The organism is Methanothermobacter sp., from assembly GCA_030055615.1.
GTDB lineage: Archaea > Methanobacteriota > Methanobacteria > Methanobacteriales > DSM-23052 > Methanothermobacter_A.
In genome coordinates this window covers 197,672-251,144 of the sequence record JASFYN010000002.1, presented here as the reverse complement: position 1 = coordinate 251,144, position 53,473 = coordinate 197,672, and the positions used below count along the sequence as shown (strand labels likewise).

Sequence of the window (53,473 nt, the reverse complement as noted above, 5' to 3'; positions counted from 1 at the left end):
CATATCAGCATCACTAATAGTTTTATTATTCTCTGATAACTTCATAAGAATATCTAAAACTTTCCAATAGCCACTATAATCCAAGTTATCTACTAGGATACCATATTCATCTGAAATAGCAAGAGGAGATAAGTGATCCGCCCTTAAATTCCCATCTAATTGCACAAGGAGAAAAATCTTCCTCTCAGAGGGTATCTGTGGAGTTTCATCCATTATAAGATAAGAATCACCCGTACCAGTAATATTATTAGAGTCCCCGGCCATTACAACCAATAAAGCGTCACTTGGAATCCTTGAAAGATTTTGAAGCTTACTACCATTTTCCGAAACACCCGGCTGAATCGTAAGAACAGCACTAGGCTTGGGAATATCATCTCTACCTGCAAGATTCACTGCTATAAGCCCACCAGCCGATGACCAACAATATAAAACCTACCATCGTATTTGCCCTTAAGTTTCTTGAGAGCATCTTTAATAGAATTTGCGGCATTATCAGTGAACTTCTCGGAACTAAGATCCAAAAGATTCTGATATCTTGGATACACTACAATATTACCTTCCCTTACAAGATGCCGAATCCACGCCATATAAAACAAAGGTTCAGTGGCAGCCCAACCATGAAGAAAAACCACCACAGGATACTTACCTGGCGCAGCTGGTCTAAAAATCCAATACTTCTGACTACCCTCACCATAACTTTCAGTGATCATCCCATAACAAGGGGCACTTGAAATTTGAATGGGAATGGGATATCTTTTCGCTGCAAAGGACATGCCACAGTTAAAAAGAGAGATTATGAATAGTAGAATTAGTGTGGTTGTCCATAGTATGCGGGTCATCTCTATCTCCTAGTTATTATTATGATAGTATAGATTATAACCTTTGTTTCAATGATTTATTCTAGATAAATTATGCGAAAATTCTTGGGAATCTGCTAAGTAATAATAGCCGGAGTAAAATGGAAAAAAATGTTACAAAAAATCTATCCATGCTAATACGGGAACTTCTGTAATATTTTTCTGGCCTTTATAGGCTTTCATGTCGCTTTTTAAAAGATCTAGGGCTGTTTTGTGAGATGCTATTATGAAGATGGTTAGTAACCGTAAAATTTTAATATTATATTAATAATTTTTAATATTATATTATTTTTTGTAGGGTGGTTGAGTTGAAAGAAAAAATCCTTAAAGCATTAGTTGAGGGTGAGAGTGTTGCGATAAAGTATAGAGACGTTAAAAAGTATGCAAATTTGAAAACTGGACACGAAACAATTTTTCTCGGCCATGTGAATCCTGCCAAGGAAATAGCAGCTGAAATATTATCGGAATTGAGCGAAACAGAAAAAACTACGATATACAATAAACACACTACAAATGAAATCATAGAAAAAATAAAAATGAAACTGAAAGATAAAAGAGTGCTAATAATTTTCAACGATTTTCAAGAACTCTCAAAAAGTTCAGTAAAAATTTTCCTCAATTTAATAGATGATGTACAATTTCTCTGCAGTATAAGAGGAAAACTGAGAAAAGGACAGGGGCAACTTTTAAAGAAAATGATGATTATAAGCGATCCAGCCGATGAAATCACTGACATTAAAATTCCCATAATAATTTTCGCTGGAACGCTCGCTTTTCTCATATATCTCAAAATTGCAATGAGCCTACAAGGTCTAGTAGCTTACATAACACTCGCATCAGTATGGTTTGCAACAATAATGGCCAGAACATTACTATGGATTGCAAGGTGACCCCCTAATGAATGGGATAGCATATTTATTCATTTTACACTTTATTGCCGTATTTGTCATAGGTGTAATTTATTATTTTTTCTGGTTTTATGCAGCAACATACCAATAGCCTCCAGGAGGATCAAGGATGAAATGGTATACACATGCATTCTTTGCCATTGTGATGGGAGCCATACTAGGATATCTTATGAATACGGAATTTACAATACTATTTTTAATCATCACAGTCATTTCAAGCCTTCTAATTGATTTCGCTGAAAAAGCAATCTTTGATAATCATAAAAGACAGTTACATAACATGTTTATGCTGGTCCCATGTATTCTAATTTATTTGTTTTATGATATGACAATTGGAACAGCTCTAACTGCAGGTATATTATCCCATATACTTCTAGATTGTCTGACACCAGTAGGATGTCCACTTTTTTGGCCAATATACCAAGGTAAATACAATGTAGAATGGAAACATAAAAATAGCAAAGCAAGAGAGAAAAGGGTATTCTCAAGTGTCGTGCTCCTTGCCTTACTCACCATACTAGTTTTATTACCACAGGGACCATTCATGTCAGCGATTTCAACTTGGACATCAAATTCAACAAACCGTAACAAAACAAACGATACAAGAATTGAACTGCGCCTCAACATTAACAATCCTACCAAAGACATTTGGATCCATCCATTACCAAACGGAAGCATATTTATCGACATAGCAGATGAAGGACAAGGAAATGTAATCAACTATTACTATTCTTATCCAAGATATTATAACCCCCCAAATTGCACTAAATCGTCAGAAGAAGGGGCCAATCAAGCTGAGGAGGGGGTAGGGTGGTAAAAAGAAAAGGAGAAATCGAGAAAATACATGAAATGATAAGAAAACTCGAAAGAATATACAACACGAATAAAATCTATACACAAAAAGTATACATAGACGCAAAAATGGCATGTAAACTTGAAATCATAAGCTACCTAGAATCCAGATCAAAAAGTGAAATTTCCAGAAAAGCGATAAGATCATTCATAAAATCCTATGAATCCAGAAACGGCCAATTAATCAACAAAATAAAATATCAAAAACAGGAAAAGTAAAAATTTCCTCTTCTTTTTTTAGCCAATTTTTTGGACCCAAAAGATATCATAATACTATTCTAAAAAATATTAACATAAGCTTGCGGAGGTGGAAAAGGTGAGAATAAAAAATGCATTGATTACATTGACTTTACTGCTGATGCTTGGCGTGGCCATCGGCATGGGAACGGTATCGGCACAAAAAAATGAAGAAGGGGATATAGAAATAATAGACCTTGATGAAGGGAATCTTGATGAGAATGTGGAAGCAACAGATTTTGACTCCGCCCTAGATCATGATATTATGAATGATCCAGCAGAAAGTGAGGGTCAAGAGGCGGTTGCAGGGTCTGTGCCAATGCAACCTACAGGGGTCCCACTACTGCCAGCATTAATTTCAGCACTTATGATATCAAGTGGCTTACTGGTAGGTGCAAGATATAAGTTTTGATTGTGTGTGGTGCCTTCGCGCCCTCGCTTGGGCTCGGCGCGGGAAATATCCGCTTCATGTCTTATTCTTTTTCTATTATCTTTTTATAATAATATTGAATTTAGTTTATTGATATCGGTTTTATTTGATTGTTTTTTATGATATGGGCCGTTTTTGGGCCTAAAATTATATAATACTAATTTTATAAAATATATTATCGTAGAATGGATTGGAGGTGGTACCATATCTAAAAGGTATTTTTTTGTCTTGTTGTTAGGTCTTGCCTTCTTTGTTATGGCAGGTTCGGCTTCGGCAGCGGACGGCTACTTCTATGAAGTATACACAAACCAGACAGTTGCCAAGGTGGGCGACCATGTCCAAATAGAGGTTGTAGTGGACACTATTCCGTCTGATCAGGGCTATAGTTTGGATAATGTGACGGTGCAGTCCTATATCACGCCTCGGCTCAAAATAGAAGATGTAACAGTAACCCATGGAACATACGAAAATGGCACATGGTACCTTGGAAATGGATACTATGGAGTAGCAAGCGCAACATTCTACTGCCTTGTAAACGGGACAGGAACACTCACAGGACAATTCTTCCTACGAGCCGACAACGATGAAAACAGAACCAACAACTACGCCAGGATAGACATTGAAGTACCATTCACAGACCTGAAAAGCACAGCAAGAATACCCAGTAGCTTATCACCAGGCCAAGTATTCAATTACACTGTCACCATCGTGAACATGGGAGTAGAAAACGCAACCAATACAAAAATGCAAATAAACTTGCCCAGCAATGTAGAATACCAATCCTACACAGCCACCAAAGGAACATTCAACCCACAAACAGGAATCTGGACGATCGGCACACTAGCATACGACAACGACGACAACGAAAATGATGACCCGCTCGGTGAAAACGCAACACTAACCCTAACACTAAAAGTCAAACCAGACACCACGACGGGCACATACAACATCACAACCCAAACAACCTGTGACCTAAGCCTACTCAGCATATTCCAAGCCAGTCCTACCACAGCACTCAGAATCACCGACACCAACAAAATACAACTAATCATAACAAACCCCACAGGTGTAAGACAAAGACACGTAATCTACCTAACGATAACAGACGGCTCAACAACAATAAACAGATCATATAACTTCTACCTGGGAGCAGGCGGAACCAGGACAATAAACCTTGGAAACCTACACCGCGGCGCCCAAATCAAAATCACACAATACACATACAATGCTGAGCGCACAGCCAAGACAATACAATACACACAAAAACTAAAAAGCACCGCACACGAAAACAGCAAAACTACAACAGTCCAGAACGTGAAAGGCCGACAACGACAAACAATAAAAAGAATAACCAGGGCCACGATCAACAACCAATTCCAAATAATCTACACATAGAGTGATTATACCCGCCCGCCCAACCCTATGGATTAGCCGCGCCCTCGCTTGCGCTCGGGCGCGGTTTTTATTTTTTTCTCCAAGAAAGAAAGGAGGCCGTTATCATGTCTAGTATTGAAAATTTTCAGAAGGTAAGGAAAATTATGGAAATCAGAAATGAACTTAAAGAATATGATTTTGAAATGAGATTGCTAAAAGATGCTGAACTGCATCTTGCAATAGCAGGCGACGGTGAAGCAATTTACTTATTCATGATACTATTACCATAATCAGGAAAAATTCAAAATACTGAAAAGACACATTTGGAAGTTCAAAACACTAGCTTACAAATTCAGAGCAAGACCATACCTTGTCACATATAATGTTATGACAGCATTCTACCCATTACATGCACTTGAAGACGCTAGAAAATATTTTAGTTTGGACACAGAAAAATCAAAGGGACTAATGTTTTCGTGATACGATAATTTTTGAACAGAACAGTATAAGAGGGACTCACAATAATTTTTTCTTTTTTATCATTATTTTTTGACTGAACATTTTTTCGACCTATTCATTCCTTTAGAAAAATTTATAAAGAGATTTAGGCTTATTAAGTGATTTTAGTGTATTAACTATGATTTAAAATTTTCTGGAATTTTTATTTTTTGTGATCTATTGCTTGTTCATCGTCTTAAGTTTGAATTCCCTTTCTTGAATGTTATAACTGTAAAATACAACGCCAAATACACAATATAGCCAGATAAGTGTCTCATAGCGTGTTAACATATTATCACAACAATTGTAGGAAACTTTGTAGCATTATAACCATCTATTGTCGTCGTTGCTAATATCTTGTAAATGTTCTCCCCTTCAGATAAATAGCTTTCGACGAAGGCGGGAAATTCCGTTATTACCGATAAAATCCAAACACTTGTATTGTCTCAATAATAGGGTCGCCAAATAGATCTCGTTTTTCATTGTAATTAGGGTGTGAATACAAAGTCATAGGATCTTGGATACTTGAACGAGACTAGCCTCATAAACCTCATAAATTCCATCAAAAAACGAAAAAAATACGAATTCCAAAAAAGAAGAATGGAAATGATTATCTCCCAGTTTATATCTCATAATCTAACCACATTGTTTCAATCCTTGTTTTATTGGATTGGTTATTGCAACAGAGAATATGCATATGTACAACGCTGAAAACGCTGCGTTTCAATCCTTGTTTTATTGGATTGGTTATTGCAACAGCCAATAACAAGGTCAATTCACGTTTGAAAATCTCTGTTTCAATCCTTGTTTTATTGGATTGGTTATTGCAACAGAAATATCGAGGAAGATTTCAAAAGGGGTTTAACTATGTTTCAATCCTTGTTTTATTGGATTGGTTATTGCAACTGAAAAATGAGAATGAGAGTAATACTACCAAACTCGTTTCAATCCTTGTTTTATTGGATTGGTTATTGCAACGAAAACGGCTTCTACGAGCCTGTTGAGAAGAATATGTTTCAATCCTTGTTTTATTGGATTGGTTATTGCAACCGATGGTGTGCATGTGCACAGTTTTTTCATAGTTGAGTTTCAATCCTTGTTTTATTGGATTGGTTATTGCAACGAATTCTACGCTGAGATGCTTAGAATCATAGAAGAGTTTCAATCCTTGTTTTATTGGATTGGTTATTGCAACGGTAGAAAAAGAACAAATACAAAAAACATTTGAAATGTTTCAATCCTTGTTTTATTGGATTGGTTATTGCAACGCTCAGACGATACCACAAAAGCCTATGCTACTTAAAGTTTCAATCCTTGTTTTATTGGATTGGTTATTGCAACACAATATGCTGGCGGATCTGAAAAGGCTGAAACCGTTTCAATCCTTGTTTTATTGGATTGGTTATTGCAACGGAAGATTTGTCTACAACATCCAAGAGGTATAATCTCGAGTTTCAATCCTTGTTTTATTGGATTGGTTATTGCAACAAATTCATAGATCATCCTGACGTGATTTGGGTGCAGTTTCAATCCTTGTTTTATTGGATTGGTTATTGCAACTACAAATGAAGAAAAAAGAATCACTCACATTCACAAGGTTTCAATCCTTGTTTTATTGGATTGGTTATTGCAACATATAGAGTGCAACAACAAAAAAATATTTACACCCAGGTTTCAATCCTTGTTTTATTGGATTGGTTATTGCAACAGCTTTTCATATTCGCCATACCTTCTTTTGTTGTTTGTTTCAATCCTTGTTTTATTGGATTGGTTATTGCAACAGCTCTTCCAATCTTGCATTGTCCTTTTCAACTTTCTGTTTCAATCCTTGTTTTATTGGATTGGTTATTGCAACACTGTTCAACTTAGCCACCCAAAACCACCCTAAAAAGTTTCAATCCTTGTTTTATTGGATTGGTTATTGCAACGTTGCTCACCATTGGGGGCTTGTCGTCTCTTAGGAGTTTCAATCCTTGTTTTATTGGATTGGTTATTGCAACGTGAACGCATACTACTACGGCCAAGACTATAAGACAAGTTTCAATCCTTGTTTTATTGGATTGGTTATTGCAACGTACAAGAACCCACACCCCCAAAAAACAACAGTTGGGGTTTCAATCCTTGTTTTATTGGATTGGTTATTGCAACTGTTCCTTCTGCTATGACGCTGGCGGCGTCGGATTGGTTTCAATCCTTGTTTTATTGGATTGGTTATTGCAACATGGGGAAGTGCTTGAGGACTTGTTCAAGCATCCTAAGTTTCAATCCTTGTTTTATTGGATTGGTTATTGCAACAAATCCCCTTTGCCCCTTTTCCATCCGACTTTTATTTGTTTCAATCCTTGTTTTATTGGATTGGTTATTGCAACTCAAAACACCTTTAAACACACTGGTGTTTTTGAAAAGTGTTTCAATCCTTGTTTTATTGGATTGGTTATTGCAACACTATTCTTCGACTTCGACTACAAAACTGAGAAGTTGTTTCAATCCTTGTTTTATTGGATTGGTTATTGCAACGTAAGAGTGGAGAAAAGACTCTTAGAGGAACTCCTGTTTCAATCCTTGTTTTATTGGATTGGTTATTGCAACGAGACAGGTGACAGTGAAAATCGACGAGAAGATGTTTGTTTCAATCCTTGTTTTATTGGATTGGTTATTGCAACTGAAGCTGGATAATTCAGCGTAGAAAGTTACGCTGTTTCAATCCTTGTTTTATTGGATTGGTTATTGCAACGGTACAAGTGACTTGCTTACATTGTCTTTCTCTAGTGTTTCAATCCTTGTTTTATTGGATTGGTTATTGCAACGTATGAGAACGTTCTCATATCCTACTTTGAGATTCTTGGTTTCAATCCTTGTTTTATTGGATTGGTTATTGCAACTGTAAGCCATTGTATGGGCTGTGGTAATTTGAATTGGTTTCAATCCTTGTTTTATTGGATTGGTTATTGCAACTATCCGCACAAGCTTGGGGTCTATAATTGTCGTTTCCGTTTCAATCCTTGTTTTATTGGATTGGTTATTGCAACCCCCGCTTGTTATGTCATTTATTTTTTCTATACCATTATATTATTAGTCTCTTCAGAGGTAGTGGTGTGAAGTTCAAAATTCTGCTCTTCATTTATAAAGATCTTCACACCATTATACACAATACTTTGAAACCTCACAATATTTACATTTCTTTTTATTAACTTTCCGAGGAATCTTTTCACTCTTAAACAACACCTTAATGGCTTTAATATCCTTAATCAAATGTTCTTTATCTTCGTAGCTTATATCTACTATCTTGCTCTTCCTATGACCTGAAAAATATAAGATACCTCTCCGAACTCTATTTTCAAAGTTTTCATCTACTAAAAGTGCATAAGCAACTATCTGTTTTTTTCTACTTCGCGTTAATTCTAAAAAGTCTGTTGTTTTTATCTCTACTGGGATTATTTCATTCTTTAAAAACAATACAACATCAATAACACCATGAAAGTGTAAATGTTGACTTTTGAGATAAACTTTATGCTTCACTTTTTTAACAAGCGATCTTTTCATGCCAAAAATCTTCTTTCTTTGTTTCATACGTTTTATCTCTCTTTCATGCTCTTGTTGGCCAAAGAACATCTTCTTTTTGGTTACAAAAGGAACGCCTAAGACCTTTAAAAAATAAACTTTTCTTGGACAATAATAATACTGGACTATATCTCCTACTGTGATCCAAGGATCACCATCTGAGGAAAAATCCATTGTATTCATCCTTTCCATTTAAAAATTTGGCAATCTGCCTTGATTGTTTTATAATAAGATCACTCCATTTTATTTTAGTATTTTTAACCCTTATATAACTTTCAAATTTTTCAAGGATTTTGGATATCAAGAGTTTCCGTGACTTATCTGATAATCTACAAAAATTTTCTTGCAAGTAAAAATCCTCTTTTTTAACCATTCCTTTGTTTATCAATTTAAAAACAATTTTGTCCACTGTTTGTTGTCTGAATTCCTCCATAAGATCAAGGACTAGACTGGGTCTTCCTGGTCTATCTACATGTAAAAATCCAGCATAGGGGTCTAAACCAGCATAGTAAACGGCTCTCCAAACTTCTCCCATCAAAATCCCGTAACCATAGTTAAGCATCGCATTTACCCCATCCTTAGCTCCTCTTCCACTTCTTCCCGAAAAGCCAAGATTGGGATCTAGGATATCGGTGATGTTGCTCCAATATATTGAGGATGCGTTACCTTCCAAACCCATCAGCTCATTTCTAATAGAATCAATAGGTTTTTCATCAATTTCTTGAATTTTAGATAAAAATTTCGATATCTTTTCTCTCGATTGAAGTAACTTTTCAGCTAGTTTTGGATCATTTTTAGCTCTGCCTTTGGCTAGAGTTCCTAAAATAGCATGTTGGTTTTTTATTTTAGCAAAAACAAATTGTTTTGATAAGTAACCGCTGCGATAATCGTTATATGCTAAATATTGTTGTCTTCTTGTTGATGCTGTTCTTAATTCTGGAAATGAAAGTCTAGAAGAGATCTCACCTTTCCAGTTCAAAACAATTAGATCAACCCCACTCTCCGCCAGCAAATTTAATGCATCGAAACCTATAGCACCTTTACCAGTTATAAGAACCTGATCTAGATCTTCAGCTAAAAAATAGTCAACTATCTTCCCTTTTAATTTAATCACAATCTGGTTTCCTCTTTTACCGATAAATTTACCATATCCATCTACCACTAGCCTCAAATTTGTCACCTGCACTCATGTAAATATATGCAGGAGTCTGGACACTTTTGTGGCATTCCTGGATCCTTTTTTTGAGCAACTATCTCTAATTTCTTGTCTCTTTCTTCCACCCACCAACTCCTTAGATCATCATTTATGAAGAAAATATCTTTTTTTATGTTCAATTTCTCGCCTATAAAGCTTATATAGACGGTACATCCTATATCAACTGGTATTTCGTAAATACTTTCAATGACAAGAGCATAACCAGTTGGATAGAGTTTAAACCATTTTCTTTGTTTTGAAGCCACTTTTATATCAAAAACTATATTGTGAAGGTAGTCATAGCAATCTACACTGAGTATATCAGATAAACCTAAGAAATTCCCATTTAACTTATGTTCAGTTAAAAAAGGTAGAGAAGTGGCTAAAACATCTCTTTTTGAAGCATAAGGTTGTTCAAAAAGTCTATTAAGAAATACTGACTTACAACTATCTTTGGTGTATTCCCATACGATTTTTGTTCTATTTTTAATAATCTTTGAATAACTTTCAGGAACCTGGTCTTTGTAATTCAAATGCCACCATTTATCAAAATCGAGCTTTTTTCTTTCAACAAAATTTTCAAATACATCACAAACTGCTCTGTGTATTACTATTCCTTGCATGACATTAAAATTAATGATACCTTTTTTCCCCAAAACTTCTTCTACAAAGATATCTCGGTTTTTGGGACAATATTTGGAACATGCCAGATACATAGGTATATATACTTCAGAATAGTAAGGATTTAAAGGGGGATTTGACCAGTTCCATCCTCTTAATTCTTCCGAAACTCCAACCTTCCTGGCAAGAATCTGTTTATTTATTAAGAGCTTTTGTTCAATATCAGATAGGAAATACATAATTATCAGAGTATTTTAACCTTTTCTAGGTCTTCTAGCTCCTTGTTTTCCTTTGATATTATTTTTGTTAATTTTTTGCACCGGTTACACATAGGGACCATGTATATGCTGTCTTTTTCGCTGGATATGAACTTTTCAATTTCTTTTGCCATGACGATTCTATCATTGGGATTTATATCTCCTAGAAATCCTGAATATTGAATCCTTTTCAACCCATATTCTTGTAAAAATTTCACTAGTTTGCTTCTATAATTATCCTCAGAAATGTCATAAATTATTAAAGTCAACATTTTCTAACCCCCCTTTTTTACAGTGCCAAAACCTTGACTTACCCCTTTCCCTATCCCAAAGAAATCGGGGATTTTAAAGTTGACTTTAAACTCTCCAATAAAGCCTAAAAAATTCAAACCTTTATATTCGATTTTTTGGGAATCTAAAAGTGAATGGGCATAGAGCTTCCTGTCCACAATTATTCCTAATCCCTTACACATCGATAGAATATTTCCCACCAAAATTCTATTTAAGAATCTTTTCTTATACTTCCAATCATCTAATTTTTGGTAAAACTTATAATTACTTGAATTCAAGGCTATCCATGGGGTTACAAATTTATACTTGGTTTTTTTACCGGGTTTAACATCAAATTCTTGTTCGTAGATCACTTTTTGCCGAACTTTGTAAATTTTTTTCCCTAAAACTAGTTCATTTAGAGTATCTGAGATATTCTTTAGAATCCTTGCGCCCTTTTCAATTCCTAATATAAAAGCTGTACCATTTATTACCTTGTATTGGACTTTTGGGTAAGTGTAAAGGAATTCACCATCTTTGACATGATGATGCAATATTGGATATTCTTCAAATTTTTTACCAATATAACCTCTAAGTTGGCTTGGTTTTTCTTTTATCGGAAAATCTGTTTTTAATATAAGATAAGAAACTTTTAATTTCATTTTTACAACTTGGGAAATTTTGCTTTTTCCATTAGATCATCTATCTCTGGAAAAATAAGCTTTGCATACTCTTCAACTTTCTCATAAAATTTTTTCACTTCTGGAATATCTTCATTAGTTATTGGTTTTAGGCCATGAGCTAAAATAGATTCGTTCCTCCTCTTTAATAACTCTTTAATTTCTTTATCATTTACATACCTTTCACCAAGCTTGTCTTCCAAGTCCTTAAGAAGTTCGTAACTTTTTTGTAAACCAAGCTTTACTTTCCCCTCATCATCTCTTAGCTTATTATATTTATCTTGGATGTGTGAAGGGATTTTTTCTATCTTAACATTAGATGTGTATATTCCAAATTCACTTAATCTACATTGTGCTAACAATTCCATGATCCTGTACAATCTGGCCACTGCATCTTCATATTTTTCTTCTTTAAGTCGTCTTTTTGCATTGTTTAACAAATCTGCAACTAAAAATTTACCTTTATTTTTTAATAATTCCTTTTGATCATCTAAATTCATCGAGCTTGTTAATTTTCCGAGAAATTCTTTATTTTCTGGTGGAACTTTTTTTATATTTTTCAGGAGTTCCCAAGCTTTTATATGATCAAACTTATCCCATAAATCATAACCTTGAATAAATTTTTCGTAATCTACTTCCTCTTTTGGCATTACAATTCGTTTTAGGTAATCTATGGCCTCTCCAAACCTATGATGGTTAAATGCTTCTTTAACTTTGTCGAATAGGTACTTATCATATGCTGCAAACAAATTTTGTTCGCGTGGTGCTTCAGTTCCGGGGATTACAATTCCATTTTCACCTCTTTCACCTGTTACTAGGCTAAGTTTTTTCTGATATAACATGGAACAAATAGCAGCACTTGTGGTCATTGTTTTAGTCCCTGATGTGTAATCAATAATTATCTCAGCATCTTCTTCTTTTTTTATTTCTTTTTCTATTTTTGTATAACATTCATGAAAATCGTCTACATTCTCTATTTTAATAAATTTGTAACTTTTTAGTTTTGCCCCCATTTTTTCATTGTATTGTCTCTTCAAAGATTCTAATGTTTTTTCGCTATCTTTGGATCCGAAGAATACTATCATATCTGGATTGTAATGTTCAATTGAAGTTAAAAGGCCGTGTGCAAGTCCGTTTATCTTTTTGTTGCTTGGTCCTACTCCAGTGCCAACGGTCATAAATAATGTTCTTTTCATTTTGGGATCACCTTCACCCATCCTAGAGGATAAGCTGGGTTTCCATTTTCACATACAATTTTTCGAGTTTTAGGAAATGTTTTCACATAATAAGGTTTGTTTCTCCGCTTACCTAATCTAAATTTTTTTCTTAATCTAAAAAAGAAGTCATTTTCATTTTGCAAGAGTCTTCCGATTGTCATGCTATGCCATCCCACGCCCCAAGCGAAATGGAGTAGGAATTGGTTTTTTTGAATTTTAAGATTTTCATAGAATTTGAGGATAGGGTCTAATCTGCCATCTACATTGTATTCTTCGAAGAACTGTTTCTCATGTTTTATGAGATCTCTGGCAAATTCGTTGCAAATATCTGGTATTTTTACTAAAAGATCTTTTTTATCATCAAAGCCAAGTTCTCTTGCAATTTCATTACTTAAAAGAAACTTGTCGGTCTTGATTTCTAACTCTGTAGATACTCCAGGCTTTAAGGCTTCTATGAATATGCGAAATCCCTTGAATCCATAACCATGACGTCTAGTTGACAATATTCGAACGACTTTAATGCTTAAATCTTCAGTAGACTTTGTTTTTGTATCCGATACTCTTAATGCTTTTAATACGTCTCTGTTTGGACTTTTGCCAAAAACCAATTTTTCTATTTCATCATCGGCATTTTCTCTTCTGATTCTGTGATTATTCAACACTCTTTCAATTTCTCTGGTAAACCTATCCATGTCTTTCTTTAAAACCCACCAAAGAATAGCGGTTCTAATTGCCCCTTTTATTGTAGTCCCAGGAATATAAACCCTATCCATTGTCTTTATAAACTCATAAACCGCAGCACTTGGATGACCAAGTGAATTTTTCAAATCCATTTTAGTGAACTTTGTTATATCCAAACTATACCTTAGATGCTTCATGGCTAATTCCTGATAATCTCCTAAATCTTCTTCCCTAGTTAGATCAATGAAGGTTTCTGGATCAAATTTTTCGTCTCTAAAAAGACTATCCATATCGACTCTATGAAATTTTTTGTTGAGTATATATTCTATGGGGTAAATTTTACTTCCGTTCCCTATATGGACTGGTGATATAGTTTCCAAAAGAAATTTCATTCGATCACCTTAATTGGAAGTGGGAAAGCATAACCATAACGATAAACATCATGAATTTCAAATCCACTTGGATTAACCTTTATCAGGCCACCATATGTTCCTTTGTGTGATTGAAATGTACTTCCCTCTGTAAACATGCGCAAAAATTTTCTTCTCATGTTTCTTTTATCCTGGGAATATATCCATCCACTTCTTCCTACTATTTCATAAAATCCATTTTTTATGTAGGGTATTTCGTCCTTTCTTGGACGATATAATGAAAGAGTTACAAAATTCTCTTGTTCAGGTAAGTCAAAATTAATTTTTTCGAATTTTATCTTGAATAAACCTTTTCCATAGGTTCTATCACCGCCGATGCCTTCATCACCCAGAAGATACAGCGCCGATTTAATCTCTTTCTTAAAATCATTTGTTTTAAAATCTATCAGGAAATATAAACCAGAATCTTTAGAATAAACTGTTTCTCCGAAATGGTATATTTTTGAAGCGTTCGTTTTTCTGTCAATTACTACTCTAGGGACTTCTCTTATCCTCCAAATATTTTTATTAAATGATTCTCTTTCTTCGTCTGTAACAAGGACTCTGTTATCTTGAATTAAATAATCTTCTTTTAAAAATTCTCCAATCTTCGAGCCTTCAATAATATCCCTAAAAATTGTCTCAGAAACAAATTCAAGGTTTTTGAATTTTTTAATGTCTACTGGGAATTTTGAGATATCCAAACTTTTAGGAATTGGGAAAAATAAGACTTTTGAAGCAAAAGGAAATGCTGATGAAATCAGAAATGGAATTTCATGACCTTTAAACAAATCTAATAATTCCTCCAATTCTTCTGAGCCATATAGAAGCCGAAAAGCATTGCAAATAGCACTAAATAATGTGTCTGAATGTATATATTCTGATGTGTATTCTAATACTGATTCCTTTTCACCTAAATGAAAAGGTGCCTTGGGCTTTATTTTACATAAAGTATACTCCATTTTATAACCTATTGAATTTTGGTTTTTATTTTATCAAAATTGTTTATTAAATCAGATGGATTAAAGTAATTCTCATTTATAGCCGCCTTTGTTTTGATGTCAACATTTCCGGTTTCGTAGTCATTTTTTGAATTCCAATAAACTTTCATTTTTTCGAATTTGATCTTTCCATAACCTCTTGAACCTTGGCCGCCAAGATAATCATGTTCTAACAATTTCATGGCCTTAAATACATATTTTAGGTTGTCCTTATCTTCTTCAGTGAAAATATTGTAAATTATTTCAAAATTGAATTTCGCTCCAGCTGGAACTCTCTCTATTTGTCTTGGATTTGCTGCAGATGTTATCCTGTCAATCACATTTTCGAATTTAACTTCGCTGTATGGTAATTCCAATCCCTTTAGTAATTTTGCACTTTCCTTTGTCAATTGGGCATCCCTTACTATAAGCCTTGTAGGCTCGCTAAAATTTTTTTCACCGGGAGTTCCAAAGATTTTACACACTTTACAATTTGAATAATCTTCTTTGTTATCACAAATATGAATTTTTACCCCTCTTCCCACTTTTTGGTTTTGCTTTTTCCCTTCTGCTTTCTCAAGCAATGATCTCATTTTCCCTTTAAGTGAAGAACCTGGAATATATGGCTCATTTGTGACGGCATCCCTTATAATTGGTGTGTCCACTCCACCGATTTCCAATTTTACTTGTGATCCGCCAATATGTAGTCCTGTAATTGCCACGATTCCTCCTCGAATTATCACTTTTCCAAGTAAATTTACATCTTCCAATTTATTCACCACCATGGAATTTATGATATGCTAAAATTGCCTCAAAAAATTTCTTAAAATTTTTAAAATGCCTTTCATTGTCTACTTTTTGTATTGCAGTGTCTAGAACGTCCTGCAAATCTTTGACTTTGGTATCTCGATGACGTCCAGCAGCATATGCTAAATGTGGTCGTAGAAGGTTCAGTTTATCTGAATCAAATCCGTGCATCCTTTGCACTTGTGAAAATATGCCCCGAATTTGGGATGTTGTAAGTCTCTTTGGCTTTCTTCTTTCATCTTTGCTTAAATACTGGCCGAATTTATCTGCACACTCGACCATCTTTTCAGCGTTTCCTTCTAAAATTTCATCTAGGTTGGATTTTACATATTCTACAATTTCGCTACTCATACCCATCTTCCTCTTTTCTTGTTAAAAATTCAACCCATCTTAAAGCGACAGGTGAATGTTCAATTTTTTCACGGAAAACTTTGTGAAAATCTTCCAGATTCTCTCTATTTTCTTTTTTCGCGACTCTTGCAATTACATAGGCTAATAGCCATCTCCATCTTCCATACCTGTCATCATATTTTGCAAGTGTTACGTCTTTATTTTGACGTTGTTTTTCAAACTCTTGATAAACGAAATAAAGTTTCTGTATTAATCCTCGTGATACTCCATTTTCTTTTAGTAGATTATTTAATGCGTCTCTAAGATCAATCACGTCGTCGAAATCTTTCCATTTGATGGCTTTTTCCAAAAATGTAATAGCATCTTTTCCTTTCAGTTTCTTTGAATTCTCTAATGAGTCTCCAGCCATCTGTGCGGCCCTGTATAGTGGATATTTCTTAGTTGGTGCTATAAATATACCACTAGAAAGTGTTATATTTGGATTTTGACAAGTATATTCTCTGAAATCATTATATATATCATTTGAAAGTTCTGGCAGCTTATCCCAAGATCCCACAATAAATAGGTCATCTCCACCAGAATAAATACCATAAACATTATCTTCATACTTTTTACAGATTTCATTAATCCATGCAGCGAAATAAAGAGACAACATTGAACTAAGTGTTGAAATTCTTGATATTGTCGATCCATGCAAACCTTTGGAAAATATTTTCCCTAAATCATCTACATCAGCGCGTAGCACCCCCCATTTCTTAATTCCTATAGAACTATCAGCTAACTCATCAAATTCTTTTAGAGGAGTGTTCATTAAAAATTTAAATCCAAAGGATATTGGAGAATGGGCTTCTTTAACAAATTCACAATAATCTAAAAAATTAGAGTCATTTAATTTGAAAATTGTTATGTGATCTGCTTCAATTTTCTTTATATAATCTTTGACATTTTCCCAAAATTCGTAACGGTACCCAAACTCCGAAATTGCCCAATTCCAAGTTCCTTTTTCCAATATTCTTGTTTCTTTGTCATTTCTTATTTGGATGATGTAATTTGCCTTTGCGATTTGTTTTGCAAGTTCTTCGAAACTCTTACAAAGGGGACATTTTTTGATGTCTTCTTCCTCAATCAGGCCATGTTCACTTTCCCTTTCGCAAACATCACAAATTTCTTTACCTTCACCAGTCGGTCCAAAAATACGTTCATAGGCAACATCCAACACTTCAGAGAATTTATGCTTCTTCTTTTCTGCTATTTTTTTCCCTATTTCACCCCATCTTTTTCCAAATACTCCGGGTTTAAAATCATCCTCGGTAAGTTGGATCCAATCCATAACTAAATATAAATCTCCATTATGAATTTCTAATAATTTTTTTGTGATTTCCATTCGAATTTTTTCCAACTCTTTAGTGATATTTCCTGGCGCGAGAATGTAAAAATGTCCACCACCACAAAATAGGAGATTTGTAATTGGTAATCCTAGTTCATCTAGAATGAATTTTGCGATAGTTTCGCTTAGCAATTCCAAATAGAAGGATTTACCTCTAAGACTTTTAGCAGCACCTTTTGAAGTGATTGAATAAATAAATTTCTGAACTCCAGAGACGTCACCGCCAATTAATACAAATTCTTTCTTTCCATTATTTTTATACAGGCAGGTTACTATAGCGCAAGTTGTTTTAAGGTGATCGAATAGAGAAACGTCAGGTACATACTTCCTGATACTTGGAGTTGCAGATGGAATGGACCATGTATACTTCTTTAGGAGATAATAAAGGGTAATCACGTCAATTTTTGTTAATCTTTTAAGTTCTTTTTCAAATGATCTCCAAAGTTTCCTGTAGAAATAAACCCCAATTTCTACATTTAAATTAGGAAAAATCGTTTTTTTATCTAAAATTAATTTTTTAAGCGGATAATATTCTTCTCGGGGTGTTTGATCTGATTTTATACCGGAAATTTCAGAAAAAATCGAAACTAATGGCACATTTGATCTGTGTCTTGTTGATTCATCTTCCCTCTCTTCTCTTTCTGCGGATGAAAGCCCATCTGCAACTTTAATCATTCTTTGCTCTTTTGTTTCGGGGTTGTGATGATATAGAACCATTTCCTCGATTACATAAGGATCTTCAAATAAATGATGAAATTTTCTAATAAAATTTGCACTCCACTTTGGGTGGGCATACTCTACTTTTGAAATTTCTTGAAATTCAAGGTCTAATTCACTTCTTTTCTGTGTTCTCTCCCAGAATTTTCCAATATCATGTAATAAAGCTGCGATCTGTAATTTTTCCAAAATCATTTTATCACAAAGATTTCTGATATATTCTCCCATCTAAATGTAACAAAATTAAACAAGGGCTTAACATCCATAAGGCTTAACAAGATGATTGCAATCAAACTTCCGTGTAGGGATCCTAAAAATATGGAAAATATCATTGAAAAGCTTAAAATTGTGTAATAAAAATAAGTAAAATATGAAAATGTACCAGGAGATAACTCACATCTTAAACAAAGTGGAAAATAACAATTTTCAATTTTAAATATCTTCTCTGGGGCTATAGGGAAAATAATATTTTTTATTTGCAATTTTATCCCTAAATTTTAATTATGTATATTTTTTCTGTTGATTTTTATTTTTTATTTTTTTACTATTTGAATCAAGTCAAAAAATTTAAATAAAAAAGCTTTGTAAAAATTACGTTTTTATGTGGATAAGTGTTTTACATACAATATATATTGTAACGAGCATTCTTCAGTTGATTTCTTTATTTATTTGCCTGCTACCTTATAGTTTTTATAATTGAATACTCTCTTCAATAGATATAATTGTTCCAAAAAGAGTTCTGAAGTTGTATAGTGGTTTGCTAGATAACTCTAGCATTGCAAATCAACATTTACCCTCCTTCATGCTTGGTATCATATTTGTAGCCTCTAGTTTTTTTGTATGATTCATTGTATTTCCCATCAGCCGATTTTAAGTTTCAAAACATTAATGACCTTAGCATAATATCCTACAAGGACTTGGCCATTTTCATTTTTAATTAGCTTTTTTCGGCTGAAAATCCCAACACTCTCTTTTAAAGGCCTTAAATAAATCTTCTTTCATGGCATAACTTCTAGCCGGTATAATAGAAATTCTTTTGATGATGTAGTGTACTTACTTATTAGTATCTTTGTAGGCTGTTTTCCAGGGTTTCGGCGATAGCGTTCCATTCGTTCAAAATTTTGTGAGGGTTTTTAAATAATGCACACTCGTATGATAGAATATTTTTGAGGATTAATATGTATTAAAATTTTCACTTATTTTATGAGAAATTTCGCCTCTCCCAAAATAAAATTTAATATGAGCTTTAAATCAGATATTAAGCATGTAATTTTTATTAATATTATAATGGCTTATTTATGAGTGGGGCTTGTATGAGAGAGGGTGCCCATAAAAGAATCGCAGCCTTTATAGGGCGTATATGTGGTCTCGATATCGAAGAGATGAAAAAGGGTAGTGTATATCCTGATAAGGTGGCCACAAGTTTTCAGCGCAATCTTAATCCTTATAGAATAGATTTAGGTTATCCTCATCATAAAAATACTGCAGAAAGGATAAGAACTTTAATATTTCAGTTAAGGAAGGATAGGCTGAGAGGAGAAATCTCTCCTTTTTATTTTGGTGTTTTAACCCATTTTATAGCAGATAAATGGTGTTATTCTTCTGACAGAGGAAATCTTCATGAAGAATTTGAAAGGCGATTAGAAAATGTTAAAATTGACCCTGGATGGGTCCATGTAGACATAATGGACGCCAGCATACTTGATACCATACCATACAATTACCCATTCCAAGTTCCTGGAGGGGAACTTTTGGAATCAGAGGCGATGATGGGAGCTTTCCAAGAATCTCTTATCACGGTAAAATCAATAATAGACGATGTTTACCCACCCAAAGAATATTGGAATTATTATATCGAATCAAAAAAATCCATTAAGGACAACAGTACATTATATTGGCTTTTAACATGCCTACATCCTCTTTTTCTATTAACAGCCTTTCTACAAATGGACATTTTCGCTGAAAGCGATACTATCAAAAGGTATGCTAAAATAAAAGAAAGAAGCTTCATTACAAATTTTTTACTAGGCATCTTTGGGTGCATTATCGCTCTAGGCTCCCCAATCTTCTGGCTTTGCATACTACCAATAATAGGATACTTCATGGCACAAAACTTCAAAATCAACAGAAAAGTACTAAAAAACATTGACTGGTACATTTGGGATCAACAAAAAATTCCAAGCCACAACACACAAGATTCTACAATTTTACATGAAAAATCAAAAATTTGTCCAAATTGCGGAGCTGAAAACCTAGAAACGGCAAATTTCTGTATAAAATGCGGTCAAGGCATGAATATTGAAGCAGAAGAACTTGAAAAACCAGAGTCAGCTGAAGAATGGTATGAAAAGGGTGAAGATTTAATAGAAAAGTTGGAATTTCAAAAAGCTCTTGCATGTTTCGATAAAGTCCTTGAAATAGATTCTGGACTTGCCCCAGCATGGCTCGGGAAGGGAACATCCCTTACAGGTCTTGGAAAATTCAAAGAAGCCATCAAATGCTGCGATAAAGCAATATATCTAGATCCAGAGAATGCCGAAGCATGGTTAGCCAAAGGAAACATACTCCATTCCATTGGAAAAAATGAAGAAGCTCTTAAATGTATCAACAAAGCCCTAAAAATTAACCCAGATAATGGCGAAATATGGGCCAGCAAAGGGATGATACTTGCACTTAACGAAGAATTCAAAGAGGCCATGGAATGTATTAATAAAGCCATGGAATTAGATCCAAAAAATAGTAGTATATGGTTATCTAAGGCAACTTTTTATCACAAACTTGGAGACTACCAAGAAGCTATTAAATGCTGTGAAATAACCATAGAATTATCAGATCAGGATGAAGCGGTAGCCTCTGCATTGTATTACAAAGGGGTTGTATTGGCAGACATCGAAGCATTTGAAGAAGCTATCAAGTGCTTCGAAAAAGTTTTGGAAATCATACCTACAGATCCATTTGCCCAGGAGGGCCTGAAAATATTAAATGAGATTAAAAAATCCAAAATGGGCTAAAATTTCAATATTCCAAAAATGGGGGTTAAAATTAAATATTTTTTGAATCAAAAAGTTATTCACCTAAAATTGGGTGGGTTGGTGGTAATTTGGAGAAAAGTTTATATCCTTTGGTTGAGGAGTTTTTGATTGAATCTAAGGCTTGTTTTCCAGAATATGTTGGAAATGAACTTTCAACTGAAAATTTTAGGGTAGATGTTTTCGGTGTTTCTAAAAAAGGGGGGGATGAGAAGATCGTTTATTTTCTTGAGGGTAAAAGGAAACTTGAAAGTAGAAGACATTTCAGTAAAGTAGTCGGTGAAACTATTCCACTCTTAGATTTTGCTGATTATGTCTACATATTCGGAAAAGTTGGAAATAAGAATTTGAGCAAATATTATATCGAATTTTGCAAGTCTCTAGGGATAGGAATACTCACCATAAAAGGGGGTGTAAAAGAAATTCTAAGCCCTAAAAGAAACAAAATAGAAAATCTTATAAAGAAAGAGATGCTCTTTAGAATATTCCTAAAAGATGTTAAAAAGCCTATATCAGATCTAATTTTCCAATCCTGCTATGAATACATAAAATCATCCAAAAGAGATTGTGTAAGATTTATAGATGCATATGAAAGCTTATTTTCAAACAAAGAATATAAGAAAGTCTTAAATAGGATTTTAAAGAAGCGTAAACTTAGCGAAATGGGCATGAGGAGAGAATTTCAAAGACAATACAGACACTCGGAACTTGTTAAAATCCAAAGAAGGGATAACATCTATGAAGACATTATCTGCATAACTAAAAAAGGAATGGAAAAAGGAAAAGAGCCTATTCTATTGGATTAAATCTTTCGGATGTTTAGAAATTTAGGGTTTCCTTGCAGAATAGGTAGGTTTTTTCAACATCCTTGAGACGATGAACCTCAGGTAAAATATGAAATAATCTATTTTGTTTAAGGTTAGTTGAAATGAACTTCCAAGGAATTTTGTCATCTATTGAAGGCGTTCCATGCCTTGTATGTATATGAAGTCCAAATAGTGAATCTTGCGGGATCTTCTCAAATTCAGATATAAAATTATCCCGGGTTACAGTGTATAATTGCTGTATATCTAGGATTATTCCAACATTCCCTGTTAATTTAGGATACCTATTTTTGAAAAGCATCCAAAAATCGTTTATATCCTCCCCATCCTGGATATACTGCCTTGTCCTGTTCTCAATGAAAATTAGGACTTTTTCATCGTATCTGTTCTTGTATGCATCATATAATCTTTTAATGGCCTTTGAGAAAACTTTTATATTGTTTCTTTGTGATTTACCTGGATGTATTTCGATGGCATAGGGTTTCACTTCAAGAAAATCAACAATACTAAAAACATGCTTAAGAAACTTTTCCATCCAATTATTGTCATACCATTCTAATTGCGGCGTTAAGCAACCATCCAAGCCACATCTGCGAACAACAGGCTCAGTATGCAAAATATATTTAACATCCTCTGGGCCATCGTAGGAATATAATTTTTTCACAGATTTTTGATCTAGCATGGATCCTACTTTTTTGCCGGTTTTTCTCTCTTCGGTTTTATTTTTCACAAAATCAGCAGGGACTTCAACAACTTGGAAATCTTGAGTATTATATTTCCTATTTATTTCTTTTAGTTTTCTTTTTCTTTGTTTTAAACCGCCACGTTGTCTAAATGATGCTATATTAGGATAAGTGAAGATCACATTCCCCCAATTTAATCCCCCTATCCAAGCCAATAAAAGCTTTTTTTGGGATTTTATTCGTTTAATCCGTGTTCTTTTATTTTTGTGATGACTTTATCTAGTGTTTGATAGAATTTGTCTATTTGATCTTTTTCTATGTTTTTTATGGTCCATTTTAATCCGGCGCCTGTTGATTCAAAGATACTGCTAAGTTCCCTTTTGTATATATTGACTATGGAGTCGCCGTTTTTGACCTTTTTTTATTATGGGGTTGATGGCTATACTGACACTTTGTCCATATGTACTCAGTGGGGACCACCCATAGAGTACATTTACACGTTCACCATTAAGTTCCACGTTCAATGAAAATCCTTTTGTACCCCAGTGGATTGGAAGATCATTTTCCCAGGAAAATTCGAACAAAGATGTGAAAAACTCTTTACCTTCCTGGTCTAGGGAATTTAAAAATGTTTCACGTGTAAATTTTTTAATTTTGGGCCTCTGTGTGGGTCTAATAGATTTTTCCCATTTGTCTGGTCTTGCTAAAACTACAAATTCCAGGGCTGGGGTGCTGTCTCCTATTTTGATTATACGGGGTTTAATACAGAAAAATGCGAAATTTTCATTTGAAATCTCATTTAAGGAATTTATTGCGGTTATATGTTCGTCCTTGAAATCTTCTGCTATCCATACAACAACATCTGCTTTTACACCAGCCATGTATGTTATGAGTTGTCCTAGATGGGTGTGATCGGTAGTTCCAAACTGATTTTCAATTGCAATTTTCCTTTCAGTTCTAGGTTCTATTGCTAGGATATCTAATTTATAAGTTCCTATTGGAACTTCAGTTTCTGCATCTGTGAGTTCTATGCCAATCGCGTCTCCTAAGAGCTCAATATTTTCTTGTAACCAGGGTGTGAAATCTTCATCTTCTCTTGGAAAAAACTTTCTCAGAGGTATTTCGCTTATTGGCGAAAATATTTTTTTATTTACCATTTCATCCACCATTTTATCAATTCACAATCACTTTATAAAAAAATAAAATGTTGTTCAAATTTTAAATTTTATTTATAAAATAATTAATTATATATCGTAGTAAGGTGATTTTTGTGGAGAATAATTATTCTCAACTTACTGTATTATCAGATAAAAATGAAATAAAAGAAGCCCAGGAAAAGTTATTCGATATTTTGACAAGTAGAGCAGATAAGATTGTTCATGGGAGGGTCGGGTTTCCCGGTGGAAGTGTTGCAGGAAAAATTTATTGGATTTCTGATCTTCATTTTTGGTACTTTAATGAGTATGTGGATAAAAGCAAATCATGGTATGATCCGCGCCTAGGGAAAAGTCGGTACTGGAATGCATTTGGGGTAAATGAACCAAGAGAAGATGAAAGTAGTGATATTCTATGTGAAATAAATTCACCACCCAAGGGTATAAATCGCAGGGTTGGAGGCGCATTTGCAAAGGATCCAATGGGAAAATACTACCTGATACATAGGGGTAAGCTTGGTGGATACGGTGGATACAGGAAGAAAGACTTCATAGAAAACTATAGAGGGGAATGGACCACTGTTATTGATGGTGACAGAAAAACAGATGTAGTGGTTATCGGCCCCCTAGATGACACATTACCTGAAAAAATAAAAGACTTCTTATATGAGATCAAACGAATAAGAAGCAGCAAACCTGTTTTAAGGGTGATAGCAAGTAAAGAAGAAATAAAAAGAGCCCAGGAAAAACTATTTAAAATTTTAAAGAATAGGGCCACCGAGATCGTTGATCCATCTTCGATAAATTTCACATGGCCAGAGGCCAAGGAGGCATATTGGATTTCAGACCTTGGGATGTGGTACATTAATAGGCTCAGGGAGGGTCATCATAAAAACGACTTTGGAACCAATGAGCCAGGCACTTTTGGAAAACCGGTTATCTGCGAGATAAATATACCTCTTAAGGGTATAGATCGTAGGGTTGGAGGCGCATTTGCAAAGGATTCCAATGGAAATTATTATCTTGTACATCGTGGAAACATTCGTGGATTAAGATTAACTAGAGAGGTGTATAAGGGGGAATGGATCACAGTTATGGATGGTGATCGTGAGAGCGAAGTTATATTTATAGGACGGCTTGATGACTCACTCCCAGAGAAAATAAGAGATTTTGTATATGAAACTCAGAAAATAAAAACTTCAAGGTATTATGGTTCTTTTTATGAATTTGTTGAACTTGGGGGTTTTTATTTCGATTCTGAGGTTGTTGAGAATTTTCTTCTCTCTTTGAAGGTTAAGCCCTTTGTTATTTTGACTGGTAATAGTGGGACTGGTAAGACCAAACTTGCCCAGTTGTATGGTGAATACATATCCGACAAAGATAAAAGGTATCTTATGGTTTCTGTGGGTGCTAATTGGACCGAGAAACGGCATATATTCGGTTACTTGAATATAATGACTGGGGAGTATCAGAGCACCCCTGCACTTGATTTTATAATGAAAGCAGCAGAAGATCCTGACAATCCTTATCTTTTGATCTTGGATGAGATGAACCTGTCACATGTGGAACGCTATTTCTCTGATTTCCTATCAGCTATCGAAAGCGGCGAACCCATACCACTACATGATGATCTAGACTGCAACTTTCCAAGAAAAATAAAGATACCCAGGAATCTTATTGTTGTCGGCACAGTAAATGTTGATGAAACAACCTACATGTTCTCGCCCAAGGTCCTTGACCGTGCAAACACCATAGAATTCAACACAATAAATCCACAAAACTACCTCAAAAACCAACCAAGACAAAAACCCAAGGGCGACCTGGAATTTCTCGAAGATCCACTAAACCATAAAACCGAACTAAATAAAATAAAAGATGAACTCGCCCCAATCATGGACCAGCTTATAAGTGAACTTGAATTTTTCTATGAAGAGCTTAAAGATCCAGGTTTCGATTTTGGATTCCGCGTAGTCAACGAAATACTATCATTCATGCACGCGGCATGGATCTATGAAGGAAAACCACAAGAATGGGATAACTGGAAACGCTACTTCGACGCCCAGATCAAACAGAAAATCTTACCAAAAATACATGGCCCAGAAAGACTACTAAGAGACACCCTACAAAAACTCAAAGAACACTGCACTGGGAAATTCCCAGAATCTGAGAAAAAATTAGAAGAAATGGAACAAACCTTAAAAGTCCAACGCTACGTATCATTCATAAAATAATTTCAGAGAGGGATCATATCTTGGATCAGGAGCTCAGGATAAACTTTCATGCAGGAACCTTAAGGATAAAGGCGGGTCCGACAAGTCATGAATCGAAAAGAACGGTCAATGTGAATGGTTACAGGGTTGAATTGATAAATGTGCCAGAGGTTGAAAAACCAGGCCTTGAACCCATTGAATATTGTCCTTATTTTGAAAACCTTAACGAGATCATGCTACTAGAAAATACAAGATACCATATACTATTTGATGGTGAAGAAAATGCCGAACTTTTCCCATTCATTGGAGGCTCCTCATTTGAAAGATTAAATTTTGACCTTAAAGAAAACATAGTTGTGGGGTTCTTAGATTTTGGAAGCTATGCAGGCAAAACATTCCTCGATATAAAAACAAAGCACGGAAGAGAATCTATACCTATTGAAGTAAGATCAAAAAAGATCAATTATTATGAAGATTATCCTAGAATGTTAGCTGATTTATCAGAAGAGATATCATCGATCATACTTAAATCGGATTCACCCATCTTCCAAAAATTCCTAGTTGATGAATCCAAAGCAAAAACATTCTATGAAGATTTCATCATCCTAGAGTATCTATTTAGACCGGAAAATCTCCCATCAGCCGTGGAGTATATAAATAGGAATTTTTATACGAGACTTAAACGTGAAGTTGAAATTGTGCCTGTGGCGCTGGCATCAAACATAGATATTGGAGAACTTCCCAGTGTCATATCAGAACCCGCAAATATCAATGCTGATGGTAGTATCAAAAATTTACCCCGGGTTTATTTAGAGGAGTCTCCTGACACTCCAGAGAACCGATTCTACAAATACTTCCTCGAATCATTACATCACTTGATCTTAAGATTATTGGAAGATGCGCCAAAAGGTTACATAAAAGATTCATTGAGGAGTTTTCTGGATGAAGTGAGTTATCAGTTTTCACATGATTGGCTCGAGGATGTGGGCACACTAGAACATCTTCCACTGAATTCCCAGGTGCTACAGAAGCGTGAAGGCTACCGAGACATCCTAAAATACTTCTTTATCTTAGATCTTTCATTACGTTTCACATGGAAAGAACTTGAGGAAAGTTTTAGGGGATTTGAGAAGAGGCTCAGCCAACTCTACGAATACTGGTGCTACTTCAAACTCATAAAAATATTAGAGGATATCACAGGAGAAAAAGTAAATCCACTCGACATATTCAAAATAGACAAATGGAAAGTCAAAATCAGATGGGGTGACGAATCAGTGCTCAAATTCACCTTAAACACATCAAATGATCCAATTAACATCAGTTTATCATATAATAGGAAATTTGCAGAAGATACAAGTTGTCGATCATACTCTCTACCATTCAAACCAGATTATTCCATTTTAGTTGACATAGACGATTGCACCTACTTCATACACTTCGATGCGAAGTACCGGTCAAAGATAACATCAAGTGATCCTCAAATGGAAAAAAGAGATCGAGAAGAAGAACTCCAAAGAAAATACCGAGCTGGTGACATTTATAAAATGCACACATACAAGGACGCCATACTACACAGCATAGGCGCCTACATACTATACCCCAGCGACGAGGAAGTAATCTTCCCAGAATACACGGATAAGATACCCTCTGTTGGAGCATTTCCACTAAACCCAGGCAAAAGTGAAGATGAAGAAAAACTCAAAAAATTCATCAAAGCCATTATAATGAAAATACAAAGATTAAACCAAGATTAAATTTATACTTTTTGAATTTTTCTTTTTATTGTATCCATGTTTAGTAACCCCCTCCTTTGGAATTCCCATGTTCCCATAGGACAAATCAGCTTAGTCATACACTTTACCTTATTATCGTGGATCTTTAAGTGCCACACACTCTAAGGTAGACTTTGTATGAATTCATTGGAAACATTGCAAAGAAGACAAAAAAGCCACAAAATTATCTTGTGTGCGTTCTTGAGGACTGTGAATTCGCATAGTTTTAAATTCTTTAGTGGACTTCGATGTATTTAGCATCTATTCTAGGTAATGTTATCTGCCATCCAGCTATAGATTCATAAGTGTAACTTCCATAAACTTCCCCGTAGACAGTTATTATGCTGTCTTCAACGGCTGATGTTGTTCCATTGTAAACTACATAAATTGTGTCTCCAAAAACATCGTTGACATCCATTCTAATTTCTGTTGTTCCATCGGTTTCCATTATTTGAACTACTCTAACTGAATATACAATTCTCTGTCCGGCATATTTGTCTGGATTTTTGTTAAGCTCATCAAAGCTTATTGATTTACAAGAAGCTTTATACTCACTTTCAGATTCTATCCGAGTTATAGTAAGAATCTTGGAATTTGGTTCCTTACCAGTCACCTTTGCCTCTACTGTTATAATATTTTCTCCCATTTTGACTGGCACATTTTGTAAAAAAGTGCCATCTGATTTGACTGTTACCTTTTTTCCGTTTATTGTTACCGTTGCATTTGGTTCTGTGTGGCCCTTTACTGTTATGTTTTCAACTCTCTCTACTGTTGCACCATCTTCTGGAGAAGTCACGGTTAATTCTGTTGCAGGTAGTTCAGGTGTGAGTATTCCAATTATTCTAACAATTAGGAATACTCCAATACAACAGACGGCAATTCCAGTTAAAGTTTTGGTAATTGTATCTTTCTTATTCCACCATTCCTGGAATTCCCCTATCAGACTTTTAGAGCTTTTGAATTCTCTGTTTTTGCAATGGATTCTTTAATCAATTTAAACCACAATTTCGCAAAAAGTAACGGATTCTGGGTTTATGAATCCACAATTGGGGCAGATTTTCTCGACCATAAAAAATGCCCTCCTAACTGCTATTTAATTAGACATGTCGATCTTATGTAAATTAGAAGTTCATCATAATTTTCAATAAAAGCCTAGCAATATCTATTTTATTTCATCATTGGGAATATTCTTATGATAGGTGTTTCACAGATATAGTGGAATGTATGCATGTCTACATATTTTACTCCCTCGGCGGGTCAATTAATATAGCCATTCCATCTGGGGATACACCCCCATATACCATGTAGTAGTATTCTACATCTGGGACATGACCTATTTTCTGAGTTCCATTACTTGTTTGATAATAATATTCACCGCCAAGATCATGATCATCGATGATAATAATCTCATATGGGGCTGGATTAGGGGAATCACTAAGGAAAGCATCATAGCCAAGTTTTTTACTTGCCTTAACAAGATCTGCAGGGGTATAACCTTCATATTTCACCCCTAAAATCTCTACAATTTGCGGTTCAGTGACGTTACCACCTCTGGCAGCCATTGCAGTGGCAAGACAAGCCGGTCCACGGGTATAATCAGTTGTTTGATAATGTATCACATATCCATCGACAATATCTGTCTTTACATGTGGGTGTTGTGGAAACTTTATCAAGCCAATAGCTGCTAAATTCACAAATCCTATAAAGAGCGCCAAAGCCAAAAAGAAATATGTGATCCACATTTCGACTTTTGACAAAGTATCCACCCCCTTCTATTTGATATATTATTTTATTGCATGATATAAAGCTTAAATTTCGTTCAAATAATGAACATCCAAGAACCATCAGAAAGAAGAATGTATGGCTTCAAAACCCTTGATATTTGTCAATTTTTGCATTTCAGGATAAATTGTCCTCTGTAGGTAAAAAACAAGACTTACAAGGAATTTTGAATTGATGCTTCATAAGAAATGGTTTCTTGTAAGCGGTGTTATGACTATCTTGATGAGTTCTTTTTTTCAACAGTTTTATTGATCTTTAGGTTGGTATCCCTATTTTTGGTGAACTATTTTAGTGTAAGAAGTTTATGATAGATTTTCCCAGCAAGACTATTAAGGCTGCTTGAGCACAACCACCTAGGAAACCGGTTATGAATCTTGAGAAGTTGTTACTTTCCCTAATTTCTAGAAGTTGGATAGTTGAATCAAAGGCAATGGGGATCATTAACAAAGTTATCAATAAGATAGAAGGTCTGATTATCTCGAAATGAAAGATTGGTAGGGTAAAGTAGCCAATTAGACCACCTGTACATCGCGCGCAAAGTGGAAACTTTCGACCCTTGTAGTGAAAAGACCTTTCTGGCAAGCAATGACAAAGAACAAATTTAATTTCTTTTTTTCTAGCTCTTTCTGAAATTCTTTTTAAGCGCATTATGACACCTTAAACTCTAAACAATTTAATATCCATATCCCGAAGATCCTATTAGGAGTAGAATTATATAGATAATCAAACCTATCACAAATACTATCACCGTGATAATACATGCTTGTTCCGCTTTTTTAGGCTTTTTATCATGCCATATAAGCCAAGCGATTAAACCAGCTATCGGTGAAAATAGGCAAATTAAGATGGCTTCAACAAGATCTAGTCCTTCTTCGCTTTCCACTTCTCGTTTTACAACCCCTTGAGTAGGTTTTTGCATTTCAACTGCCAATTTATTGGCACATTCTTGACAGTAGTTTTTACCTGCCAACGAAATTCTACATTCTTCGCAAAGAGCTTTCCCGCAATCGACACAAACTGCTATTGCATCTTTTTCAGAATGTTTATTGCATTTCATTTAAATGTCCCCACTCAACTCGATATCTACAATTTTTTCAAGTATATTAATAATATTTTTCTATAATGATATGTTCAACATTTTGTGCAATGGCTTCACCTAAACTTATTAAATTATGTATGAATGTTAAATTGGAGAGGTTATCTGATTTTTCTAAGAAGACCTATTTTCAGGGCAGATTATAATAAGAGACGCTTTAAAAAAGGATTGATCAAATAATAGAAAAAGAACATGTTTTTGCATGTTTAATTGATAAGAATTTCAATATATTATTAACAATCAAAATTCAAGGAAGAAAATAAAATCAGATTATTTAGCTTTTCATGTCCATGCCCTTTAAGTTAATTTGAACCTTTAGGACATACTTCCATGTTATAAACCAAAATTTGGGGTCTGCAATCATGCGTGATAATTTATAAATCGAAGTTGACCATTATACCTATGCTTTTTACAAATTAAAAAAGAATTTACAATTTGATGAAAAATTTTATACTTTAAAAGTTACATTATAAATTACATTATTGAAAGGGGATGCATTCTATGGATAATGAGCTTGTAGAATCCGGCAGAAAGGAGATATATTGCATAGAATGTGGTGAAAAGGTACCTGATGGTCTTAGATTCTGTGTAAATTGTGGAACTCCAGTTAATCGGAATGCTCTGGCATCTTCAGATAAAAACTTAATACTTTGCCCGGCATGTAATTTAGAGCTACCCATTGGAATGCGTTTTTGCACAAACTGCGGAACTAAGATTGGTATTGTAGCTGGAGAATTATTTGATGAGTGCCCTAACTGCGGTGCAGTGGCTAAAAAGGGTCATAGATTCTGCACTGAATGCGGTGAATCATTCGACAAAATAACAAGCACACATATAAGCAGTGCCCTCAACATGGCAAGAAGTAAAAGAAAGAATCAAAGAAAAACGGAAGAAGATAGGGAAATCATAAATGAAGATTTAAGCAGAAGAATGCAGGAAGTTGAGTCCAAATTTTTAGACGTTGTTGATGAAATCATTGGTTCTGCGAGCAGTATCTTTAAAACGAAATCTGGGAGGAACAGGCGCTTAAATAGAAAAAAATGATCACAGTTATATTTTATGATAATTGCAGATGATAATATAAATTTAAAACTTGGTAGTCATTCAAGGATTCTTTAGAAGCATATGCCGAAAATATTTCTGGAGATGAATGACATGACTAATAAGATAAAGAAACTAAAGTTCCTACACCCAAGTGAATATGAACACCCGTTGGACCGCCAAGCTCTACAGATACTTGAAGGGACACCTGGACTCGAAAAATTGACGCGTAAAGTACTTAAACACGGCATTGAGAGATTAGTGCGTTTGCAGTATACTGGTAGCTATATAAAGGTGAACGAAAACAATTTTTCTAGAATTCATGATATTCTCCTTGAGGTCTGTGACACACTTTACTTAAAAAAGATACCGGAACTCTACATTCAACGGCAGTATGGTATCAATGGTTTCGCTGTAGGGTCAGAGAATCCAATAATTATTTTAACTACACGTGCCGTTGATTTACTTACAGATGACGAACTACGGTATCTCATAGGACATGAAGTCGGACACATAAAAAGTGGCCATATATTATATCATACCATGGCGCTGGTTATACCGGTTATGGGTGACATTATCGGTTCAATGACATTGGGTATCGGTGGAATCGTGAGCACTAGTCTTATATTCGCACTTCTTTACTGGGCGCGCATGTCAGAGTTTACAGCAGACCGTGCAGGGCTTCTCGCATGTCAGAATGATGATGCCACGATCACGGCCATGATAAAAATGAGCGGAGCTCCAAAGAAATTCTTTGACCAAATAAATAAAGATATTTTCATTGAACAAGCCAAAGAATTTAAAGGATATGATCAAAACACACTTGATAAAATAGGGAAAATGATCATGATAATAGGGTCCGATCATCCTTGGACTGTCATGAGGGCATCTGAAATTTTGAAGTGGATTGATTCGGGGGCCTATGAGAGCATAATAAAGAAACATAGTGAAGAAGCTTCAGAGATTGAGTTCAAATGTCATAAATGTGGCGCAATTCTCGTGGGGAATGAAAATTTCTGTGGAATGTGCGGAGCAAGGGTATGGGGGAGGTGACTCCTTACAGATATCTTTTCAATTAAATCACCTATTTTTTCCTATGGGCTCTAGAGTGTTGTGAATGGGGACTATAGCCAACAGTTTTAAATTATTTTATAGAATGTGACCATATTCTGATGATTAAGGCGATGAAGGTTCACAAGATGGATTTAAGTGAGAAACACTGTGTTTTAACGCAAGAGTGAAGTTCGTTATACGGTGGTATGACGAATTCTAAATTTTGATAATATAAGAAAACTGGAAGAGAATATAAAGTTTCTTTTAGTTAATCTGATTCCAACATGATACGCTTTTCGACTTACAAAATCTTCTTTCCCAATATAAAGTTTGAATTTTAACCCTCCACATCTGGATTTAATAGGGTACAATGGGTCGGGACCGTGAAATATTTATAAAAGCAAGTAAAAAGTTCATTATCATATCCTTTGGGGGGGTTTCGATGAAATATATAATAGCTTTTTTCTGCGTATTACTTTTGGTAATGATGGTTTCTGGTTGTACAGACCAACGGAATGGGAAAAATGTGACTAATGGGGATATAAACATAATAACTTCTGAATTTAACCCAAACGCGACCACACTAGAAATATATGGGCTTAATACTTCAGAGATCATAAAAACTAGAGTAATAAAAATAGAAGGTAGTTCAGAACAAAATGCAACTGTTACAATAAACGGAGAACCTGTAACACTCAGACCATCATATACAGAAAGCGTTTTCACGTACGAAGCACCTGTTAAAACTCCAATGAAAATCGAAATCATAGCAAAAGCTCCGGACAAAGAACCAAGCACTATAACCATCATTATAGAAGAAATTACTAACAATTACATAAAAATGACAGCCAATTGTACTGGTGCCGCAGGAGTAATTGACCCTTCACTTCCAAAAATTTAAAACAGCCTTCAATACAAGGTTATATAACATGAACCAGTGAATTTTTTAGAATAGTCTTATTTTTCCAAGACGCCCATGGTTTAAACTACTTTACGCATAATCCTTTAATCCTTATCCAGTGAAAAAGATAAGAGTGCTGAAAATTTTTTGCGACAAAATTGCATACTAAAGCGGGCTCTTTCCCCCAATTTTGGCCTAGTATAGCATTCTCCGCAAAAGTCTTGCGACCCTAGGGTTTTAAGCTTCACAACCGGGGGCAAAAATTTTCTCCAAACTTCTAGTATTGCCCACGCACTCCTTACAAAAATCAGCAGCTGTGCATGGGTTTTCAAATCCACAATTCGAACATTCTCGTGCAAGCATCTCTTGAAGCCTTGTTAATTCAGATCCACATTCACTACAAAAAATATCCTTCTAAGTTTCAGCTTGTTGAAATGGTTTCGCTTCGATGATTATCCTTCCCAAAAGTAGGATAATAGGACATGGTTATTATATCTCCGAGAAACTCCCCAAATTCTAAAAATAGGAAAATATACGTTTAAGTGCTACAAATGCGAAAGATACTACCTTTTTAGTTAGACAAAAATTTACTGGGGGCATTAAAGAGGTTGATGGATATCATTTGATAAAATTTTCAGAGGAACTTTTTTTTCGTTCAGAAAAATATAAACTAACTAGTAAAATCAACCTAAAAGATTGAAAGGTTAAAAATTAAATATTACATATTATTTTATAATAAACATTGGGGGTGGAGTAATTGGAAGTAGAAGAACTTATTAAAAAAGTTAAACTTGTCGATCTTAAGAAAGCGGCGAAGGAAAGGAATATAAAACTTGGAAGATGCCCTACTAAATTGAGCATAGCAAAAAAACTCCCCAAAGAAGTCCTCGAAGAACTTGCCTCAAAATCCGACTAAAATTAAACTGGCCATCCTAAAAGAGGGGGACTATCCAAGTTTTTTGTGAATTTCCCCATCAAGTAAGTAGTCTACTAGAACAATTATGATAGCAGATTAGAGAGAATAAGATGTTACATAGTATTTTCTTTGGGTTCATCTCCTGCGGGTTCCCCCTTCTTGTAGGGGTTTTCCAGTGATTTTTATGTGTGGGGGATTTGAAATGTGTTCTTGAGTTTCTTTTATTTTATCCTTTTACTTCCTGGTTTTGGTTTAAGTGAATATACTTCTTCTATTTCTACTAGTAAGGCTGCTTGTGGTTTTATTTTTTCTCCGAATCTTTCTTTCACCATCCTTTTGGTTTCTTCGAAGTGTTCGCCTTCTTTTATTATTTTGCCTGTTCCTTTTATCATGTACCCATCATAGTATACTGCTGATCCCATAGCGATCTTTGATCCCTTTTCTATGTTTTGCATGGTTTTGCTGGCGAAATTTATGGAGACGAGTAATTTATCGTCATCAACGACTTTCACGAAGCATACTGGGGCTAAATGTGGATTTCCTTCGTCAACTGTTGCAATCCAGATTAGTGGTTTTTCTTTATTGCAAAATGCGTTGTTTAGCATCTCTCGGGCTTCTTCTGGCAATTTGACCATAAAGGTCACCCCCAAATTTTTTAAGTTTCTTTAACAATTTATAGGGTGATTTTTTTACTTATTTTTTTCCTTTTAATAGGAAAAAAGGATAATAGAATTATTCTTTATATGAATTTTTCACATAATTTTAAAGCGTTTAACATGTCATTTTTTAAATTGGGAAATTTGAGCTTCTTTATATATTTTTTAGCTCTTTTCATCCGTTTACTAGATGAAACTTTTAATATTTCTGGGATTATTATCTCTTCAATGTTCTCTATAAGTTTTTTTTCGTCTATTTTTGTAATGTAACCTCTCTTTTCGAGCTCTTTATCCAATTCTGTTCGGCTTATTTCGTTTTTCAAATAATTTATCAGTTTTTCCCTGCATAGGATAAGATCTGATACTTTCACGATCCCTACAGTTTTCTTTATTGGAGGAGCTATTAATCCTGCGAAAGAATAAGGATAGGTTATATGTGCTCTGAGGAGCCTTGAAAGATCATCATTTTGGTCTTCACTTATCTTCTTGAAAAATAATGGTACATTGATAGTTCTGTTCATACCCAACCTTCCAAGGGCCTCTAAGATACCGTAACCTAAAACATGCTGGTCTTTGAGGCTTGTCTTGGAGATATATGATGCAACTTTTATAAGTGAGTTGTTGGAGTGTATTATTCCAAGTGGCTCATAAAAAAATGCTAGTAGTTCTGCTCTCTGTTCTCTTGAGATATAATTTTGGGCTTCATATGCAATTTTCCTATAGTCCATTGAATACCATTTTTGGTCATCGAGTATATGGGCGATTTCATGGGCTATAACAGCCTTCTTTGACTCGAAACTAGAAAATATGTCAAATGGTATTATCCTGTTAGGCGTTGAGAACTCTATTATTGTTATGGTGCCTCCTATACTACGATAGACTCTGGTTCCTATAGGATACTTGGAAACATGCCAAATTAGCGGATTATATTCAAGGTAGATATCTTTTTTGAAATTAAGGTCATTTAGCACTTGATCTAGTGCGTTTTCCCATTTTCTTTTGATCTCTGCTATTAGGCTTTCATCGACTTGTTCAACGGCTATAGCCGCTCTTTCAGATATAGTTAACATCATTTTAGAGATTCTAATCAATTATGTTGGATTAGTGCTATTCGAACCCCGTTTGGGTCTTCTATAAATGCGAGAAGTCCGACTGTTATTGGAGTTGGCTCCATTGTGACTTTAGCACCCTTAGATTTAAGTTTTTTAATTGTAGTTTCTAGGTCTTCGACATCTATTCCTATGGAGAATAATCCTGGTTTATCAACTGGATTTTTAATGAGTTCCACCATGGTTTCTCCTTCACCCTTTAATAATGTTATTCTTCCATTTGGTCCGAGATCGTATTGACTGTCTACTTTAAATCCCATCACTTCTGTATAAAACTTAATTGATTTTTCCATGTTCTCAACTATTATAGTGGCATATTTAATCTTCATATTTTATCACCAAGAATTTTACCGTAAAGAAAGTATTTAATCGATTATATAATCAAACTAGTAAAAACTTTTTTTCCATTTGTGAATATTCAGATTGTAGTCTGATGATGGGGACAAATTTTCTGATAGATTGTGCGTTGAAAAGAAACTAAAAGGTTCTTGTATAAACGATAGATATCATGAGAATGGTTACGATAATTATAATTAGTAATATTGGTGTTATTGATGATCCTTTGGTTTCCTGGAGGCTTTCATTTCCCAAGAATTTTTTATTGGGCACGCTTGGTATTTTTTCTCCGGCTATCTTGTGTCTTAAAAATTTTATATTATCTGGGGAACCGGTGACTCCTTCTAATAAGTTTCCCCCATCAAATGAGGCCCATATTTTCACTTTTCCTTTGTTGTATTCATATGTGATGATGTCTCTTCTGCACAAGCCATAAGGGTCTGTGGCCGTGATTTTGAGCGCAGCTTTTAAAGGGTCATGGTCAATTTCTTTGAAATTTCCCTGTTCATAATATCTAGGGTTGTTAGTTACTTTGACATATTCCCCATTTTTTATTTTGAATATGCTGATTTTATTAGCTTCTATTCTTCCATCATAGACTGCTAGTCCTACTTCATCTTTAGGTGATTTGATGATGAAAAATCCCCACTTATTTTCTTTTAATATTTTGTCTACTTGTTCTATATTCCCTTTCTCGATTTTGTTCTTAGATATGATTTCACTTCCAATTTTTTCCAGTCTTTTGTTTATGTTTGGATCGTCTTTTCCTCCCAGGCCGATTATCCAGCCCTTTTCTGTTATGATAAGATGTGTGAAGTATCCTCCTTCTTTCTTATATTGATGTATTGCATTTTGGCCATTGAATTTTGTCCTTTCTATTATTATATCGGCGGGGTATTCGGCATCTCTTCTATATGATATGACATTATGGTTGTTTCCGAGAGAAACCATGACAAGACAACAATCTGTTGGAATTTGATGAACCTCACAGGATGTTACTGTTGAAAGGGTGGATACTAATATAATTAAAAGTATAATCCATGAATTTTCCTTTCTGAACATCCATAGGAAAGACTTTATTCCCATCATCGCACTTTTCACAATTATATAATATGAAATTCTAATATCTTTATGTTATAAACAATTTTAATAAGTACTGGAGGTTAAGGCCTTGAGGTACAAGATTGTGTTGATAGTGGCTATAATCGCAATATTGGCGGTTTCAATGGCATTTTACACCCCATCCAAGGAAAAAAAGGAACTGAAAGTGTTAAATGTATCAGCAGTTGCTAGGGAATTTGAACCGGCGAATGCAATGGATTTTAGCAAGGAAATATGCAAATTAGGGCCTAGATATGGGGGTAATGATGCCGAGTTAAAGGCTGCAGATCTTATGGAGAAAAAACTCAAAGAGAATGGTATAGAAGCCTATAAAGAAAAAGTGGACCTTGGAGGGGGCAAGCACACTTACAATGTTATTGGGGTTATCAACGGCACTAACCCAGATAAATACATTATCATAGCTTCACATATTGATTCTCCAGGATTTTGTGAAGGAGCGACCGATGATGCCGCCGCACTAGGAATACAAGCCGAAATCGCGAGAGTATTATCGTCTAAAGGCGTCAAACCCGAAAAAACCATTCTAATTATAGGATTCGGTGGCGAGGAACTTTGGTTTAAAGGCTCTGAGGATTTCGTGAAAAAACATCCGGAAATAGTCCGAAACTGTGAAGCAATGATAGACTTGAACTGTGTAGGTGCCGGTGAAAACATATTCTTGGTTCAGTATAGTTATCAGCCAAAGCCAGTCGAAGGAGACCCTAAAATAATCAATTTCACAAAAGAATGCGCAGAAGAATTAGGCCATCCAGTTACTATAGGAGAAACAACATACCCTAGTGATACATACCCATTTTACTATAACAAAATCAAAAGAGTGCCAGTCTGTCAGGTAATGAGCCAACCGTTCGAAGTACCGCCATGGAGTTCCGAGAACACCGCAGACAAACTCGACCAAGAAGACATTAAAAAAATAGGCGAAACAATAACACTAGTCCTCTTAAAACTAGCAGGATAATCTTCAACATTTCAAAATAATAGCATTAGCTGAGAAAATATAATACTAAAGAAAGACACAAATTCCTACGATTGAATATATGGAAGTGAAATCCAATGAACCCATTATTATTAATAGTTACCGCGATAATATTACTTGTTATAGCGTCCCTCTCTATAAAGATTGTCAAACAATATGAAAGGGGCGTCGTTTTCAGACTAGGGAGAGTTATAGGTGTCAGAGAACCTGGTCTACGTTTTATAATCCCATTTGTGGATCGGATGGTGAAAGTCTCCCTTAGGATAGTGACAATGCCCATACCATCACAAAAGATAATAACCCAAGATAATGTATCTATTGACGTTGCAGCAGTAGCATATTTTAAGGTTGTAGACCCCTTAAAGGCTGTTGTGGCAATAGAAGATTACTACGGAGCAGTGAACCAAATATCCCAGACAACAGTAAGAAATGTTATAGGACAATTCGCCCTTGATGAAGTGCTTTCAGAAACCGCCAAAATCAACGAAAAGATCAAGGAGATCATTGACAGTCACAGTGAACCATGGGGTATAAACGTTACCACAGTAGAAATAAAAGACATTAAACTACCAGAAGGCATGCAAAGGGCCATGGCCAAACAAGCCGAGGCTGAAAGAGAGAAGAGGGCTAAAATTATCACAGCAGAGGGTGAATACCTTTCAGCTTCAAAACTTGGCGAGGCTGCTGATGTTATAGCACAACATCCTATAGCACTACAACTTAGAAACTTACAAGTGCTCAGTGAAATAGCCACCGAGAAAAATTCCACTATAATATTCCCGGCCCAGTTTATGTCAAGTATAAATGATATAAAAAAGTTTATAGAAAAAGAGATGGAATCCCTAAAAGGGCTACGCTGATTTAGATGTGATAACATCCTTGAAAGGGAGATTGGGCTCTATATAAGTCCTATAGAATGTTTCAAGGAATACCTTTATCATGTGAGTGTGTCTTAACAAGTATGATGGTCTTGAGTAAAATTTGAAGTATGCTTTTACGAGTTTTCTTTTCACGAGTTCTTTGCTCAAGCCCAATTTTTCATATTTTATCACTGGCTGTATAACAGTATACTTGTCCCAGTCTTCTTCAAGCAGACCATCCTTTTTCAGTTTATAATATATAGGTGTTCCAGGGAATGGTGTTAGAATAGAATACTGGCTATAATCTGGATCCAGTTTAATTGAAAAATCTATTGTTTTATCCATCTCCTCTGGGGTCTCACCAGGATAACCTAATATGAATGATGCTATAACATCCACTCCAACACTTTTAGCAGTTTTAACAGCATCTTTTGCCTGTTGGAGTGTTATACCCTTCTTCATAAGATCCAGTATCCTCTGTGATCCTGATTCGACACCATAATATATTGTGCTCATACCAGCAGATTTAAGCTTTTCTAAAATTGACCTTTTGACCATGTCGACCCTTGATGATGTCACGAAACTAACATCTATACCCCTTGCTTTGATTTCATCTGCTATGGCTTGGGCTCTTCTACGGTGTAACATAAATGTATCATCGAGGAATGCTATATCATGGAGGCCATACTTGTATACGAGTTCTTCGATTTCGTCCACCACATTTTCTGGGCTCCTGAAACGGAATTTTTTCCCCATGATAAGGGAGGATGAGCAGTATTCACAAGAGTATACGCAACCCCTGCTTGTTATCATCCCTCCAGCTTCTTCGTTTGATGTTTCATATTCGTGGAATGGTATGAGGTGTCTTGCCGGGAATGGGAGCTTATCAAGGTCTTTTATAAGTGGACGCGGCTCGTTAATCCTTAACTTAGATCCTGCACGGTATGCTATCCCTTTAACTTCCTCCAGGCCTTTCATGTCCTTTTTTTCATACTTTTCGGCGAGGTCTGTGATGGTTTCTTCCCCTTCACCTATCACGACCACGTCGAGTTCCTTTAGACTCTTTAGGGTGTCTAATGGTAAAAATGTTGGATGGGGTCCCCCGATAACTGTGAGAACATCTGGTAGTAGACTTTTAATGGTTTTGATATATTCTAGGCTGCTTTTGATTGTTGCTGTGGTTGCTGTGACACCCACAATGAGGGGGTTGAGTTTTTCTATTATCTTAGCTATTTTTTCATATCCCCACTTCTTGAGATCGTCATCTATTATTTTGACAGAAAATGATGCCTTCTCCAATGATGCTGCAAGATACATTAAGTTTAATGGGGGTAAACTTAATCCTAGTTTGTTTTTAACTGCGGTTTTATCCTGGGGGTTTAGGAGGACCACATCCACTTTTAACACTCTCCATATTATTTTGCAAGTGCACTTTCTTTTATCTTATCCCAGAGGTTTTGGTTTTTTATGCATCCAGGGTCTGGGGCGCATATATCCTTGAAGTACCCGTATGCCCTTGCCCTGCATCCCCCGCAAATATTCTTTGACTTGCATGTGTGACAAGTGCCATGGAGCTGTTCCCTATCCCTTAGAACTTCTAGTATACTATTATTTTTCCAAAGTTTTTCGAAATCGTCTTCTAGGATGTTACCTATTTTAAGTTCGTCTTGGTGGGGGAAGAATACACAAGGGTATATGTCTCCGTTGGGTTCCATGCTTAGGTAGAATCTTCCAGCACCGCAGCCACCTATAAAATCTGCTAACTGTCTCAAGTCAGGGTTTGTATATTCTGGATTGTAGAAATGTGTGGGGATAATCTGATTATCACACGTGTTAAGTTCCTCAGCCACCCTTGCAAATTGTGGTGCCGTGGAAAGCACTTGTATACCATTGTTAAAATTGCCATAATATGCATCACGCAATATCCTATACCTTCTACTGGGTGATATGTCGAGGTTTATATTTTCTATTCCTCTACCTGTGGGGATGAAGTTGAATAGCATGAGCCAATCAGCACCAAGTTGGCTGGCTAATTCTATCATACCCTGGATTTGATGATAATTTTCGGCCGTTACCGTCATAGCCACTTCAACAAAAACATCATGAGCTGAGAAATTCTTAACAGCCTTGCAAGCCCGCTTCCATGAGCCTTTAACGCCGCGAAAAGTGTCATGAACATTTGGATTTAAACTATCAATACTAACTTGGACGAATTGCAAGCCTGCATCCACGAATTTTTGGCAACGACCTTCATCAGCTAATATGTAACCGTTGGTTGCCATTGCAACATATAGGCCCCTTTCCCTTGCATGTGATATGTAGTCGAGTATATTTGGGTGGATGCTTGGTTCTCCACCAGAAAATGCGAGTGATGTGACACCATTATCTGCTAGGATGTCTATGGCCTCTATTACTTCATTTTTGTCTAGTTCGTTTTTTTGTGGGGTGCCTGCGGTTTCATAGCAGTGTTTGCAGTTCATGTTGCAGCGGTGTGTGATGTTCCAGACGACTTGGAATGGTGCTCCTGGCACGAATGGTCTTCTAACTCCGAAAATGCCTATACCTTTGAGGACGTTTATCAAGCCTTGTAGCCAATATTGGTCGCTCATTTGTTTTTTTAGTTCTTCTTCCGTTACCCCAAATGCTTTTGCCCCGCTTTTTATTATATGTGAGAGGAAGTATGATAGGATTTTGCATTCCATACAACAGTTTCTATCGTTTATATAATTGTCTAAGGCGGCTTCTAGGCGTGTTTTGTCATCTTTTTCGCATTTGTGGAGCATGAAGTTTATTAAAAGTCTTGATAGGGGATTTTCGGCTATTCTTTTGAACGCGTTGATCATGTCCCCCATGTTGGTTTCATCTTCACTTCCTTTAGTCAGCATTTTGATGTTCCTCCTTTTATCCCATTTAGGAGGATGTTGATGAAGTTTTTGATGTATTTCTCTTCTTGTATTTCGCATTCTTTGAAGTGTGATAGTAGGTTTACATGTGAGAGGTAGCTTACGAAGATTAGTGCTGCTGTTTCTGGGTTGATCTTTCGGATGTTGCCTTTTTTAATTTGTTCTTTGAAATAGTTGGTTAGGTTGGAGTATAGTGTCCTGTTGATTGAGTCTAGTAGTTCCCATTCTTCTAGGCCGTGTTCTTCTAGTTCTTTTTCCACGAGTATTATGAATATTAGGTCTATTTTTTTTTCAACGACCAGTTTGAAGAATTCTTTTGCTAGTCTATATAGGAATTCTTCGGGTTTGTCTCTGAGCTCTGATTCTAAGAGTTTTTTGAATATCTTGGATGATAGGATGGTGTTTTCGTTTAGTATTTCCTTGAGCAGGCTGCTTTTTGATTTGAATTTCCTGAATAATGTAACTTCACTTACACCCGCCTTTTGGGCGATTTTACGTGTTGTAGCACCTTTATATCCTTTTTTTATGAAAATTTCCCTTGCAGCTTCAAGTATTTTTTCTCGGGTGCTATTCATAACAACCACAATGATGTATGTACTTACTTACATAATAAAAAAATAATAACTTATATAGTTATCTATCTCTTCTCTAAAAAGATCACCTATGCAAGTAACATACCTTTACCATCATTACATTATACCATATAAAAATTTACCTTTTAAGATGTGATTTTTCGCGATTCGTGATCCTATGATCCTAAATATAAAAAATATATTCTACCAGGGATTAAATTTTTAGAAAGAAACTTAACACTCCCTTATCTGATCCATGAACTGTAATATCTTCAACTGATGATTTTAACACCATTAATTTTTTGAAGGGTATATCTACACCTCCAAGTTCTAAAAAATAGAGTAATTCTATTATTTCACTTGACTGACGAAAAATAGGGGTTTTAGAATGAAACCTTCCTTTTGAAGATTTTCTCTCGCTCCTTCTTCACGGTCTACTATCACAAATGCCCTTTTAACTTGGCCACCATTCTCTTCTATTATTTTGATGGCCCTTAGGAGAGAGTTTCCTGTTGTTGTAACATCTTCAACTATCGCCACATGGTCACCCTCTTTTATACTGCCTTCGATCAATTTTGAGGTTCCATATTCCTTTTTTTCTTTTCTTATTATGATAAGTGGCTTTTTAGTTTTGAGTGATACTGCTGTGGCGATAGGCACAGCCCCCAAGGCCGGTCCAGCTATCCTATCAATTTTTTCGCCTTTTATCTCCACTTTTATCAGTTCCGCTATCAAATCCAGGATTTGTGGGTCTGTTATAGCCTTTTTAATATCTACATAATAGTTGCTTTTTTTCCCGGAGGATAGAATGAAAGAACCTGTTTTTATAACTTTTTTTTCCTGCAATAGCTCTAAAAGGCGCCTTTTAATCTTTTCCTTCTCAGCTTTCCTGCGCATATCCTACAAACTCCCAATTCTGGAACATAACAATCTGGGCATACGAGGGCTCCGCATAGATGGCAAGTATGTAAAAACGCCACTTTACCACAGAGGCTGCACACACCTCTAACTTCCAATTCTAACACCTTAAAAATAATAAGAAGCCTCTAGAGGGTCATTCTATCGGCCCTTCGAGGAGGATCTTATCCCCTATCTTTTTAACCATGTCATATGGTACTATTGTCTCTCCTTTAGATAATCCGAGACCCTCTGATAATCCTCCTTTACCTAATACGAGTGCTTCTATGGTTCTTGTTTCAAGGTCTACTTCAATATCCTTTACTTTCCCTATTACATTAGCTGAACTGTCAAGAACCTCTTTACCTATAATATCTTCAACGACTCTCATTTTATTCACCATTCTATTCTTTATATTTTTGGTGATTATTTATAATTTTGGAAGATTTGATACTCATGGACAATTAATTTCTGTTCCAGTTTATTAGACCATAGGCTATACATATTATTGTTATTAGTATGCAGGATATGTAGGCGCTCCAAACCCATGGATCAGGTATGCCAAGAACTTCCATGATCATACACCACCATCAAAACATTTCTTAAGGTGATCTTCATCAAACTTTTCTGTTAATAGGCTCACAAGTACTGTTATTATCATCGAAATTGGGACAGCCACCAATATAGGATCCACGAATGGCCATGGCATTGTCTTAATGAGTAACCCACCAAAGAGCAATTTTGCCAAACCAAGGGCTGTGGCAGTCTTTTTATAAACGAAAAGGAGCCATAGTATGCTTATAGCGGCGCCTGAGACCATGCCCGCTATTGCACCAGCCCTTGTCGTCCCCTTCCAAAACAATGCGCAAGTATAAACTGAAAGGAACGTGGCAGCGCACAAACCAAAAAATAATGCGGTTCCTTGTGCTATTATACTACCAGGGAGGATATAGGCTAATATAACCGCGATTATAACAGCGATTATTATACCAATCCTCGTGATAAGTACGGATCTTCCCCCTCTCTTCAAGGTTTCATAAACGTCCCTACCAATAGCTGTTCCCTGCACATGAAACTGGGCGCTCAAAGTAGACATAGCAGCTGAAAGCAAAGTTAACATGAAAAGGTATGTGAACCATTCAGGCATCGCCGAATTTATAAAAACAGGAATTATCTTATCAGCATTACCCCCACTCGCATGGATCGCGAGCAAACCCTTCTCTCGGAAAAAGTAAACATTTGATAACGCACCAACCACATAAGCGCCCCATGTCATGACAAATATGAACAACGCACCTATGAGAACCCCTCTATTAAGTTCACGATTAGATTCTACTGTCATAAACCTTACCGCAAGTTGTGGCTGGGCCAAAACCCCTATACCGACACCAAGTATTATGGTAGAGAAGAGGGTCCACCAGTATGGACTTCCAAGGACGGGCATACTGGTCCAGCCTGTCGCGCCCACACTCTTGGCAGATGCTGGTATGAGATGTCCCATGCCTGTAAGGGCCTTATGGGCACTTATAACACCACCGAGCATATAATAGGTTGATAAGACCAAGAATATCATGCCGAGGAACATTATAGTACCTTGAAGGGCGTCAGTATACATAACCCCTCTTATACCCCCCATAACAACATAAACAGCCACTATTAATGCCATTATAATAAGTGCAATGTTAAAGTTCAATTTTAATGAAGCTTCAAGGAACCTTGCAGCACCTATAAGAACCACTGAAGCATAGAGTGGCATCCCCAAGAATATCACAGCACCCCCAAAATATTGTATAAACCTGCTCCTGAACCTCCTTGAAAGAAACTCTGGGAAAGTGAAAGCAGAAAGGTTCTCACTCATCCTACGAGTCCTTTTACCATAAAATACAAAGGCTATGAATATTCCCACAAGTATGTTAAGGAATACAAGCCAAAGTATACCCAAACCATAAACACCAGCCATCCCACCAAAACCAATTATTGCGGCAGTACTAATAAAAGTAGCCCCATAACTAAGAGCCATAATATAAGGGTGTGTTTTCCTACCAGCAACCATATAATCTTCCGATGTGCTAGTTCTCCTCCATGCAACATAACCTGCATAACCCACCATGATAAAATAGACCAATATAACTATACCAAGGACTACTATGTTCATATTTCATCTACCTCCACAGGAATAGGAATTATTATAAAAAAATAATGAAGATATAAAATTTATAAATTTTATCATCACCCTATGACATGTTAAGGCAGATTAAAAAGGTAGATCAAAATGATATGGAATCCAAAAGCAGAATGCATGGACGAAGAAAAAAGAAGAAAAATACAACTTAAAAGACTTCAAGATACCGTGAAGAGAGCCTATGAAAATGTCCCATACTACCATAAAAAATTCAATGAACTCGGAATAGAACCAGAAGACATAGAAAGCCTAGAAGACATTAAAAAGTTACCATTCACAACAAAACAGGATCTCAGAGAAGCCTACCCCTTTGGGATGTTCGCAGTACCAGATGATGACATCATAGAAGTCCACACATCCTCAGGAACCACAGGCAAACCAACAGTATCAGGTTACACCCAAGCAGACATAGACCTATGGTCAGAAGTCATGGCAAGAGCCCTAACAATGGCAGGAGCAACAAAAAAGGATCGCATACAAAACTGTTACGGGTACGGATTATTCACAGGCGGCCTGGGAATACACTACGGGGCCCAGAGGATAGGAGCCACAGTAATCCCAATATCAGCAGGTAACACCAAAAGACAAATCGAAATCATGCAAGACTTCGAAACAACAATACTCACATGCACACCATCCTATGCCCTATACCTCGCCGAAGCCCTCCAAAAAGAAAACGTTGAAATAGAAAACCTAAAACTCAAAGCAGGAGTATTCGGGGCTGAAATGTGGACAGAGGAAATGAGAAATACTATAGAAGAAAGATTAGGACTCACGGCCCTTAACATTTACGGGTTGACAGAGATTATTGGCCCAGGAGTTGCGATGGAATGCCATGAAAAAAACGGCCTACACATATTCGAAGACCACTTCTACCCAGAAATAATCAACCCAGAAACCCTAGAAAACCTACCCCCAGGAAAAAAAGGAGAACTAGTACTAACCACCCTCACAAGGGAAGCCATGCCCATAATAAGATTCCGCACAAGGGACATAACAACCCTAAGAAAGGGTGAATGCCCATGTGGCAGAACCCTCATAAGAATGGACCGTATAACAGGAAGAAGCGATGACATGCTAAAAATACGTGGAGTTATCGTATTCCCATCACAGATCGAAGAGGCCCTCCTCAAAATCGATGGACTCGAACCACACTACCAGATAGTGGTAACACGACCAAAATACTTAGACGAACTCGAAGTCCAGGTTGAAGCTTCACCAGCACTATTCTCAGATGAAGTGAAACACGTGGAAGAAGCCAAGAAAATGATAGAAGAACACCTACAAAGAGAGATAGGATTAAGGGTTAATGTAACACTTGTAGAACCTGAGAGCCTGCCCAGGAGTGAAGGGAAGGCCATAAGAGTTATTGATAAAAGAAAGTTCTAAGGGGCGTATTTAGGATGAAAGTTAAACAAATATCCGTATTCCTTGAAAACAAAAAAGGAAGGTTAAAAAAGGCTGTTCATGCGCTAGCCGAAGCTAATATAAATATAAGAGCTCTATCTATCGCCGACACATCTGAATTCGGAATACTGAGGCTCATGGTCCCAGATCCTGAACAAGCGAAGAAAGTGCTTGAAGAAAACAATTTCGTGGTTAAACTCAATGACGTCATAGCCGTCGAAGTACCTGACAGGCCAGGAGGACTTGATAAAATATTGGGCATCCTCACAAAAGCAGATATGAACGTGGAATATATCTATGCCTTCGTGGAAAAAAAAGGTGAAAAAGCGATTGTGGTGATAAGGACAGAAGACATCAATGAGGGTATAAGAGTATTAAAAGAGGCTAAAGTACCACTATTATCATCAGAGGACATCTCAGTACTATAAGCTCATAAAACCTCCCTTGAATGCTTTCAAGTTAACCTTGAACAATCTTTCAGGCAAATTTTCCTTCATGGATTCTATTATACTATCCTCAGATAAAGGGAAGTCTGGGGTGGCTGTGGCAGCTCCTAAAATCGCCATATTCATTGAAAGAGGATGACCAGCCTCCAAGGCCACACGATCAGCATCAAAGGCATGTACGTTATTTGAAAATCTTTTAAGTTCCGTTATTATTTCGTCTACTGGTGGATACTCTCCAGGGCTTATATTAAATGGTGGAATAGAGGTCAGATTAACTATCATATAGGCGTCCTTTTTCATCTTTTCAGCAGCCCTTAAGGCCTCAAGGGGTTCGAATGCCATCATAAGATCTGCATGGCTATTTGGTATTATAGTACCTTTTGCTTCACCTATCCTAACTTCGGTAGATACTCCACCACCTCTTTGGGCCATTCCATGTATTTCACTCATCACAACATCCATTCCTTCTTTCATGGCAGCCCATCCTATGATTTCACCAGCTTTTATGATCCCTTGTCCGCCAACACCACAGATGTAAATGTCATATGATAATTTCACTTTGAACTCCCCCTTTTAGGTTTGATGGCTTTTTCTGGACAGATCTGGACACAAACAGTGCATCCTCGACAATATCTTTGATCTACTTTAATGCCGTTGTTATATATTATGGCTGGACATGCAAGTTTATTGATACACTCTAAACATTCATTGCAAAGATTGTTATCTATTCTAACCGGTTTTCCCCTTGCTTTAAGTGAAAGTTGACATGGGTATCTTGCAATTACAACGTTAAGTGCTGGTGTGGTTAAAGCTTTTTTGAAGGTTCGGATGCTCTTTTTTATATTCATGGGATTTATCACTTTAACATTTATGCCAAGGGCTTTAACAATATTTTCGATAAGGATAGCAGGGGCTTCATTCCCCATACCATCAAAGGGGAGTCCAGGATGTGGTTGGCCCCCTGTCATGGCGGTTGTATTATTATCAAGGATTACAATAAGGAAATCATGTTTATTATGAACAGCGTTCAAGAGTGGTGGTATTCCAGCATGGAAAAATGTTGAATCACCTATGAATGACACTATCTTTTGTCTTGTTGCCTTGGAAAAACCGCAGGCAGCCCCTATACTTGAACCCATGGATAGGAGGTAATCTGCCGTATTATATGGTTTCTCTATACCTAGGGTGTAACATCCGATATCAGTTGAAAAAATAACATCCATTTCTAATTCTTCAAGTGCCTTGTTAACAGAATAATAGGTTGCACGGTGTGGACATCCAGGACAGAACGTTGGAGGTCTTTCAGGTAAATGGGTTTTCGGAGCCTTCTTTTTTTCCACTTTTAGAGGTAGTAGTTTTCCGATGGAAGCTCCTATTATATCTTGGTTGTATTCGTATATTCTTGGGAATGTACCGTCTAGTTTTCCATGAACGTCTACTTCGAGGTTTTCTTGGCCGATTATGGATAGTACATCTTTTTCTATTATGGGATCGACTTCTTCGATTATGAAAACCTTTTCAAGGTCTTTTAAGAATTGTGATACTAGCCCACTTGGGAAGGGATATGTGAATCCTAATTTTAGGATGGAGATGGGGAGTTTTTTTTCATTTACTAGGTCATGAGCATAATTGAATGCACCGCCACTTGTTATAATCCCATATTTACCATTGGCATGGTAGATTTGATTGTATGGTGATTTGTCCACGATCTTGGATATCTTTTCGGTTTTCTTGATAAGTTCTTTGTGCATGATCCTTGCGGTTGATGGTACGAGGACAAACCTGCTAGGATCTTTTTTGAATTGGCCTTTTTTTCTCATTTTCTTGATTTCACCCACTTTTACCTTGCTTCTCATATGGGATACTCTTGTTGTTGTCCTGACTAATACCGGTATTTTAAACTTTTCAGATAAATCGAAGGCGTATTTTGTAAAATCTAGGACTTCTTGGGGATTTGATGGTTCAAGGAGGGGGATGTTCGCAAATCTTGCATAGTGTCTATTGTCTTGTTCATTTTGTGATGAGAACATTGATGGATCATCTGCTGATAATATGACCATGCCTGCTTCGACCCCAGTATATGCTATGCTTACGAGCGAATCTGATGCCACGTTAACTCCCACATGTTTCATGAAGGTGAATGATCTTACACCAGAAGCCGCAGCTGCCGCCGCTACTTCCAACGCAACCTTCTCATTTGTTGAAAATTCAAAATACATTCCAACTTTAGATGCTACCTTTGAAAGTACGTCCCCTATTTCTGATGATGGTGTTCCTGGATAAGTGCTTGCAACAGCAACTCCTGATTCTATGGCTGCTCTTGCAGCAGCTTCGTTGCCTAATAGGAAAAGCACATCACCTTCCCTTGCATTTATTAGATTGATCATATGATCACCTACCATTAAGTTTTAAATTTGAGGGATTAGTACCCCCAGGGGGGAAAATTATAATAATGAAAAAAATTTAAAATTTTTATAATTCCAAAATCTGATTTTCCTAGACTTTTATAATTTCCCATAAAATTTTGGAGATAAAAAGAATATGATAAAAATTAGAATATTAAGGTTCGACCCGGAAAAAGGCAATGAACCATACATCGAAGAGTATAAGATCCCATTTAAAGAGAAAATGAAGATAATTGATGCCCTAAACTTAGTCAATGACAAATATGGGGCTAACATCGCATTTCGGAGTTCATGCAGGGCAGGGCAATGCGGATCTTGTGCAGTTAAAATGGACGGCGAAGTAGTATTAGCATGTAAAGCAGAAGTAAAGGACGGAGCACTGATAGAACCACTAGACTTCCCAGTAATAAAAGATCTCATAGTTGACAGGAGCGAAATAGAGGAAAAAGCCAGAAAAATGCGATTATATTTAGAATCAACAGGTGAAGGCCTTCAAGAGATCAGACCAGAAGATTATATGGATTCAAAGAAACTTAGAAGTTGTATCGAATGCTTCTCATGCATAGCCGCATGTCCAGTTATCAAAGAAAGTTCAGAATTCGCAGGACCATATTTCATGAATTACCTATCAAAATTCGCATTCGATCCCAGGGACAAAGCAAACAGGGCCAAGAAAGGATTCGAGGAAGGATTATACTGTTGCACAACTTGTGCAAAATGTGAAGAGATCTGCCCAAAACAACTAAACATACCTGGAGATGCCATCGAGAAATTAAGAGCATTAGCATGTAAACAAGACATTGGACCATTAGAAGCCCACAAGAATGTTAAAAAACTCATAGAAGAGACAGGAAGATCAGTTGAACATATAAAGGAAGGATTCATAGAATCTTTAGAATTAGAGGGTGAAAATCCAAAACTAGGATTCTTCACGGGATGCCTAGTAGACTACAGGATACCAGAAGTGGGACTAGCACTACTCAGAGTCCTAAAAAAACATGGAATAGAAATCGACGTACCACCAAATCAAGTATGCTGCGGATCACCTATGATACGAACCGGCCAAATCGACATAGTAGAAGAACTCGTAGCCCAAAACAAGAAAGCACTACAAGGATATGATGCTATCATAACAGTTTGCGCAGGTTGCGGCTCAACACTCAAAAACGACTACCCAAAATACGGCCTAAGATTAAACGTCCTAGACATAAGCGAATTACTGGCAGATAACCTCAACACAGAAGACATGAAGCCAGTAAACATGCGAGTAACATATCACGACCCCTGCCACCTTGCAAGGGGCCAAGGAATACGACTAGAACCAAGAAAAATACTCAAAAAGATAAAGGGCTTAGAATTCATTGAAATGGAGAAACCAGACCAATGCTGCGGCTCAGGAGGCGGAGTGAAATCCGGGAAACCAGACCTAGCATATAGTCTAGGGAAAAAGAAAGCCGATATGATAAAGAAACTAGGCGTAGACGCTGTCATAACAATATGCCCATTCTGCCAATTACACATAAAAGACTCCCTAGAACGGGAAGGACTAGAAAACATCAAGGTCATGAACATACTAGAATTATTAGATCTAGCATATAATGGAAATGGAACAAGAAAAGATAAAAAAGCTTGAAGAGAACATTATAGTGGTCTTCGTCGAACCAGAAACACCAGGGAATATTGGTTTCATAGCCCGGACCATGAAAAACTTCGGATTAAAAAAACTAGTCCTAATAAACCCATGCAAATTAGACGATGAAGCATACCTACATGCAATGCACGCAACAGACATCCTAGAAAATTCTATAACATTCAGATCCCTCCAAGAGATGCTAGAGGAGCTTTCACCAGATTTCATCGTTGGCACAACAGGAGTGCCAGGTGGAAGCTACAAAATAGAAAGGATACCCCTCAGACCAGAACAATTTGCAAAGGCATTAAATACAAAGGCGAAGATAGCCATACTATTCGGTAGAGAAGGAAATGGCCTCACAAACGAGGAAATAAGAGAATGTGACATCATCGTAAGCATACCCACAAGCCAGGAGTATCCCATAATGAACGTTTCACACGCAGCCGCAATAATATTCTACGAAATATTCAAAGAAAGAGATTATAACCGCGAAGGGATCGAAGAGGCCTCAGGATTTGAAAAAAGACTCTTAGTATCTGATATGGAGGATATAATATCTTCACTTGCATTACCAGACCATAAAAAAAGAGTAGCCCTAAAAGCCTTCAAGAACCTCATAGGAAGGGCCTTCATCACAGGAAGAGAAGCCCACACATTAAAAGGGATACTCAGAAGGATAAAAAACAAACTCTAAGGGGGTTTTCAACTGATTCTTGGACTAGGAAGCTGGGATATTTTTAGCATAATATTCTTTGTGATCCTTATCATATTCTTACCAATAGTAATGAGGATCCGAATATTCTCAACACTACAAAAAGCCCTAATCGAAATGGAGAACATGGTAAAAGAATCAAAAGACATAATAATCGAATTTTCCAAGAAAAAAGACAAAAAAATCATCCAAGAAAAAGTTAATGAATTCCTAGACTTTTTTATAGTACCCCCAACAGACCTAGACCCTAACGGCATAGTCAAAAAATTCAACAGAATACTTGAATTAAGCGAATCACGATTCAAAGACATGGTTGACATAATAGCACCAAACGCCACCACAGAAACAAAAGCAAATGTAATAATGACCTTAAAAGTTGCCATAGGACTCAACAGCGTATATAAGATGATAAGACACAACCTAGAACTCGCAAAGAAAACAGGAAACCTCCAAATACTCCTGGCCCTGCAAATGAACATGCCACTTATCATGAGAATATTCAAAGC

General features: G+C 36.1%; 53 protein-coding genes and 1 CRISPR repeat array (1 of these 54 only partly in view). Of the genes, 21 read left to right on the top strand and 32 right to left on the bottom strand.

All coding sequences use genetic code 11. From position 1 onward, the window contains the following. Together QFX38_04520 and QFX38_04515 are read right to left on the bottom strand one after the other, a co-directional pair. The coding region (locus QFX38_04520) for a hypothetical protein (GenBank protein ID MDI9624129.1) at positions 1-393 on the bottom strand (393 nt) is incomplete at its 3' end. A 2-nt stretch (positions 394-395) separates the two neighbouring features. Further along, entirely contained in the window at positions 396-839 is a 444-nt protein-coding gene (locus QFX38_04515) for a hypothetical protein (protein MDI9624128.1), read from the bottom strand. A 326-nt stretch (positions 840-1,165) separates the two neighbouring features. On the opposite strand from QFX38_04515, the gene QFX38_04510 reads away from it, so the two are divergent. The 6 genes from QFX38_04510 to QFX38_04485 all read left to right on the top strand — a co-directional run bounded on the left by QFX38_04510 (position 1,166) and on the right by QFX38_04485 (position 4,948). Further along, entirely contained in the window at positions 1,166-1,747 is a 582-nt protein-coding gene (locus QFX38_04510; GenBank protein MDI9624127.1) for a hypothetical protein, read from the top strand. Between the two features lie 127 nt (positions 1,748-1,874). Then, positions 1,875-2,582: a metal-dependent hydrolase gene (locus tag QFX38_04505; protein ID MDI9624126.1), complete on the top strand. Its 708-nt coding sequence runs from the start codon at positions 1,875-1,877 to the stop codon at positions 2,580-2,582. After that, positions 2,576-2,836 (top strand): hypothetical protein, encoded by a 261-nt coding sequence (locus QFX38_04500; GenBank protein MDI9624125.1) that lies wholly within the window; start codon positions 2,576-2,578, stop codon positions 2,834-2,836. Before QFX38_04505 ends, QFX38_04500 begins: the two co-directional genes overlap by 7 nt. Positions 2,837-2,960: 124 nt before the next feature. Beyond that, complete coding sequence (locus QFX38_04495; protein ID MDI9624124.1) at positions 2,961-3,266, top strand: hypothetical protein; 306 nt, start codon at positions 2,961-2,963, stop codon at positions 3,264-3,266. Positions 3,267-3,512: 246 nt separating this feature from the next. Then, the gene (locus QFX38_04490; GenBank protein ID MDI9624123.1) at positions 3,513-4,679 is read left to right on the top strand and encodes a DUF11 domain-containing protein; all 1,167 of its coding nucleotides are present in this window, start codon (positions 3,513-3,515) and stop codon (positions 4,677-4,679) included. Between the two features lie 143 nt (positions 4,680-4,822). Beyond that, positions 4,823-4,948 carry a hypothetical protein gene (locus tag QFX38_04485; protein MDI9624122.1) on the top strand — a complete coding sequence of 42 codons (126 nt, stop codon included), beginning with the start codon at positions 4,823-4,825 and terminating at the stop codon, positions 4,946-4,948. A gap of 855 nt (positions 4,949-5,803) precedes the next feature. Then, a CRISPR array of direct repeats spans positions 5,804-8,185; the repeat unit is 37 nt; unit sequence GTTTCAATCCTTGTTTTATTGGATTGGTTATTGCAAC. A 112-nt stretch (positions 8,186-8,297) separates the two neighbouring features. Here the strand turns inward: QFX38_04485 and cas4 are convergent. Genes cas4 through cas10 form a run of 11 tightly spaced genes read right to left on the bottom strand, consistent with a single transcriptional unit; the run spans position 8,298 to position 18,518 of the window. After that, positions 8,298-8,891, bottom strand: coding sequence for a CRISPR-associated protein Cas4 (gene cas4, locus QFX38_04480; GenBank protein ID MDI9624121.1), 594 nt, complete (start codon positions 8,889-8,891; stop codon positions 8,298-8,300). Next, positions 8,869-9,879, bottom strand: coding sequence for a CRISPR-associated endonuclease Cas1 (gene cas1, locus QFX38_04475; protein ID MDI9624120.1), 1,011 nt, complete (start codon positions 9,877-9,879; stop codon positions 8,869-8,871). Before cas1 ends, cas4 begins: the two co-directional genes overlap by 23 nt. A gap of 14 nt (positions 9,880-9,893) precedes the next feature. After that, positions 9,894-10,772, bottom strand: coding sequence for a type I-A CRISPR-associated protein Cas4/Csa1 (cas4a, locus tag QFX38_04470; GenBank protein ID MDI9624119.1), 879 nt, complete (start codon positions 10,770-10,772; stop codon positions 9,894-9,896). Positions 10,773-10,777: 5 nt separating this feature from the next. Beyond that, complete coding sequence (gene cas2, locus QFX38_04465; protein ID MDI9624118.1) at positions 10,778-11,062, bottom strand: CRISPR-associated endonuclease Cas2; 285 nt, start codon at positions 11,060-11,062, stop codon at positions 10,778-10,780. Between the two features lie 3 nt (positions 11,063-11,065). Then, positions 11,066-11,722 carry a CRISPR-associated endonuclease Cas6 gene (locus tag QFX38_04460; protein MDI9624117.1) on the bottom strand — a complete coding sequence of 219 codons (657 nt, stop codon included), beginning with the start codon at positions 11,720-11,722 and terminating at the stop codon, positions 11,066-11,068. A 2-nt stretch (positions 11,723-11,724) separates the two neighbouring features. Next, on the bottom strand, positions 11,725-12,936 hold the full coding sequence (locus QFX38_04455; protein ID MDI9624116.1) for a TIGR02710 family CRISPR-associated CARF protein: 1,212 nt from the start codon (positions 12,934-12,936) through the stop codon (positions 11,725-11,727). Next, a complete protein-coding gene (csm5, locus tag QFX38_04450) occupies positions 12,933-14,030 on the bottom strand; it encodes a type III-A CRISPR-associated RAMP protein Csm5 (protein ID MDI9624115.1) in 1,098 nt (365 codons plus the stop codon). Before csm5 ends, QFX38_04455 begins: the two co-directional genes overlap by 4 nt. Beyond that, the gene (gene csm4 / locus QFX38_04445) at positions 14,027-15,010 is read right to left on the bottom strand and encodes a type III-A CRISPR-associated RAMP protein Csm4 (GenBank protein ID MDI9624114.1); all 984 of its coding nucleotides are present in this window, start codon (positions 15,008-15,010) and stop codon (positions 14,027-14,029) included. Before csm4 ends, csm5 begins: the two co-directional genes overlap by 4 nt. A gap of 8 nt (positions 15,011-15,018) precedes the next feature. Next, the gene (gene csm3 / locus QFX38_04440) at positions 15,019-15,798 is read right to left on the bottom strand and encodes a type III-A CRISPR-associated RAMP protein Csm3 (protein ID MDI9624113.1); all 780 of its coding nucleotides are present in this window, start codon (positions 15,796-15,798) and stop codon (positions 15,019-15,021) included. Between the two features lies 1 nt (position 15,799). Beyond that, entirely contained in the window at positions 15,800-16,186 is a 387-nt protein-coding gene (gene csm2, locus QFX38_04435; GenBank protein MDI9624112.1) for a type III-A CRISPR-associated protein Csm2, read from the bottom strand. Beyond that, positions 16,179-18,518, bottom strand: coding sequence for a type III-A CRISPR-associated protein Cas10/Csm1 (gene cas10 / locus QFX38_04430; protein MDI9624111.1), 2,340 nt, complete (start codon positions 18,516-18,518; stop codon positions 16,179-16,181). The genes csm2 and cas10 overlap by 8 nt, the downstream gene beginning before the upstream one ends. Positions 18,519-19,603: 1,085 nt before the next feature. On the opposite strand from cas10, the gene QFX38_04425 reads away from it, so the two are divergent. Both QFX38_04425 and QFX38_04420 read left to right on the top strand, forming a co-directional pair. After that, the gene (locus tag QFX38_04425; protein ID MDI9624110.1) at positions 19,604-21,301 is read left to right on the top strand and encodes a tetratricopeptide repeat protein; all 1,698 of its coding nucleotides are present in this window, start codon (positions 19,604-19,606) and stop codon (positions 21,299-21,301) included. 125 nt (positions 21,302-21,426) lie between these two features. Continuing rightward, positions 21,427-22,125 (top strand): hypothetical protein, encoded by a 699-nt coding sequence (locus tag QFX38_04420; GenBank protein ID MDI9624109.1) that lies wholly within the window; start codon positions 21,427-21,429, stop codon positions 22,123-22,125. Between the two features lie 13 nt (positions 22,126-22,138). Here the strand turns inward: QFX38_04420 and QFX38_04415 are convergent, their stop codons facing one another. After that, entirely contained in the window at positions 22,139-23,041 is a 903-nt protein-coding gene (locus QFX38_04415) for a hypothetical protein (GenBank protein ID MDI9624108.1), read from the bottom strand. A 153-nt stretch (positions 23,042-23,194) separates the two neighbouring features. Next, positions 23,195-23,983: a hypothetical protein gene (locus QFX38_04410; GenBank protein MDI9624107.1), complete on the bottom strand. Its 789-nt coding sequence runs from the start codon at positions 23,981-23,983 to the stop codon at positions 23,195-23,197. Positions 23,984-24,096: 113 nt separating this feature from the next. Here QFX38_04410 and QFX38_04405 point away from each other — a divergent pair, with 113 nt between their 5' ends. Further along, positions 24,097-26,211 (top strand): AAA family ATPase, encoded by a 2,115-nt coding sequence (locus QFX38_04405; protein MDI9624106.1) that lies wholly within the window; start codon positions 24,097-24,099, stop codon positions 26,209-26,211. Between the two features lie 20 nt (positions 26,212-26,231). Continuing rightward, on the top strand, positions 26,232-27,944 hold the full coding sequence (locus QFX38_04400; GenBank protein MDI9624105.1) for a DUF2357 domain-containing protein: 1,713 nt from the start codon (positions 26,232-26,234) through the stop codon (positions 27,942-27,944). A 253-nt stretch (positions 27,945-28,197) separates the two neighbouring features. Here QFX38_04400 and QFX38_04395 read toward each other — a convergent pair whose 3' ends face one another. The 4 genes from QFX38_04395 to QFX38_04380 all read right to left on the bottom strand — a co-directional run bounded on the left by QFX38_04395 (position 28,198) and on the right by QFX38_04380 (position 30,801). After that, the gene (locus QFX38_04395) at positions 28,198-28,758 is read right to left on the bottom strand and encodes a hypothetical protein (protein ID MDI9624104.1); all 561 of its coding nucleotides are present in this window, start codon (positions 28,756-28,758) and stop codon (positions 28,198-28,200) included. Between the two features lie 445 nt (positions 28,759-29,203). Then, on the bottom strand, positions 29,204-29,719 hold the full coding sequence (locus tag QFX38_04390) for a cysteine peptidase family C39 domain-containing protein (protein ID MDI9624103.1): 516 nt from the start codon (positions 29,717-29,719) through the stop codon (positions 29,204-29,206). Between the two features lie 313 nt (positions 29,720-30,032). Continuing rightward, entirely contained in the window at positions 30,033-30,392 is a 360-nt protein-coding gene (locus tag QFX38_04385; protein MDI9624102.1) for a DUF2085 domain-containing protein, read from the bottom strand. A 25-nt stretch (positions 30,393-30,417) separates the two neighbouring features. After that, positions 30,418-30,801: a B-box zinc finger protein gene (locus QFX38_04380; protein ID MDI9624101.1), complete on the bottom strand. Its 384-nt coding sequence runs from the start codon at positions 30,799-30,801 to the stop codon at positions 30,418-30,420. Positions 30,802-31,341: 540 nt separating this feature from the next. Between QFX38_04380 and QFX38_04375 the strand changes: the two genes are divergently transcribed. The 4 genes from QFX38_04375 to QFX38_04360 all read left to right on the top strand — a co-directional run bounded on the left by QFX38_04375 (position 31,342) and on the right by QFX38_04360 (position 34,751). Next, complete coding sequence (locus tag QFX38_04375; protein ID MDI9624100.1) at positions 31,342-31,884, top strand: zinc ribbon domain-containing protein; 543 nt, start codon at positions 31,342-31,344, stop codon at positions 31,882-31,884. Between the two features lie 111 nt (positions 31,885-31,995). Then, on the top strand, positions 31,996-32,934 hold the full coding sequence (locus tag QFX38_04370) for a M48 family metallopeptidase (protein ID MDI9624099.1): 939 nt from the start codon (positions 31,996-31,998) through the stop codon (positions 32,932-32,934). A gap of 442 nt (positions 32,935-33,376) precedes the next feature. Next, the gene (locus QFX38_04365; GenBank protein ID MDI9624098.1) at positions 33,377-33,835 is read left to right on the top strand and encodes a hypothetical protein; all 459 of its coding nucleotides are present in this window, start codon (positions 33,377-33,379) and stop codon (positions 33,833-33,835) included. Positions 33,836-34,592: 757 nt separating this feature from the next. Next, positions 34,593-34,751 carry a hypothetical protein gene (locus QFX38_04360; GenBank protein MDI9624097.1) on the top strand — a complete coding sequence of 53 codons (159 nt, stop codon included), beginning with the start codon at positions 34,593-34,595 and terminating at the stop codon, positions 34,749-34,751. A gap of 221 nt (positions 34,752-34,972) precedes the next feature. On the opposite strand, the gene QFX38_04355 is transcribed toward QFX38_04360, so the two are convergent. From QFX38_04355 to QFX38_04340, 4 genes are all read right to left on the bottom strand, one after another. Beyond that, positions 34,973-35,386, bottom strand: a complete 414-nt coding sequence (locus QFX38_04355) for a pyridoxamine 5'-phosphate oxidase family protein (GenBank protein MDI9624096.1) — start codon at positions 35,384-35,386, stop codon at positions 34,973-34,975. Positions 35,387-35,490: 104 nt separating this feature from the next. Then, positions 35,491-36,477 (bottom strand): hypothetical protein, encoded by a 987-nt coding sequence (locus QFX38_04350; GenBank protein ID MDI9624095.1) that lies wholly within the window; start codon positions 36,475-36,477, stop codon positions 35,491-35,493. A gap of 17 nt (positions 36,478-36,494) precedes the next feature. Beyond that, positions 36,495-36,845, bottom strand: a complete 351-nt coding sequence (locus QFX38_04345) for a VOC family protein (GenBank protein ID MDI9624094.1) — start codon at positions 36,843-36,845, stop codon at positions 36,495-36,497. Between the two features lie 148 nt (positions 36,846-36,993). Beyond that, complete coding sequence (locus QFX38_04340) at positions 36,994-37,914, bottom strand: hypothetical protein (protein ID MDI9624093.1); 921 nt, start codon at positions 37,912-37,914, stop codon at positions 36,994-36,996. 109 nt (positions 37,915-38,023) lie between these two features. Between QFX38_04340 and QFX38_04335 the strand changes: the two genes are divergently transcribed. Both QFX38_04335 and QFX38_04330 read left to right on the top strand, forming a co-directional pair. Continuing rightward, on the top strand, positions 38,024-38,932 hold the full coding sequence (locus QFX38_04335) for a M28 family peptidase (GenBank protein ID MDI9624092.1): 909 nt from the start codon (positions 38,024-38,026) through the stop codon (positions 38,930-38,932). Positions 38,933-39,027: 95 nt separating this feature from the next. Continuing rightward, positions 39,028-39,810: a slipin family protein gene (locus QFX38_04330; GenBank protein ID MDI9624091.1), complete on the top strand. Its 783-nt coding sequence runs from the start codon at positions 39,028-39,030 to the stop codon at positions 39,808-39,810. Here the strand turns inward: QFX38_04330 and QFX38_04325 are convergent. The 7 genes from QFX38_04325 to QFX38_04295 form a co-directional block, all read right to left on the bottom strand. Then, complete coding sequence (locus tag QFX38_04325) at positions 39,802-41,208, bottom strand: radical SAM protein (protein ID MDI9624090.1); 1,407 nt, start codon at positions 41,206-41,208, stop codon at positions 39,802-39,804. The genes QFX38_04330 and QFX38_04325 overlap by 9 nt on opposite strands. Positions 41,209-41,225: 17 nt before the next feature. Further along, positions 41,226-42,695, bottom strand: a complete 1,470-nt coding sequence (locus QFX38_04320) for a radical SAM protein (protein MDI9624089.1) — start codon at positions 42,693-42,695, stop codon at positions 41,226-41,228. Next, entirely contained in the window at positions 42,689-43,288 is a 600-nt protein-coding gene (locus QFX38_04315; protein MDI9624088.1) for a TetR/AcrR family transcriptional regulator, read from the bottom strand. The genes QFX38_04320 and QFX38_04315 overlap by 7 nt, the downstream gene beginning before the upstream one ends. 348 nt (positions 43,289-43,636) lie before the next feature. Further along, on the bottom strand, positions 43,637-44,182 hold the full coding sequence (gene pyrE, locus QFX38_04310) for an orotate phosphoribosyltransferase (GenBank protein MDI9624087.1): 546 nt from the start codon (positions 44,180-44,182) through the stop codon (positions 43,637-43,639). Next, on the bottom strand, positions 44,137-44,301 hold the full coding sequence (locus QFX38_04305; GenBank protein ID MDI9624086.1) for an orotate phosphoribosyltransferase: 165 nt from the start codon (positions 44,299-44,301) through the stop codon (positions 44,137-44,139). Before QFX38_04305 ends, pyrE begins: the two co-directional genes overlap by 46 nt. A 38-nt stretch (positions 44,302-44,339) precedes the next feature. Next, the gene (locus tag QFX38_04300; protein ID MDI9624085.1) at positions 44,340-44,573 is read right to left on the bottom strand and encodes a PRC-barrel domain-containing protein; all 234 of its coding nucleotides are present in this window, start codon (positions 44,571-44,573) and stop codon (positions 44,340-44,342) included. Between the two features lie 186 nt (positions 44,574-44,759). Beyond that, positions 44,760-46,337, bottom strand: coding sequence for a sodium:solute symporter family protein (locus QFX38_04295; protein MDI9624084.1), 1,578 nt, complete (start codon positions 46,335-46,337; stop codon positions 44,760-44,762). Between the two features lie 117 nt (positions 46,338-46,454). Between QFX38_04295 and QFX38_04290 the strand changes: the two genes are divergently transcribed. Then, positions 46,455-47,753, top strand: a complete 1,299-nt coding sequence (locus QFX38_04290) for a phenylacetate--CoA ligase (protein MDI9624083.1) — start codon at positions 46,455-46,457, stop codon at positions 47,751-47,753. Positions 47,754-47,767: 14 nt separating this feature from the next. Then, a complete protein-coding gene (locus QFX38_04285) occupies positions 47,768-48,199 on the top strand; it encodes an ACT domain-containing protein (protein ID MDI9624082.1) in 432 nt (143 codons plus the stop codon). Here the strand turns inward: QFX38_04285 and QFX38_04280 are convergent. Together QFX38_04280 and iorA are read right to left on the bottom strand one after the other, a co-directional pair. Next, positions 48,194-48,775, bottom strand: a complete 582-nt coding sequence (locus QFX38_04280; protein ID MDI9624081.1) for an indolepyruvate oxidoreductase subunit beta — start codon at positions 48,773-48,775, stop codon at positions 48,194-48,196. The genes QFX38_04285 and QFX38_04280 overlap by 6 nt on opposite strands. After that, positions 48,772-50,604, bottom strand: coding sequence for an indolepyruvate ferredoxin oxidoreductase subunit alpha (iorA, locus tag QFX38_04275; protein ID MDI9624080.1), 1,833 nt, complete (start codon positions 50,602-50,604; stop codon positions 48,772-48,774). Before iorA ends, QFX38_04280 begins: the two co-directional genes overlap by 4 nt. A 154-nt stretch (positions 50,605-50,758) precedes the next feature. Between iorA and QFX38_04270 the strand changes: the two genes are divergently transcribed. The 3 genes in view from QFX38_04270 to QFX38_04260 are tightly spaced (at most 15 nt apart) and all read left to right on the top strand, a layout consistent with a single transcriptional unit that may run on beyond the window. Then, positions 50,759-52,255 (top strand): succinate dehydrogenase/fumarate reductase iron-sulfur subunit, encoded by a 1,497-nt coding sequence (locus tag QFX38_04270; protein ID MDI9624079.1) that lies wholly within the window; start codon positions 50,759-50,761, stop codon positions 52,253-52,255. Next, the gene (locus tag QFX38_04265) at positions 52,227-52,949 is read left to right on the top strand and encodes a TrmJ/YjtD family RNA methyltransferase (protein ID MDI9624078.1); all 723 of its coding nucleotides are present in this window, start codon (positions 52,227-52,229) and stop codon (positions 52,947-52,949) included. Before QFX38_04270 ends, QFX38_04265 begins: the two co-directional genes overlap by 29 nt. A 15-nt stretch (positions 52,950-52,964) precedes the next feature. Next, positions 52,965-53,473 carry the 5' end (the start) of a DUF1512 family protein gene (locus tag QFX38_04260; GenBank protein MDI9624077.1) on the top strand. Its footprint extends 613 nt past the window's final position, so 509 of the gene's 1,122 nt are visible here — the first part of the coding sequence; the start codon lies at positions 52,965-52,967; the stop codon falls past the right edge of the window.

Coding starts and splice junctions, on each gene's coding strand:
- QFX38_04300 (MDI9624085.1), bottom strand. CDS start 44,573: ATGAGAGTCGTTGAAGATATTATAGGTAAAGAGGTTCTTGACAGTTCA.
- QFX38_04385 (MDI9624102.1), bottom strand. CDS start 30,392: ATGCGCTTAAAAAGAATTTCAGAAAGAGCTAGAAAAAAAGAAATTAAA.
- cas4a (MDI9624119.1), bottom strand. CDS start 10,772: ATGTATTTCCTATCTGATATTGAACAAAAGCTCTTAATAAATAAACAG.
- QFX38_04265 (MDI9624078.1), top strand. CDS start 52,227: ATGGAACAAGAAAAGATAAAAAAGCTTGAAGAGAACATTATAGTGGTC.
- cas2 (MDI9624118.1), bottom strand. CDS start 11,062: ATGTTGACTTTAATAATTTATGACATTTCTGAGGATAATTATAGAAGC.
- QFX38_04295 (MDI9624084.1), bottom strand. CDS start 46,337: ATGAACATAGTAGTCCTTGGTATAGTTATATTGGTCTATTTTATCATG.
- QFX38_04370 (MDI9624099.1), top strand. CDS start 31,996: ATGACTAATAAGATAAAGAAACTAAAGTTCCTACACCCAAGTGAATAT.
- QFX38_04315 (MDI9624088.1), bottom strand. CDS start 43,288: ATGAATAGCACCCGAGAAAAAATACTTGAAGCTGCAAGGGAAATTTTC.
- QFX38_04270 (MDI9624079.1), top strand. CDS start 50,759: ATGATAAAAATTAGAATATTAAGGTTCGACCCGGAAAAAGGCAATGAA.
- csm4 (MDI9624114.1), bottom strand. CDS start 15,010: ATGGAGTATACTTTATGTAAAATAAAGCCCAAGGCACCTTTTCATTTA.
- QFX38_04425 (MDI9624110.1), top strand. CDS start 19,604: ATGAGAGAGGGTGCCCATAAAAGAATCGCAGCCTTTATAGGGCGTATA.
- csm5 (MDI9624115.1), bottom strand. CDS start 14,030: ATGAAATTTCTTTTGGAAACTATATCACCAGTCCATATAGGGAACGGA.
- cas10 (MDI9624111.1), bottom strand. CDS start 18,518: ATGGGAGAATATATCAGAAATCTTTGTGATAAAATGATTTTGGAAAAA.
- csm2 (MDI9624112.1), bottom strand. CDS start 16,186: ATGAGTAGCGAAATTGTAGAATATGTAAAATCCAACCTAGATGAAATT.
- QFX38_04460 (MDI9624117.1), bottom strand. CDS start 11,722: ATGAAATTAAAAGTTTCTTATCTTATATTAAAAACAGATTTTCCGATA.
- QFX38_04380 (MDI9624101.1), bottom strand. CDS start 30,801: ATGAAATGCAATAAACATTCTGAAAAAGATGCAATAGCAGTTTGTGTC.
- iorA (MDI9624080.1), bottom strand. CDS start 50,604: ATGATCAATCTAATAAATGCAAGGGAAGGTGATGTGCTTTTCCTATTA.
- QFX38_04375 (MDI9624100.1), top strand. CDS start 31,342: ATGGATAATGAGCTTGTAGAATCCGGCAGAAAGGAGATATATTGCATA.
- QFX38_04365 (MDI9624098.1), top strand. CDS start 33,377: ATGAAATATATAATAGCTTTTTTCTGCGTATTACTTTTGGTAATGATG.
- QFX38_04455 (MDI9624116.1), bottom strand. CDS start 12,936: ATGAAAAGAACATTATTTATGACCGTTGGCACTGGAGTAGGACCAAGC.
- QFX38_04290 (MDI9624083.1), top strand. CDS start 46,455: ATGATATGGAATCCAAAAGCAGAATGCATGGACGAAGAAAAAAGAAGA.
- QFX38_04285 (MDI9624082.1), top strand. CDS start 47,768: ATGAAAGTTAAACAAATATCCGTATTCCTTGAAAACAAAAAAGGAAGG.
- QFX38_04515 (MDI9624128.1), bottom strand. CDS start 839: ATGACCCGCATACTATGGACAACCACACTAATTCTACTATTCATAATC.
- QFX38_04410 (MDI9624107.1), bottom strand. CDS start 23,983: ATGGTAAATAAAAAAATATTTTCGCCAATAAGCGAAATACCTCTGAGA.
- QFX38_04345 (MDI9624094.1), bottom strand. CDS start 36,845: ATGAAGATTAAATATGCCACTATAATAGTTGAGAACATGGAAAAATCA.
- QFX38_04485 (MDI9624122.1), top strand. CDS start 4,823: ATGGAAATCAGAAATGAACTTAAAGAATATGATTTTGAAATGAGATTG.
- QFX38_04350 (MDI9624095.1), bottom strand. CDS start 36,477: ATGTTAACTATATCTGAAAGAGCGGCTATAGCCGTTGAACAAGTCGAT.
- QFX38_04330 (MDI9624091.1), top strand. CDS start 39,028: ATGAACCCATTATTATTAATAGTTACCGCGATAATATTACTTGTTATA.
- pyrE (MDI9624087.1), bottom strand. CDS start 44,182: ATGCGCAGGAAAGCTGAGAAGGAAAAGATTAAAAGGCGCCTTTTAGAG.
- QFX38_04340 (MDI9624093.1), bottom strand. CDS start 37,914: ATGTTCAGAAAGGAAAATTCATGGATTATACTTTTAATTATATTAGTA.
- QFX38_04355 (MDI9624096.1), bottom strand. CDS start 35,386: ATGGTCAAATTGCCAGAAGAAGCCCGAGAGATGCTAAACAACGCATTT.
- cas4 (MDI9624121.1), bottom strand. CDS start 8,891: ATGGATTTTTCCTCAGATGGTGATCCTTGGATCACAGTAGGAGATATA.
- QFX38_04320 (MDI9624089.1), bottom strand. CDS start 42,695: ATGCTGACTAAAGGAAGTGAAGATGAAACCAACATGGGGGACATGATC.
- QFX38_04505 (MDI9624126.1), top strand. CDS start 1,875: ATGAAATGGTATACACATGCATTCTTTGCCATTGTGATGGGAGCCATA.